This is a genomic window from Flavobacterium sp. B114r (genome assembly GCF_056824125.1).
Map to the genome: position 1 here is coordinate 4,556,040 of NZ_CP124858.1, position 57,671 is coordinate 4,613,710.

Genomic DNA, 57,671 nt, shown 5'->3' on the forward strand with positions numbered 1-57,671 from the left:
GGGGATCAGTACTTCCTGAAAAATCTACTGCGGCACCACTTTTCCAGAATTGCTCCCAGCCTTTTATACTGCTATTTTGAATATCTGTAAAAGAAGAATTTCCTGCTGACTTTTTATCTACTAAAGCAAAAAGACAGCTTAATTCTAATGTGTTTGTACTGGATGCTTCGACTACAAAATAATGATCAGAAGTCTTTTTAATCTGCGCATTTCCTTTCCAGCTTAAATTGACGTTGTATGAAATACTGTCCATAACATGTGTTACAACAGCCTCTGTTTTTGACTTTTCGACTAATGTACTTTTATATTCTTGTTTCCCTTCCCACTTTGTTCCCATATCTGCCCAATCTCCTGTTGGAAACGGAATTCTTAAACTGATCTTCAAACGCTTTTGTGCCAATAAATCTGACTTTACTTTTACACCAATTGCATCTTTTTCCTGATGCGAAACCGTCAAAACTGTAACAGGAATTCCTTCTACTTCAAAATAACTTTCGATTTCTCCTGTCCAGAGATTTAACTTTTGAGCAATCCCTTTGATGTCCTCAGGTTTTGCAATAGTTCCGTCTTTCTTTGTGATTTCAAAACCTAGATTCCCTAATTGCAATAAATGCGGATTCTGACGAAACCAATTTACTGCTTCGACTTTTCGCTTTGGTTCTTTTATTTGAACGGTATATGAAATATCTCTTCCATACTGTTTGTAATCTCTTAGCGTTTCTGAGAATTTATAATTATTGGTGTTTTTATAACTGTCCCAACCCCATTCCGACTGAGTTCCTAACGGAATTCCGTTTTCATATTTTTTAGGAAAAGTCTGCAATCCTGTAGCATCAACCGTGAAAGCAAAAGCGCCATTTCCTACAGTCAGCGAAGCCAAAGTGTCGATAGCTGTAATTTGAACATTATGCCGATTTACTAATGCTTTTCGATCAATCTTTTGCGCTGAAAGCGAAATTGATATCGAAAAGAGAAATGCTGTAATTAATTGATAGTTTTTCATTTTGATTAAATTTAGTTTCAGGTTTCAGGTTTGCTATAACTTTGTCAAAGTTTAAAATTTGACAAAGTTTGACACCGAGTTTCACATTTTCTCATTGACTCATTTTCTAATTGACTCTCATTATCATTAAATCATTCCCTCACTAATGTCAAACTCATCAAGCCAATTACAACATCATTGGCAACAGTTCTTAAAGTCAGGCTTTTTAATGTTTTATTTTTATCTAGTGGCAAATCTAAAATAGTTCCTGCGCCACCATCAACTCCGTAACTTGTGAATCCTTTAATGGTTTTGAAAGCTGCAAAATCTCTTGAAATTTCTCCCGATTTAAAGTAAATTCTGGGAGGTCTTGGAGCATCAGTCGTAAAAGCCAAACCATCAATAAAATAATCCTGTTCGATTGGCCACCAGTTTTCAGGATTTCTCAGAAATAAAATTTTCGATGTTCCATCAGTATAGTTTACTGTAATTTCTCCGTTTACTATTCGGCTTTGCATTGGGTTTGTTGTTCCTGCGAGCATAAAATACGCATGTGACGCTTTTCCGTTTAACGCAATATTGATGCTTTCCGGAAAATTATCCCACATCGATGTGAAGATGATATTTTTCTGAGTTTCATCAGAAGGTGTTTGAAACGGAATTCCGTTTGGCATCGTAATCTGATTGTTTACTTTTGCTTTTTCACGTAATCCTGTATCATCTATTTTTACTGAAATATTTGGATAACACCAATTTCCAATCCCTTGTTTTGGGAGTTGTAATGTCACCGTTTTTGGTCTTGGTGACAGATATTCATAATTGAAAATATCAGTCACTTTTGAATTAAAAAATGATGCAAGTGAAATTGTTTCTGCCCTTTTTGATTTGTCTAACGGAACATCCCAATTGGTAGCTATTTCACTAGATTGGGTTTCAGATTTCACATTTATTTCAATGGGTTTCCACCACGATAATTCGCCTTGCTTTAATTCTATAAAAAAGAGTTTATTTCCAACTGAATTCACTTTTGCCGTGAGCAAATGATCTGCTTTAGAAATTTCACTTAAAACTAATTGCGGGTCATAAACTGATATTATTTTGGCTTTAGAAGTTTTCAAATCTATAATTTCATTTAATGCATGAATTTCTTTCGTTTTAACTTCTTCCAAAACCTCTCCTTTCAATTTAACTCTAATATCATAAACAGCATTGTATGGGATTTCGATACTTATTTTTGGATTTCCGATGCTTTCCGGAACAAGGTTCCATGAAACTGGTTTTCCATTAACAACAATACTTTCTACAGCATCAAATGACGATTTTAAAACTAGTTTCAGTTTCATCTTAGCCGAAAACTTATTTTTGATACTGTATTTTTCTTCTTTGTTTTCTCTTTTAAAATCGATTGTAATATCCGGAATTTCCAGAGAAGCCTGATTCCACTTTTCAGGAAAACCGGGCTGGATCGTTAGAACTCCGATCAACGCATCGGGCTGAATTCCAAAAAGTCCTTCGACTAAGGTTCGTGAAGCCACGCCAATGGGATCAGCAAAATCCCTGTACAATTCGCCACGCATGGCATCCTGATACAGCAACTGTTCAAATCCTCCGGGCGAAGCGCCTAAATACATACTTTCGACCAAAGCACTTTCCCACATTTTAAAGGCTTTTTCAGATTGTCCGCCTTGCCAGAATGCCAGTGAAGTATGCAATTGTTCTGCTAAGGCCACATTATTTGTCGACCATGTATAAGGCTGCCAATTGGTTGTACTAATTACATAAAGATCTTTTTTATCTAATCCTTCAGCAGAAATTGGTATATGCGGAATATGATTGTTGACATAATCTAACATTTGATAACTCTCAAAAGGATTTGATAATTCTGAATCTATCGTATGATAAATACTCCAGACTCCGGGAGAATCGTGCAATAATCTATTGCCTAATGCATCTTTATATTCTGCAAAAATCCCTTTATCAGCAATCCAAAGCTGGCTGTTTGCGGCTTTTAGAATTTTGTCTGCTTCTTTTGTAAATGGATTATCATCTTCCTGAATTTTCTTTGCAATCTGTGCTACGGTTTTATTGGCATAATAATTATAGGCTGAGGAATGAATCACACCGCCACCGCTGTATTGCAAAGCATCGCTTGCCCAAATCGATGCATACGCATCGTATAATCCGTCGCCATCAGTGTCAAAATTTCTTTTTTCCCAATTTAAATGCCGTTGGATTGTTGGCCACATTTCTTTTATAAAAGAAGTATCACCCGTCCATTTAAAATGCCTCAGCATTTGATCTATAAAAACCAAATTCATGTCATAATGATGGGCAACATTATTTTTATTCGGACTTCTGCTGATATATCCGCTGCTGAACATCGAAGTTCCTATTTCTTCTTTCTGACGTGCCAGATTTCTTTCTTCATCCAGTACAATCGGGCCGCTTTCAGGGCTTGTAACCTGCGAATTACTATAACTTGTAAAATGTGTTTTTGCCCGATCGTGCCATCCCAAAGGATCAGCTGTATAAGCACCTCGCCAGGCATTTAAATACATTCTCCAGGCAATAGCTCCATGAAGATAAGCAGGACTTTCCCAAATTGCGTCAGCTGCGATTGAAAGTGCAGATCCTAAAGTATTGATATAAGGATCAGGAGTCGTAACCTTAACTCTATTCGCTAAAATTTTTGTTTGCTCAATTGATTTTATATAAAGTTGTGCTATGCTTTTTTGATTGTAATTTGTTTTGGAATCTTCTGTGAGAAACAACCAATAATCTCCGTTTTGAGAAATCGATTTTACTTTCCCTGTAATAAGTGTCAATGTTTCCAAATTCGAATCAAAAAGTTCTAATGGCTTTTTTTGCATTTTTGCATTGGCTAAATGGACAAGTGATTCCGGAAAGAATCCGGTAACCTTTTTATTATTTCCGGTTTTCTGTTTGTTACTTTCAGAGCCATACTCCAACAAAAAGGATTGTTTATTTATGGTGTATTTATTATTAATGCAATATTGCGGCTGCAAATAAAAAACCGATTCGGGATCAGCGCCTATATCTCCGTCACGACTGAACTTTTTTCCCGTTGCACCTCCGAAAGCCCATAGGATATTGGTATTTTTAGAAATATTTTCGCCATATGCTTTTACAATGAAACCTTCACTTTCTTTTAATGCCACAACTTCTATAAACAACTTTCCGTTTCCTAAAATTGCATCTTCAATCGTATACTGCATTGTACCTAAAATATAACGCGTATCAATTTTAGCAGCTTCAGTTATCCATTTGCTTTCTTTTCCGTTTATTAAACCTAGCTTAAAATTACCTCCCATGCCCGGCATATACATGGCAAATTCAGGCAAATCACCAGTTTCAATCCTAAATCCTGTATTCGAACCGTATAAGGCCCGATTGAATTTTCGGGTTCCATTTTTTAGAACAAAACTATTTCCTTCAGGTGTATAATGTATTTTACGCGGCGCTTTATTTTCCTGCCCAAAAGATACCACTGAACATAAAAAGAATAAGAGGCCCAAAGTTTGAATAGAGTACTTTTTAATTTTCATAAAACTATAAAATGAATTATTCCTAAATTCGAATAACAAAATTATTCCGGTCTAATTTTATTAATTCTGTAATGCAGATGCAATTTCTTTGTTTTTTAGTGGTATAGTATCCTGTACCTACCTGATTTTTACAATATAAAAATTTACAATATTCAATATTTTAACATCATAGTACAGGATACTATACAAAAACAGAACTCATAGTTTTGAAATAACATCAAATTAACTATGTTTTAAAAAAAGGGAACGGGAATATAAGGTTTTGTTGTTTCAGGTTTCAGGTTTTCCTGAAAATGGCTTCGACTCCGCTCAGCCTGACAAAGCGTTCTTATTACATCCAGTGTCATCCTGAGCGAAGTCGAAGGCTCGTTTAGCACGGAAAGGTCTTCGCCTCCGTTTAGCCTGACAAAGCGTTCTTATTACATCCAGTGTCATCCTGAGCGAAGTCGAAGGCTCGTTAACACGGAAAGGGCTTCGACTCCGCTCAGCCTGACAAAGTGCTCTTATTACATCCAGTGTCATCCTGAGCGGAGTCGAACGCTCGTTTTACACGGAAAGGGCTTCGACTTCGCTCAGCCTGACAAAGCGTTCTTTTGAAATGAAATGCCCTACTGAACATTGCAGACGGGTTTACTTTTTAAATAAATATCATATACATGAAATCAATTAAATTTCTTTTAATCCTTTTATTAGGTATTCTTTTTTTCAACTTCACATTAGACCAAGATCCTAAACCAACTGTTTTTATGGTGGGTGATTCGACTGTAAAAAATGGTAAAGGCGATGGCTCGGGCGGACTTTGGGGTTGGGGAGATTTTATTGGTCAATTTTTAGATACTACAAGAGTAACTATCGAAAATCATGCTTTGGGAGGTACAAGCAGCCGTACTTTTCAGGATAAAGGATTATGGGATGCTGTTTTGAATAAACTTAAAAAAGGTGATTATGTTGTGATTCAGTTTGGGCATAATGATGATGGCCCTTTAAATGATAGCCTTCGCGCACGCGGAACAATTAAAGGTATTGGAAAGGAATCTCAGGAAATCGATAATATCCTGACCAAAAAACATGAAACGGTACACAGTTACGGCTGGTATATTGAGAAAGTTGTTCGCGAAGCAAAATCAAAAGGAGCGATTCCGATTGTTTGTTCTCCGATTCCCAGAAACGACTGGAAGAATGGTAAAGTCCCCCGTAACAACCAATCCTATGGATTATGGGCAAAACAAATTGCTGATAATGAAAAGGTAACTTTTATCGATCTGAATGATAAAATGGCTCTTGAAATGGAAAAGTTGGGCGAAAATAACATTACCGAAACTTATTTCTATAAAAAAGATCACACGCATACATCAGCAAAAGGCGCTGTACTTTCGGCTTCAGTAATTATCAATCAACTAAAAGAGAGTAAAAATTCTTTAAAGAATTATATTCTAAAAGATCCAAAAATTATACTTCCTGCAAAGAAAAAAGTGTACTTAATTGGCGATTCTACAATGGCAAATAATAATGACCAAAATGCTGTAGGTTGGGGTGTTACCTTCTCTGCATACTGCGATACCACAAGAATTGAGGTCATTAATAAAGCCAGAGGCGGCCGAAGTACCAGAACTTTTGATCATGAAGGTCTTTGGGACGAAGTAAAAAACCAATTGCAACCCGGAAATTTTATCCTGATTGAGTTTGGCCATAATGATGCCGGGGCTGTTGACAAAGAGAAATTAAGGGGTTCTCTAAAAGGTACCGGAGCGGAAACACAGGAAGTAATTCTTGCTGATGGCTCAAAAGAAATTGTACATACTTTTGGCTGGTATATGACAAAGTTTATTCGTGAAGCGAAAGAAAAAGGAGCGATTCCGATTATTTTGAGTCAGACACCAAGAAATGAATGGCCAAACGATAAAGTAGAACGCAGAAATGATTCTTACGGAAAATGGTCGAAGGAAGTCGCGGATAAAGAAAATGTCTATTATATTGACTTGAATGAGATTGTTGCGTTTAAATATGAGGCTTTAGGAAAAGATAAAGTAAAAGCTTTTTTTCCAAAAGATCACACTCATACCGGTTTAGAAGGTGCGACCCTGAATGCGTTAACTGTTGCAGAAAGTATTAAAAAACTAAAAGAATGCAGTCTTAAAGATTATATTGAATTACCAAGGTAATCGCAATTAATTCAGTTAAGCCCTTTTCGATCATGATTTGTCCTCAATCTGTCCCGACATATCGGGATCTGAAGCAAAGTTTAAACATAGTAATATTAACTTGAATTAATTAAAACAACTAAATTAGAAAACTTATCGACTAGATTAAAGTCAACTTTTTCAGGTTAGACATAAAACAAAAAAAACCTCGTTTAAAATAAATTAAAAGAGGTTTTATTTTGAATAAAAAATATTATTTTTTTGATTCTTCGATAGAAACTTTTCTAAACTCTTTTAAAAGTTTTTCAATTTCTAAAGTAGATTTACGAGCTCTTGCTCCAGCAGCTTTAACACCTTTTTCTGTCAAAGATTCAGCTTCTGCTTTAAATGTTTCAATTTCGGCGTGGATTTTTCCTAATAGATCTTTCATGCTTATAAGTATTAAATTAAGGCGCAAAAATAAAAGTTTGTATGATAGATACAACATATTTCACGTTAAAATTATCATCGTTTTTTAGACTTTAATTTAACATTAAATTTACTCCATTTTTTTGTCTTTTTTCCAGAAGAACCAACACCTTACTAATCAAACACTTATTAACAAAATAATAAAATAATCTGCTTTTGTAAGCGCTAAACAGCTACTGAAAAAAAAATCGCTTTTTTTCTTCAAATCACAAAAAACAGACTAAAATTTTAACCTTTGGGTGTAAAACCGACAGAAATAAATTGAGAATATGGGTAAAAATCACTCTACTAGCTGCTTATTTACGTAAACATTTTTAAAACTAACGCCGTTTATTATGCTTTTATCAATATCTGTTTTAACAGATTCAATTTTTAAATTTTTAAATGTAAAGTTTGATAAACGAACATTTGGATCATTCTCTACACCATAAAAAGTATCACATTTAAGGTCGATATTTTTTAAGGTAATATGATCTGCGTAAGATAATGGAACATCCGGACGGCCTTTTAGATCAAAAAATTGTTTCCACGCAAAAACAGCAAGACATGTTTTTGCTTCTCCTTTTATATCTTCTACTCTGATATACTCATATCGCTGTGGCGTATCCGGTCTCATTTTTAACCATAATAATCTTGAAGCGCCATCAATTTTGCAATTACGCATAATCACATTCCTGTTATGAATCGACTCACTTCCGTTTGTTAAGGCTGAATGACAAAATCCGAAAGTACAATCTTCGATAATAATATTAGAATTGGGTCCATTGTTTTTATCCTGATCTGCATAAGGTCCTTTTCCTCCTTTTAATGCAATTGCATCATCATTTACAGACATAAAACATCCTTTTACTAAAAAATTGGTACAAATATCAATATCTATTGCGTCTGTACTTGGTGCTTTTACACCAATATGTGGCGAAAAGATATAAAGATCGAGCAGTTTTACATTGTTACATTTATAAAAATGATTGGTCCAGAAACCTGAATTAATCAGCTTTACATCCTGAAGCTGTACATTATTCGAATTCCAGACAAAAATTAATCTTGGCCTTGATACTTCGAGATTGGTACATTTTGGATTTTCTTTACGACGTTCCCAAAAGGCTTCCCAATATTTTTTCCCGTTTCCGTTAATGGTTCCTTTTCCTGAAATCGAAAAATTATCAACTCCGTAAACGTTGACCAAAGCCGGAAAATAATCCAGATTCTGACCTTCCATTCTGGATGGCATAATTGGAAAATCAGCAATATTATCAGAACCTTTTAATACAGCGCCTTCAGACACATACAAAGTAGTTTTTGGTTTAAAAAACAAAGCACCACTCAGGTAAACACCTTTGGGAATCACAATAACTCCGCCGCCATTTGCAGCCGCTTTATCAATTACTTTCTGAATGGCAATAGTTTGAATTTTGGTACTGTCCTTCCCTACTCCAAAATCTGTAATGGTGTATTTTTTACCTAAATCTTTTAATTGAATTTTAGAGTAATCCTTAAACCAATTTGTAATGGCGGTTCCATCAGGAAATTTATCATTTGCATAATTCTGTGAGAATGATACTTGTGTGAAAGCAATGAAGCAGAGTAAAATTTTAAAAATATTTTTCATTGTGATTTGTTTTAGTGTATGTTATCTTTTTTTATCATATTGTTGGTTATTTACCTTTGTTAAAGTTTAAAGCTTCGCCAAAGGTTTGCGTAATCTTATCATCCTGATGAAGAAAAAAAACTCTTTTTACGGAATCACTACTTCTGAATAATTTACATTTTTTATATTATTTTAAAAATAAACCCTGAAGCAGTTTCATATTTCCCACCTTGTGAAGCGCTAAACATATAAGTTGCTTTTCCGTTTTGAAACAATAATTGTGGACGCTCTAATCTACCATATCTATTTAAATGTTTTGGTGCTTCGGGTTGATCGATGTATTTATTTAAGGGCTGATAGGCAATTTGAGGATCGCTCCAATTTTTTCCGTCATCAGAATCCATATACAAACCGTAATCGATACCAAAAACGCCCATATCTCTTGCCAGCATTTTGAATTTCTTATTTTCGTACCATACAAAAGCATCCTCACATTGTTTATTATCTCCAAGTTTCGAAAAATCAATTACCGGATTGTATTCGTATTTTTCATAAGGTCCATGAAGTGATTTCGATATTGCCAATCCATATTTTCTATTGCCTTTTACAGGAAATTTTGGATGTTCGTAATTTTCTGTGTCCAATGATTTATAATACAGCCAGTATTCACCGTTTGGATGTTTCAAAAAAGACGGATTTGTTGTTAAAAAATCATCCCAGCAACCTTCTTTCCCAGGCAATAACAAAGGTTGATCTGGTCTTTTCCAAGGTCCGTAAAGAGAATCGGCGGTCGCTAAGCCGATACGTTTCGTATTCATTTTTCCGTTAGAATTTCCCATAAAAAAAAGGGCGTATTTTCCGTCTACGAAATGAATGCTGGGATTATGGCAAGTCGTTGCGTCCCAAAAACCCTCACCTCTGGGTGCTAAAACTGTCCCTACATATTCGTAAGGTCCTTCAGGAGTATCGGCAACAGCATGAGCAATCTCTGAACTGTTGATCCAGCCGCTCATGCCTTTTGCTTTTGGCCATCTTGAAAAAAACACATGAATCTTACCATCAGGCCCTTCTATCGGACTGTTGCACCAAACGTAATAATCTTCAAATTCTAAAGCGCGTCCGACTGGTCGAAGTCGTTTCTGGAAATCAGAAAGCTTTGGATCATCCATGAAATTTCCGGCCTCTACTGAAAATGGAAGGCACAAACCAACTACAGCCAGGGAATTTCCGATGATAAATTGTCTTCTATTCATTTTGGTTTTATTCAATTATAATTTAGTGAACTTATTACGATTTTTAAACACCGAGAAAATATAAATGCCCATTAAAATAATCGCAACTTACTTTTTCTCTGTTTTTATTTCCCAATTATCTGTTCTAAAAGGCGAAGCAGGCAAGTTTTCGTTATTAAATAAATTAGGCTCGGGAATTGCTTTCCAGGCGAAACGAACCGCAACAGGTTCTTTTACTTTTGAGGAAGAAACTACTATCGTTTTTCCTTCTATTTTCGCGTCAGCCGGATAAAAAACCTGGTCGTTTCCTGCTACTTCAAATTCTTTTAGAGTTTCTTCCTTTTTCTTCAGACCAGACTCGGCGTAATCAAAAAACAATTGTGCCTTTTGTTTTTTAATTTTCATACGATTAAAAATCGGTCCTGAATACACCAGATTATTTTCTCCATAGGTTTTAGCACGCGCAATTAAAGAGAGTCTGTATCCCACGGTCTGTTTGTCTATTGGGTGAATATTGTTTGCGTCTCCAACATCTGTTGTAACAACCATTGCGCTATTTGGGATTATTTTTAAGGATATTAATTGCGCTTCCCGTATTTCTGCATTCTGTCCTTTATGAGGCGTAATCTGAACATAATAAAACGGAAAATCTCCTTGATTCCATTCTGCTCTCCAGCTTTTTACCATGGCAGGAAATAAAGTTCTGTATAAATACGCTTTTCCAGAATTGCTTTCGCCCTGATACCAGATCGCTCCTTTTATAGTATAATTTACTATGGGGTGAAGCATGGCATTGTACAAAACATAAGAGGTTTTGTTGGATTCTTTTTTAGGTTTTTTGAATTGATCCTTTGGCGCATTTTCTGCACTTGCAATTCGTTCATTTATTAAATTCAAATAATACGTTTCGAGCTTTTCCTGATATACTTTTTCGCTTTTTGCATCTTCCTGAAGAATGGGCAAAAAGGCAACTTCTTTTTCTAAAACACTTTGAGCTGTCCATGCTTCGGCTTTTGTACCTCCCCATGAAGTTGAAATTAATCCTATTGGTACTTTTAATTTTTGATATAGATCTCTGCCAAAGAAATAGGCTACGGCAGAAAATGTTGTGATACTTTCTGGCGAACATTCTTTCCAGCTTCCTGTAACATCATTAAGTGGTGTTGGCGAGGCATTCAGTGCAACGGTAAATAATCTTATAGACGGATATGTTGCGTTTTTAATTTCTTCCTGATAGTTTTTAACTCCGGTTTTCCAGGTTTTATCTTCTCTTCCAACAGGAAAAAACATATTGGACTGACCCGAACAAAGCCATACTTCGCCAATTAAAACATTTTTTAGCACAATGGTGTTAGCTGCATTGATTGTGATATCATATGGTTTTTGGCTGCCTGCAGGAGTGTCTACTGCAATTTTCCAATTTCCATCAGCATCAGCAATCGTTTCTATCGGAAGATTATTCCATCCTAAACGAATCGATATTTTCTCGTTTGCAGATGCCCACCCCCATAAATTTACTTTGGCTTTTTGCTGTAAAACCATATTATCCCCTACCAGAGCTGGAAGTTTAACTTGTGCTGATAGTGATGAAATTGCGCTTAGAACAAATAAAAATAAAAGAAATCTTTTTAAATAAATCATTGCTATATTTTTAAATACTAAAACTTTAAATTTAAATAATTAAACATAAAAAGCATCCTGTGCTTCTCTGTTTGATCTAATCTTGTTAATGAAAAGAAGCTGCCTTTAAAAGACAGCTTCTTTCAAAAAAAAACTTGAGTAATATCAATTAATCGTAACCTGGATTCTGATCGTAAAGTCCTGGAACTGCTAAGATTTCAGACAACGGAATTGGATATAACAATGAATTATTTTCAATTGTTCTGATTTTCCCTTCAGTATCTTCTGCCGCTTTCCAGGCGTTCATAATTGCCACTGCTTTACCGGATCTGATCAGATCAAACCATCTGGTTCCTTCTGAGAAGAATTCTTTTCTTCTTTCTGTAAAGAGTTGATCCAGAGTAATATTTACAGCATCTGCCGGAACACCCGCTCTTGTTCTTACCTGATTTACAATTGCATCAACATCAGCCTGGGATCCGCCTCCGCCGTGAAGTGTACATTCGGCCATTAACATTAAAACATCTGTATAACGCGTTACCATGAAATCTACACCCCAGTCTTCACGCCCGTTTCCGTATCTTGCAGGATCAATGTACTTTTTGAAAACAGGAAGTGTATAACTCCCTTTATATGTACCTGTTTCGACTGTATAACTCGTTGCTATGCCAAATATTTTTCTTTTATCAGTGGCTGCGAACAAATTTAAAAAACCAGCCGAAATTTGCTTGGACTCTAAAGCTCCTTGTGCTGATAAATTTACTGATGCAAAATAAGGCTCGTAACCCAACTCTACCATAAAATTCCCTCCAACTGCAAGGGGAAGACTTTGTGTATATGGAATCGTTAATACATTCTCCAGATTAGCATTTCCTTCTACTTTAAAAATAGCCTCGTAATCTTCGCCAACCTTATATAATCCGCTGTTTTTAATATCGCTTAATTGTTGGTAGGCTTTATCCCATTCGTTTAAACCAAGTGTAGCACCGTCAATTCCGTTGGTTGGGCTGGAACGTGTCATGTATACAAGACCCAATAATGATTTTGCTCCATATTTTGTAACTCTTCCAAAATTGGCTGCATCATACGCCGGAAGTAAATCAGGAATGGCCAGTTCAAGATCTGAGATGATTAGTTTATAAACATCTGCAACCGGGGTTCTTTTTATCTTAGCTGCTTCTGTTGCTGTCATTGTTCTTTCCATCAAAGGAACTTTCCCAAACCATCTAATGAGATCAAAATAACAAAACGCTCTTAAAAAACGAGCTTCAGCAGTCATGGCAGCTTTATCAGCTGGATTTGTAAAAATCTGATCTCCTTTTTCGGTTATTTTCTCCAATAACTGATTGGCTTTGTTGATCGCATTATAATTACTTATATAGGCTTCTTTTACATAAGCATTAGAACTTATAGAAGTGTAAAAGCTATTAATACCTTCCCAATCTCTTGAAGCTAGTGTGGTTGCCAGCAAATTATCAGATCTTACTTCGCTTAAATTCAAAACTCTGTTGGCATAACCATAAGTTCCCATTCCGTGAAAAGCTACTGAATAAGTGGCATTTCTGGCCTGAACAAAATCACCGGGAGTAGCATAAAAATTCTCAATTGTTCCCTGAGATAACGGTAATTGATTTAATTCATCATTGCAGGATGTAAAGGCAAAGAATACCAAAGCACTTGCAGCTAAATAAATATATTTTTTCATTTTATTTTAATTAAAATTAATGTTAAGTCCTATTACTAAAGATTTTGCCAAAGGCGCTCCTCCATAATCTACCGGCACAGAAAAATCACTGTTTGAACTTGCCGATGTATTGACGGCTTCCGGATTAAAACCAACTTTATACTTGTTCCAGTAGAACCAGTTTTCTCCTGTTACATACAATCTCATATTATCAATCCTGCTCAATCCTTTAATTGCTTGCTTTAGGTTATATCCAATTGTAATGTTTCTTATACTCACGTAATCTGATTTATACAACCAATCTGAATTGGCCTGATAGCCAAAAGAAGTTCTCCAGTTTCCTCTTACTGAAGGATCTACATTTAGCGAATTCTCTACAGATCCCATTCCGGTTCTGTCAATAGCACGTCCTGTTAATCCGTAAACTGTTCCTCCGTTTTGTCCCTGAACCAAAATATTCAGATCAATATCTTTATACTTGAAAGTATTGGTGATTCCCCAGGTATATTTAGGCGTTGGATTTCCTAAATCTACACGGTCATCTGAATTGATTTTTTTATCTCCATTCTGGTCAATGTATCTTGGATCTCCTAAAACCAATTTATTACCTCCAATTGTGGTTCCTCCTGTATCAATATCAGCCTGGGTAACTACACCGTTTTGTTTGAGTCCGAAGATCGTGTACATTGGTTTTCCAACTTCTAATTTTATAAAAGGAACTCCTCCGTCGTAAGCATTACTAATTTCAATTTTAGATTGATCTGGACCCAAGGCCAAAACTTTATTTTCGTTGTGGCTGATATTGGCTGATGTTCTCCATTCAAAATTTGGAGTCTTTACATTTAAAGAGCTCAATTCAAATTCCCACCCTTGGTTTTGTACCTCACCTACATTGGTCAGATAACTTGTAAATCCGGTAGCTCCCACTATAGGCACTCTTAAAAGTAATTCGCTGTTCGTTTTTCTATAAACCTCAAATGTTCCTGAGAGTCTGTTTTTAATCACACCAAAATCCAATCCTAAATCAACACTTCGTGATTCTTCCCAGTGCAAGGAAGGATTTGGTATTGATCCTGCTCCCTGCCCTATTGCTGCTGCACCACCAATCGAATAATTGTAAGTTGCCAGGGTTGCAAAAGAAGCATAACTGCCAATATTGTTACTTCCGTTAATACCTGTACTGGCCCTAAGTTTTAAATCGCTAAGCCAGTCTACATTTTGCATAAACTCTTCTTGCTTTATTCTCCATCCCAGGGAAAGAGAAGGGAAAACTCCCCATTGTCTGTCTGATCCAAATTTTGAAGAACCATCACGTCTAACACTTGCAGATACTATGTATTTTTCTTTGTAGTTGTATTGCAATCTTGCAAAATAAGAAAGTAGCGTACTTTTTTCAGCATTAGTAGAACCTAATGATCCTGTTGGCAACGTTTCAACAGTCGAGCTGTTATAAAGTGCTCCGGAAGACAACGTTGACCTCATAATTTCATAGGAACTAAAGGATTGTCCTAAAAGCAAATTAATATTATGGTTTCCTATTGATTTATCGTAATTTAAAGTGTTTTCATTTACTAAATTTTGTCTTCTATAGGTATTATACCCTCCTCTGATACTAGCCTGAACATCATTTGGGGTATAACTTTCGGTTGTATTATCTGAGTTATCAAAGTTTAGTGTACTCTTCCAGGTAAATCCTTTAGCAAACCCATAAGTGGCATAAGTAGAAATCAAAGTTCTGTACATCGAGTTTTTTCCCGTTTTTGCCAGTGCATTGAGCATATTGGTTGTACTGCTTCCCCACATATATCTGGTGGTATATTTTTCTCCTGCCGCGTTAGAGGCGCTTTCAAAAACTGGTGTAGCGGTAAGTGCTTTAAAGAGTGTATTGTCTTTTCCTTCTACTCCCGGATCATTCTTTATAGAATAAGATGGCGCAATATTGATTCCCATTTTAAAGCTTTCTGATAATTTTACATCAACATTTGCTCTGGCAGAAAACAGGGTATAATCAGTGCCAATAATGTATCCTGTATTTTTCTGATAATTGGCAGAAACATAGTAATTGACAACATCTGTAGCTCCTGAAGCTGATAATTGATAATTATTGAATTCTCCTGTACGGAAAACTTTATCCTGCCAGTCGATATAATCCAAGCCCGGATGTCCCGGAATATCCCATCTGTCATCGTACAAATACGTATAATACCTGCTATTGGCCGTGTTAAGTGGCGCTGTTGGATTTTTTGCATTATAAGCCGCAATTCGCTCTTGAGTATTCTGGCTTGCCGAAGCGCCTGCTATCCCTGAACCTACCCATTGTGAATCAATCATGGTTTTAGCCCTGTCGATCCACCCTTGAGAAGATAACATATCGACTCTGTTGGCTTCCTTGTTTACACCACCATAAGTATTAAAAGTAAATTTTGGTTTTCCCTTTTTTCCTTTTTTTGTTGTAATTAAAACTACTCCGTTTGATGCTCTGGATCCGTAGATAGACGCTGCCGCCGCATCTTTTAAGACTTCTATAGATTCTACATCATTTGGGTTCATATTATCAAGTGGACTACCGCTGGAGAATCCGCCATTACTGTTTGAACCTTCTGTATAAATAGGGAATCCATCTACTACGTATAAAGGCTCATTTCCGGCAGTAATAGATCCTGCTCCCCTTATTTCGATACTAAAGGGCTGGCCCGGCAAACCTGAAGTTTGTTTTACACGAACACCGGCAACCTGCCCAATTAATCCCTGGTCAATTCTTGAGATTGGTCTTTCTGTAAAATTTTCTGTTTTAATTCCTGAAATAGCTCCTGTCGTTAGTTTTTTCTTTTGAGTTCCGTACCCAATTACAACGACTTCATTCAGGTTTGAACTCTCTGCATCTAAAGAAATACTATAAGTGTTTGTGGCACCTATTTTTACTTCTTTTTTAATAAATCCTATGAAAGAAAAAATTAAAGTTTCTCCCTCAGAAGCCTTGATACTAAATTTTCCGTCAAAATCAGTACTCGTTCCTCGATTTGTTCCTTTAACAATGATATTGACTCCCGGTATTGAGAGTTTAGACGGATCAGTTACTGTTCCTGTAACTATTTTTTCTTGCGCATAACCCGATGCATGTAGTAATGCAAAGAAGGCCATAATCAGCAAAAGATTCAGCTTGTTTTTCATAAAAGTTAAAATTTGGTTAGTTTAATAGTTATTCCAAATTTATCCAGAAGTAGTTCCCGCAGTATCCTGTAGTATCCTGTTATATTTCAGCAGATTATATTTATTTTTATGTTTATTTTAACACAAAAACAGTTCAACTGCCTGATTTACAATCTTTAATTAATTGCGAAATATAAAAATATCATATCCGAAATTTTATTAAAATATTTTTTAGTATTTCTTATTTATTTAAAACAATAAATAAGAATTTACAAAGGAATACCCATATTTTATAAATATTTAATTTTTGAATATAATTAATAAAAACAGGACGCTACAGGATAGCAATTTGATACACTACTGCTACTTTTACTTTGCTGCAACAAATAAAAACTAACAATGTTTCCGTTTTTTTTATGTGTGCAGTTACACTAACTAAACCTTTGAATAAATAATGAAACCAACCAGATTAAACCTCTTTATTACATTATTGTTTTGCTGTGTGTTTAGTTCTTTTGCGCAGCAAACCGTTTCTCCATGGCCGGAATTGGAAAGCATCAATAAGCCCTGGACTCGTTGGTGGTGGATGGGAAGCGCGGTTGACAAACCTAACCTGAAGAAAAGCCTGATCGATTTTTATAAGGCGGGAATTGGCGGTGTGGAAATAACGCCCATATATGGCGTAAAAGGCGAAGAGAATAATTTTATAGATTATCTGTCTCCAAAATGGATGGAAATGCTGGATTATACAATTCATGTTGCGGACAGTCTTCACATGCAGGCCGATATGGTTTTAGGAACAGGATGGCCATACGGAGGTTCTCAGGTGACTTTGCCTTATGCAGCAACCAAATTAATTGTACAAAAATATGTACTTAAGAAAAATGAAACTTTCAATAAAAACATTACAATTGACAGCAGTAAAGAAAAAATACCGGCGCAGCTTTTGTATGTTGTAGCGTACGGAAGCGATGGCAAATATATTGACCTAACAGATCAGCTAAAAAAGAACAAAACTAATTCGAAAGATAAAGGACTTGAAGGTACTCCTGTTGCCTTACCCAATCTGTCAGAACCCGATAAACTGAACTGGAAAGCTACTAAAACAGATTACACAATATACGCCGTATTTAGCGGTAAAACCGGACAACAGGTAAAAAGAGCTGCTCCGGGAGGAAAAGGATATACTTTAGATCATTATTCAAAGGAAGCTTTCAATGCTTATGTGGTTCCGTTCAATACCGTTTTTAAAGGACGTGAAGGAAAAATTCGTGCTATTTTTAATGATAGTTTTGAAGTATACGGAACTGATTTTACGCCTAATTTTTTTGAAGAATTTAAAACATTAAGGGGCTATGATTTAAAAAAGCAATTGCCTGTTTTACTCAATGAAACAGACAATGAGATTGGCAACCGCATAAGAAGTGATTACAGGCAAACTATTGGGGATTTATTACTGCATAAATTTGATGAGTCATGGACAAAGTGGGCTCATTCTAAAAACTTTAAGACTAAACTTCAGGCGCATGGCTCTCCTGGAAATCTAATTGATTTATATGCCTCTGCAGATATTCCGGAGTGTGAAACTTTTGGTTCAATGCCATTTGATATTCCGGGTTTCAGACGAGAGAAACAAGATATTCGAGAAGGCGATGCTGATCCTGTAATGCTCAAATTCTCATCCTCTGCCGCTCATATCGCGGGAAAAAATCTGGTTTCATCGGAGACTTTTACCTGGCTTAGGGAACATTTTAAAACCGCTTTATCGCAATGTAAACCAGAAGTCGAAGATTTGATGCTCAATGGTGTAAATCATGTTTTTCTGCATGGTTCTACTTACTCGCCAACGCGCGCGGCATGGCCGGGATGGCAATTTTATGCTTCTGTAAATTTTAATGCAAATAATAGTATTTGGGAAGATGCCCCTGCTCTTTTTTCATACATAGCCAACTGTCAGTCGTTATTGCAACAAGGAAAATCTGATAATGAAATCTTGCTTTACTGGCCCATTTTTGATACCTGGGATAAATATCATAAAGGAGATTTATTCTTTCAGTTCAAAATACATTCTTTATCTGAGTGGTTGTACGAGACTTCCTTTTACGATACTACTAAAAGTTTAATCAAAAAAGGATATGGTGTTGATTTTATATCTGACAATTTTATATCGGAGGCCAAAGTCATAAACGGAAAAATCATTTTACCCGGAGGAAGTTTTAAATCGCTCATTGTTCCTTCCTGCAAAAAGATGCCACTTGGAACTTTGCAAAAGCTAATCGAACTCAAAAAAGCAGGTGCTTCGATTGTTTTTAAGGGTTTGCCGGAATCGGTTCCGGGATTTAATGATTATAAAAAACAAGAAGAACAGCTACAGAATCTTTTGTCAGCAAATAAAGAACAGTTAAAACCAACTTCAGATCTCTTTAAAACCTTAGAAAATGCTCAGATATATCCCGAAACACTTGTTGATACGGGTTTAAAATATACCAGAAGAACAATCGATGGTGAGAAGATTTATTACCTAGTGAACCATACTTCAAAAACAATCGATACTTTTATTCCACTTCAGATTGGCAATAAAGAAGTTGTTATTTTCGATCCGTTGACCAGGGCATACGGGAATGCTATTGTCAATAAAAAAGCTAATAATACAATGGTTAAACTCAAAATTGAACCGGGGCAATCTTATTTTCTAAAAACAGAAAATACAATATCTCAAAAAAAATGGATTTATTACGAGTCAACCGGCAATGCAATTACTTTAAAAGGAAACTGGAAAATAACTTTTGACAAAGGCGGACCACAATTACCGGCAAGCACTACGGTTTCAAATTTAGAATCCTGGACAAAATTGAGTCCTGAGGCAGAAGCTTTTTCGGGAACAGCTACTTATACTTTAGATTTTGAGAATCCAAATCACAAAGCAGCCTTTTGGAACCTGAATCTGGGAGATGTTCGCGAAAGTGCCAAAGTCTGGATAAATGACCAATATATTGGTACTGCCTGGTCTGTTCCTTATCAATTGAACCTTAAAAAATTGAAAAGAGGAAAAAACACTTTAAAAGTTCAGGTGACTAATCTTTCTGCTAACAGGATCAGGGATATGGAACAAAAAGGTCAGGAATGGAAGATTTTCTACGAAATAAATATGGTTGATAAAGATTATAAAAAATTTGATGCCACAAAATGGAATCCTACTCCTTCGGGATTGTTAGGTCCTGTTACCATTACGCCATTAAAAGAACAAAACTAATTACTAAATAACGAGTATTAAAATGAGCAAATTACTTTTATTTTTCGCTATATGCCTTTCTTATGCTAACATAACAAATGCACAAGAGCCTTTTGACAAAAAATTGGTCCTGAAACAAATGGTGCTTGCCAATGATTATTTTATGCAAAAATGGCCTGAGACGGGCAAAACAATAATCACAAATAAAGAGCGTCCGAGCAATATCTGGACTCGTGGTGTTTATTATGAAGGACTCATGTCATTGCACGAAATTTTTCCTAAAGAAGCTTATTATAATTATGCATATGGATGGTCAGAATTTCATAAATGGGGTTTTAATGGCGGCAATACGACCCGGAATGCCGACAATTATTGCGCGGCCCAAACCTATATCGATTTATACAATTTAGAACCGGATCCAAAAAAGTTAAAAAATACAAAAGCGAATATCAATATGCTTTTAAGTACGCCTCAGCTCGATGATTGGTCCTGGATCGATGCTATACAAATGGGTATGCCTGTTTTTGCAAAATTGGGCGTTCTGGAAAAAGACAATCGCTATTTCGAGAAAATGTATGAAATGTATCTGTACTCGAGAAATAAACATGGGGATCACGGGCTTTTTAATCCTAAAGATGGCCTTTGGTGGCGTGATGCTGATTTTGATCCTCCGTATAAAGAACCAAATGGAGAAGATTGCTACTGGAGCCGGGGCAATGGCTGGGTAATTGCCGCACTGGCAAAAGTGCTTACTATTATTCCGGAGAATGCGCCACACAGGGCGCAATATGTAAAAGATTTAAAAGCGATGGCAGCAGCTTTGCTTCCCATTCAAAGAGCCGATGGTTTTTGGAATGTGAGTCTACATGATCCTACAAATTACGGAGAGAAAGAAACTTCAGGAACGGCTTTATTTGTTTACGGAATGGCCTATGGAATAAACAGTGGAATTTTGAAAAAAGAAACTTATTTGCCTGTAATACAAAAGGCGTGGAATGCAATGACTACGGAGAGTCTGCATACAAATGGTTTTTTAGGTTATTTGCAATCCACAGGAAAAGAACCGAAAGATGGTCAGCCTTTATCGTATGATAAAATTCCTGACTTTGAAGATTATGGATTAGGCTGCTTTTTACTGGCAGGTTCAGAAATCTATAAGATGAAATAGTTATAGATTAAGCTATATTTTATTATGGTGAAGAAAAAAAATTAGAATATGGCAGTGGGGTCATATTCTAATTTAACGAATTATACTTTAATGACAGGCGTTACATTGTTTTGAAGAAAAACAACTAATTCATCTATTTTTCTGTTTTTATATTTATTTGAAATTGAAACGATATATCCATTTTTGTCCTTAAAATAGAGAAAGAAAAAGTCTTTTGTTAAAATTGCCTTTTCTATATAACACCATTTATAAGTAAAGGCTCCAAGAGGGGAATCAATACAGATAAAAGAACTGGTAAATCTGAATTTATACCTATTTACAAAGCCTTCAAATTCTAGCAATTTGTTGACAAAATAAAATATCAAGCTGCAAGCTGCATTTACAATCAAATACTGAAAAAATAAAAAACACGCAACAACAAAAAAAGTCCTAATAATCCAGTGGGTTAAATCGTTGTCTGAATTAAAAAAATCAAAAAAAACACCTCCTAGCAATAAAGCGCTCAAAACAAACAGAATTCTCTTATGGTATAAACCTTTAAAATACATCTTATTAAGCTTTCGTATTTCTGATAAGTTCAATTCAAACTCTAAGAAAAAATTAGTGTTAGTCATACAATTAGCATTGTGGTATTTTGAAACATTCGCTTTAAGAATTCGCTCTTATTTTACTAAATAAAAACGCCTAGAAAACATCAATCAAAATTACTCCTATCACCCAATATCCATATGCACATTAAGCCATTAAAACAGTAGAATAAGACTTAAATCCGTAGTAAAACCTTAAGGTTGAAAGCTGCATTTTACTACGGATTATTTTCAAGCCAGTAGCTGAGCTCTTTTTTAATGGGTTATAAAATAAATACGGCTGGGTTTATTGTTCTTAAAGGAAGGCTCGTATTTTATATACCCATATTGGCTAAGCTCGCGAATGTGTTTGTGATAGGTCCCGGAGGCAGATATCTTCGCCAGTGGCATAATTTGATAGCTAAAAGCCCTAATTGGATTGGCAAACCCTTGCAAGATGCTATAGCGTAAAAGCGCTGAGAATATTCCTAAATGAGTACTACTGATACGGTAATCTTTCTCTATTGCTGAGAAAAAAAAAGAAAACGATTTTAAAATTGTCTCCTTATCAAAGAGAATTGGAGCGTTTTTGTCTTCTATTACTGGTTTGCTTGGGTAATTCATTTTGATTGTTCTCATGATGCTCAATTTTTTTTTTAGTCTCACCGACCTGTTCATAAACAACCTCGATTTGTTTGACATCCTTATAATTTCGATTGTCCATTTTTTTCATGTTATCATCATAAATACCTATGGTCTTGAATTGCGGGTTAGCCTCTATAAATAATTTAATGTGTTTGTCTTCTTTTAAAAAAGTAACCTCTTGCAGGTTCCCTCTTTGAAGTGAGCGGATAAGATCCTTCTGAAAAGTCTCGTTTTCGAGTTCCTTTATAGGATATTTACCTAGGGTTTCAAGAAGATCATAACCATAATTTTGATGGTATTGCTTTAATTTAAAACCATTCTCATCCCCTTGTTTGAAGTCTATCAAGACCCAGGCATTATAAGACGCACCTTCTTTATTTGTAAGGTCTTTATTGACTGCTCTTCCCATTAAAAGGTTGTAGGATTCTTTCATGGTAATATTACTTCCCTTACCCATATAAAAGGTATGTTCCAAGGCATCTGTAATATTCTCTTTTTGAAGTTCAACCCTATAGGAATTAAAAAAATACATATCGCTATCCTTTGCCTTGTTAAAAGTAAGAGTAGCTCTGGCCACACGATCCTCATGATAGGTTTCATGATATAATATGAAGGAGGGCTCTTGTTGTTTCATTTTCTCTTTTAACTCTATTTGCAAAGCTTCTCCAAATCCGGTGTATTTAAGCTGATCGCTTAAGTACTCAAAATTTTTCTCGTTCATGATATTAGATTTTAAAATTAGTATGTGATTATAAATTTTATAATATTTCCAAATTCATCAGATCAGTGTTTTTGATATTTAATTCAAGATGTCTGCCTGCGTTTTTCTCGGTTAGCTCCACGCTTAAGAGTTTTCTCTCTGCAATAGTGAACTTGGGTATTGCAAAAACTAAAGTTATTTCAGAATGATCTTTGATTGTAGAGAGCTCAGAAGAGCAAAAAACCGGCACTATTTCCAATTCCTGCACAGCGGTTCGTTTTGATTTATTTTGATCTCTGATAAAAAAGCGCAACTGGTCCAGATCATAATTGATTCTTGAATTGTTTGCAAGCCGCACTCTGAAGTACATCATATCATGGTGTATGAATATACCGTTTACCCTAAGGTCTACAGAAAACTTATTTGAACGGAGTCCAGACACTTTTTTTATTTTGGATAAAGCCAGCTCGGCGTAATGCCTTATCTGTTTCTGGTTTTCATTCTCTGAAGAAAAAAGCGCCTCTGTATTAAAATTCGAAACAAGTTCAGCCTTTAAGTGCAAAGTGGGGCACAGCTGATCAAAATTTAAAATAAAACCGTAGAGTTTACCATCTGCGGTAACAACAGTCAGGTTAGTCTGGGCAAAATTCTGCCTGCCTGCTTTTAAAAATAGAATATTCTCTACTCCTTTTGCCTTTTGAACCAGAATCTCAGCACTTCCTTTGTCTACACTTTTAATGGCGTAGGGAAATACAATACTTGTAGTCTTAGAATAACTCAAATTGATATTATTCACCTCACTATTAAGATCTTGTTGAGCAGATACTGAAATTGCAACTATAGAAATCCCAATACTCAACCATAATTTACTATTTTTCATCTTCGAATATTTAAGTGTTATTTGGCATTTTTTTCTTTCTGATCATAAAGCAGAACCTGATAGCCTGCTTTTAGAACCACCTTAATTAGTTTTACCTTTTTACTCATCAGACTCTTAGCAGCCTGCACACCAAGAGTTGCCGCTTGTCCTGTCCACGAATCATTCAATCCCTCAATGCCCAGACCCTGCAAGGATCTGTCTGCGGACGCTTTTGCAACATCCCTATTTATGGCTCCGGGAATAAAAATTCCATCAATTCCATCCATATCATAAACAGAGAGTTCCACAGGAAATATCGAGGTATTAAATTTTATTGTCTTTATCTTAACCTCGAGTCTCTCCCCTTTTAAAGAAGCAATTCCAAAAACAAAACTATTTCTGGGAATAAGGGTTCCATTAATAAAAACATCTGTGGTTAATCTGAGTTTTACTACCGAACCATTTACAACAGACTGCGTCTGATGCACCACCGCCTCGAGTGTGTTTTGCGCCTGGTTATCTAAAGGGTCCTGGTCTAAAGAGTAAAAAGAATTAGAATTTGGGATCCCTGGTCCACTTGTGTTTGTTTGCACGAGTGAGTAAACGGGCTCTTCCTGTGTTTTTTTACTCACTGCAAACACTTTCCCTTTTTGGCTTTTTGAAATCTGTCTTAGTTTTTCCTGCACACGCTCAGGGTGCTGAATGTCCAGAATATTCTCCAGCATTGCTCCTAGTTGGCGCAGTTCGGGATCTGGCTCAGAGGGCGCATTTATAGAAGATATCATCTCTTGTACCCCTTTTATCTGCTCTAAGGCATCATTTGAAGAATTACTGTATTCAAATTCTCTCATATCCTTCTGATTGTCTATTTTTTTTACCGGCGCTTGAATTACTTTTTGGAGCGCTTCTAATTTTTGATACATCCTTTGTTCGCTCTCCCCTTTAAGAGAACCTGTATTTAAAGCCGTTCTTGCTTTTGGAAAAATTCTCGGATCAGTTTCTAATTCCCCTGAAACCAACCCGGGATCCTCAGAGAATACTGGCCTTGAATAATTGGGATCTTTTTTGATCTGTTCCTCAAGCTTTAAAGAGTCAATTGTAGCCTTCTGATAATAACTCATCTTATCCAGCTCAGCGTCTTGCTTAAATCTCGCATTAGGAAGCGTTACATTAAATCCTCTTTTTTGCTCTGTGGCAATCTCACTAGCACTGCCTTTCCCCCCGCCTAATATCCAGAATATCATCGTTAGAAATGGAAGTGTTATAATTGGCAACACCAGTAGCATTTTGCGGTGTTTAGATTCTTTGGAACTAATTGTTTTGTTTTCCATGGATTTATTTTTTAAAATTCTTTTTTTTATATTTCTCAGCACCTAGAAAATGTCTTAATGGTCCGCTCTTTTCTCATGTAGGCTCTCAAAGCTTTTTTCTTGTTCCCTGGATTTTTTAATACTGTCCAGATAAATACTAAAGCGCACTGCGTTTTCAAATTCAGTTTTAGATAACACGGGTTGATTACTTGTACACAGTGAAGCTTTTATCTCAGTTAAATGATCAGGAGCAATTCTCGCCCTTCGCCCCTTAGGCTCTTTATTCCACAAAGCATCATATACAGTATAAAGACTTATACCTGCGTAAACCAGGACAAAGAGAATCAGATAAAATACAAGGACCTTTTTTGATAAATTCAAAGTTAATGCGCTCATTTTTTTTGCCCATTTATCCCTTACCAGCAGATAATACCTCGCACTTATTGGGATCTGCTTGTTTTTAAATAACGCGCGCATCATTTTCTGTTTTCCACTCCTAAATCCTTATTCTCAATAGTATTCCATCTTTCAATTAAAAACCCATGCGGGTTATTATCACTTCTTGATACATTTCTAAGGGTGCCCTCAGTGATCAGGTTTCTATTTAGAATACTGGTAGTTCTTATAATATTTTGCTTTGCATAACATTTAAAATCATAAGGATATTGATTGGTATTAATAGTGATGCTGTCAATTGAAATTCTCTGACTGATATTCCCCGATATAATACCCGAGTAATACCCATTCTCTTTTAAATTATCATACACCCTTTTGGCCGTATCATCAGCCAGATAAAGCGCTTTGGTTATATTGGTTTTAATTACTTTATCATCAGGGTCCAGGGTAAAGAAAAACCCATGAAAAGTTTTTACATGATCCCTGGCCTCTACAGGTACATTATCCTTTCGATCCGAGGAGTACGCCTCCAGCGCTTTGCCATTTACCAAAATATAAACCTTGTCCTGCATAAGGGTGATCGATGTAAAACTTTTATAAAGCGTATAACAGCAGATAATAGTGCTGGCCAGAATCACCAGCATGGTAAAACTCCTTACATGGCCAAAGGCTGTGTCTATATTTCTCATTTTGCTAAACATACCGGCTCTTTATTTAAATTATTTTAAATTTCCCTTGAGCTTCTCGCCCATATAACTTTGCTTATCCTGAAAATAGTCAGAGTTGCCCGAAGAGCTGGCCATGCTCTGAGACATTTTCCCCGAAGAATTTCCCATGGAATCCATTATCATTCCAGCTCCAGCGGCTGTTCTTGTTATCACCGAAGAGCTCGAGTTTGTAAAGATGCTCGTCACCCTTTGTCCCAGTGCATCTCCCCCGGCTGCATGCACAATATAGTTGGCCACAGAGGGTACTGTAAAATACCCCACTATACCGATGATCATAAAAATTAAATATCCCATATCGGTCCGGCTAAAAAAGGTATCTCCTGATGTGTTGATTTGCACTACGTCTAGTTTTAGCATCTGCTCCTGGATTTTACCGATGATACTTCCAAAAATATTGGCAACAGGCAGCCATAAATAAACATTGAGATACCGCGCGAGCCATACCGTGAGGGTATGCTGGAATCCATCAAAAACAGAGATTCCAAAAACCAAAGGTCCCAGTATGGAAAGCACAACCAATTGAAAGGTTCTCAGCGTATCGATACAAAGTGAAGAGGCCTCAAAGAGAATTCTCAGCACCTCGCTCACCCATTCTTTTACAGAATTTCTAAAACTATACGAGGCTTTCTCCATTGCAAATTTCACATCATTGCCGATACTGGAAAGTATATTCTCTTTTTCCAGATCAGAATCACCATGAGTATACTTATACCACTCTTTTCGATCACCAGCGCCCCCAACCCCTACATACATTTTCCAAGGGTCACTTTCTTTTACCGCTTTTTCTTTCTCTTTCAAAAGAACTTCAATTGCTTTGTTAGATCCTTGTACCATAGCCCCTGTGGCCATAACAGTGGGTTTCATCACTCCATTAATTAAATAAAGTACTGAAGGGAAAATCATGATGCAAAAACCAATTACAAAGGGCCGGAAAAGCGGATAAAAATCAATAGGCTCCGCGTTGGCAATATGGCGCCAAACTCGAAGGGCTATATACCAAAGGGTTGCAAATCCGGCTATACCCTGCCCTACTGCAATAAGATTGCTGCAAAGGGGCATCATCTCATCATAGAGTTGTTCTAGTACCCCGTGAAGGCTTTGAATCTCCCCTGCAGCCCCTTGCCCCTTAGTTGAAATAGGCGCAAAGAGCAATACCACTGCAGCGCCCATTGTTTTATTTAGATTTAGCATATCTACAAGAATTAATTTTTAATTTGATAATTGTAACGCGATACCCTTACATCATTTTGCTCCTTTGCGCGCTGTAATAAAAGGACCCCAGAAGAGGCGTTAAAATCCCGGAGAAATAGCACTTTTTGCTGCATATCCAAATATATTTTATCAATGGCCTCTAATCTTTCATCATCGGACATTCGCAGTGTCTCAGGTGTCAAAATCATAGTGAGCTCATCGAGATTTCTAAAACTCTCCCTGGTGAGATTAAAATATACTTTTTCAAAATAATTAATTTCCTCACGGGTAAAACTCCCGCTTTTATTAAAACGATTAACAGCCGTTTTACTCTCCTTTATAAGCTGTATCTGATAGTTTATAATATCCCCCACCCTTTTGTAGCTCTTAACCAGGGGACTTACCTGCAAAAGGGCATCAAGAAAAGTTTTATGAAGCGAAAAATTTCCCTTCGATAAGTCTTTAACCATTTTATAGCCCCCATTTAAAATATCATAGCCTTTTTTCATATCACTTAAAATCTTTTTGAACTGTGAGAGTTTCTCAATATTTAAAACCAGCTGCTGGATTTCCTCGGACTGCCCATAAGTTTTAAAAGGCGCACATACGAGCCAGAACATTACAAAAATGAATACTACCTTTTTCATGATTCTATTTTTTTACAAGCCAAGTAAAATCCGGCTTTGGTTCCTATCATTTTTCTCTCTAGATCTTGAAAGGGACATAAGGGAAATCTCTTGTGTGAAATTCTCGCAGAACAAATAGTCCTCCAGCATCGTTTTATAAAGCCCTTGGATCCGCTCTATTCGTTTACTATCTCTCATTTCTAGTTTATTATCAGTTGAAATAACCAAAACCTCCTGCAGGGTATCATTGCAGTTGTCTATTAAATGTCCAAAAGTTTTCTCTATGTAATCCAGTTCATCCCCATGAAACAAATCATCATGGTGCATATTGTCAAGAGTTTTTTTATGAATCTTTATAATTTTAAGCTGCAGGGAAATAATGCTGGCCACCTTTAGATAAGGTCCCACTTTTGGATTCACTTTTTTAAGGGAGCTAAAATAATCTTCATGAAAATTGAGTTCCCCTTTCTTTACATCCCCTATAAAATTCAGCCCGTTTTTAGCTACAGTATATCCTTTTTTAGCATAACCAATGTAAGTCTGTAGTGCGGCTATTTGCAGTAGTAGCGTCTTTCTTTGTTTGGCCTGGCCCTGAATATCGTGTGAAAACAATACCATAATGCAGAGTAGTAATAAGATCTTTTTCATGTTTTCTATTGCTTTGTGTTTACTTATGGAATTCCGTAAAATTGTTTGACTTTTTGCGCGTCACTACTAGTTTTAGCCCTTTGAAGGCTCATAAGAACATTCTGTTTATTAAACAGCATCAGACCATCATAATTCTCGTCTATCTGATCGGCAGCCTGGTTTATGATCTCGAGTCTTTTCAGATCGCTCATCTGGGTTGTAAAAGATTCGAGAATAAAGAATACCTGATCAATATTTTTCATGCTCTCCTCTAGAATTCCCTGGTAAACCCTTTGCATGTATTGCAGTTCTGAGGCGCTAAAATGACTGTCCTGTCTCAATAAATTCCAGGCTCTTTCATACTGGTTGATCAGTCTGGTTTGTTTGCTGGTAATTTCTTTTATGCGCTGATAGTAGGTAATAATGGATTTTACTTTCTGAAGTTCCTCGTAGTACCCCTTGTAGAGATCCTGTTGTTTTTTGGTCCAATTTGAAATCTCATCAAGTTTTAATTTGGAGAGTGTATTCTCAAGCTGTTTCTGAGCGTTTTGAAGCCATATGGTTTTATTTTGCAATCTCTGTATACCAAGATCAATAGCCTTAATTACTTTTTTGGTAACCGCCTTAACAATCTCAAGTATCGGAATAGCGGCATTACTCTCTAAGGGTCTTGCTGCTGTAGTGATAAAAAACAAGCACAGTGTGCAAATGATCAATTTTATTCTGCTTTTCATTTTCTGTTTTCATTTAAGTTTTATTTCTCATATCAAATGCCAGAGCGGCAATGCCTTTTTTGATATCGCCACCATATTTTTGGGCGTACGCGTTCACTTTAACTTTCTCGCTTTCTTCTGTTGTATAGGCCAGGTATTCCTCGAGTGAAACTTCGGTTCGATAGACCTTTGAAAGCATACCTCCTAGTGAAATAAAAACCTCTTTGTACTTCTTATCAGGATCATTGGACTTGTTTACAGAGAGCACCAGCGCCTTTTCTTTTTCAGTGAGCCCGAGGAGTTCCTGAATCTGATCAAATTTATTTTGATACTTACTTTGATCAAGAAGAATCTTGCAATCACTGTTATTGATAATGGCTTGTTTGACTACCGGTGAGGAGATAATATCTTCCACTTCCTGGGTCACTACAATTGCCTCTCCAAAGAATTTTCTTACAGTTTTAAATAAATACTTAATATATTCGGCCATCCCTTCCCGGGCTATGGCTTTCCAGGCCTCTTCGATCAGGATCATTTTACGAACTCCTTTAAGCTTTCTCATTTTGCTGATAAAAACTTCCATGATTATGATGGTGACCACCGGGAAAAGAATGGGGTGATCTTTTATATTATCGAGTTCAAAAACAATAAACCGCTCTTTTAAAAGATCTAAGTTCTCACTTGCATTCAAAAGGTAATCAAACTCGCCATCTTTATAATAAGGCCGAAGCACGTAGAGAAAATTATTGACATCAAAGTCTTTCTCCTTTACGTTATCTCCTTCAAGTATAGGGACAAAATCCTCTTTTAAAAATTCGTAAAAGGTGTTGAAACAAGGAAAAATATCCGGATTAACTTCTAGTTTCTCATAATACAATTGCAGAGAATTCGAAAGGGCCACATACTCGCTTCTATTAAATGTCTCATCGTCTTTTTTCCAAAGCGCCAGTAACATCGTTTTAATACTTTCCTTTTTCTCGGTATCCAGACTATCGCCCTCTCCTATATAAAAAGGATTGAACCTTATGGGGTTCTTCTCATCATAAGTAAAGTAATAACCTCCTACCATCTCGCACAATCCTTTGTAACTGTGCCCTACATCCACAAGGACAATATGTGTGCCTTGCTCGTAATAACTCCTTACCATGTGGTTGGTAAAAAAGGACTTGCCACTTCCCGAAGGGCCTAGTATAAATTTATTACGATTGGTACAAATTCCCATTCTCACAGGCTCATCGCTGATATCCACATGAACAGGTTTACCTGTGAGCCTGTCCCCGAGTCTGATTCCCATTGGACTCAGGGAAGATTTATAGCCGGTTTCCATGTTTAAAAAACATACCGCCTGTTCGGTGAAGGTATCAAAAGTGTCATTCATTGGAAAGTCAGCCGCGTTTCCTGCTATGCCTGCCCAATAAATTTGTGGCGCTCCAACGGTTTCCTGCTTCGCGGCCGCGTCCATTTGTGCAAGGGCTGAAGACACCTTGTTTTTGATCTCTTTTAATTCTTGCACATCTGAGCTCCAGGCCAGGACATTGAAATGCGCCTTAACTGGTAATCTTTGCTGGGATATGGCCTCGTTTAAAAAATCGTTTGTAGCATCTCTAGCTATTAAATTACCCCTGCTGTAAGCTGATAAGGACTGCAGGCGCAGTCTCTTGCTTTCGAGTTTTTGAATAGTTTTCTGCCCGTCCTCAATAAAGATGTACTGATTGTAGATGTGATTACACGATAATAATTGTCCAAGTGTTGAGGCAAAGCCTACACTAAATTTTGTCCTATCAGTTGAATAACGGTCATAATTTATCCTGGATCCACAGAGTCCCGGTAAATCGGCCGAGTCCCCCAAAGTAAACAATTGACAATGTTTATCGCCAACTTGTAGTCCTTGGCTGAATTTAATATCCTTGTAGACAAATGAAGTTTCACTCTCTGATAAAAAACAATATTTTTCTATAAGTCCAATGCTGCGGCTTTGGCTTTTAAGCTCGTGGTTTTCTAAACGCGTAAGCTTTACAAATCCACTGTCTTCCATGATTCTTTTAAACTGACCCGTACTGTCTATGAAATCCTGAAGCAGCTCCATTTTTAGCGTTTGCTCAGGAGCCAGCGAACTTCTAATTAAATTAGAGAATAAGGAACTTGAGTTTTTTCTTCCTTGAGGTTTCTTGGTAATCATAATATAACAGGAATGATCCAAAAAGGGTCTTTCATTAAAAAACCGCTCACTGCTTCTTTTTAGAAAACTGCTGTCATCGCTTGTAAAATCTGCCTTATAGTGTTTCTCTAAAAACCAGTCCTGTTTGTGCAATACACAAAACTTAGGGAGTATTTTAATGGCTTTGATCCAGGATTGATGAAACGTCTCATACTCCTGGTCTGAGAGGGTAAAAATCTCTGGAAGTTCGGCTTTAAAAACCACTGTTATATCTCCTTGTTTAGACAAAATACAATCGTGCTGAACATCCATAATCGGTAAAACATCATCTATCACTTTTTGCATCACACTTTGATTTAATTCTTAACGCTCTTTGACTATCAAATTTTAAAAATTCTTCTACTGTAGACTTTTATATTCTTTGGAATCTGCTTTTTAGCTATGGCTTTCATCATCCCATACTGGCCATACTTATGGCTCATTTTGTAGATTTTGAAAACCATTACACTTCCCGCGCCCCCTATAAAAACCACACAGAGAATAGAAGGAATTCCAATAAAAAACAGGATTGCAAAAACAATCATAAGTCCCACAACACCCGCGCCCAAATACCAAATATATTGGGCTTTGAGTCCTTTAAATTCGATGGATTGATTAATCCCTTTATTGATTTGATATACACTGCTACTCATTTTTCATTATCTTTAGTCTTAAACACCAAAGAAGGATTTTATCACAGTGGCCACGACAACTAAAAACACACAGCTCCCAAACCAAGCTGCGGCTACTTTTCCGGTATCAGGATCTCCGGCATTCCACTTTTGGTACACTTTCACCGCGCCAATAAGCCCCAGTAAAGCTCCTACCGCGTACATGAGTTCTGTACCGGCATCAAAATAACTTCTGACTTTTTGATTAGCCTCATTAATTCCGGCAACACCATCCTGGGCGTAGCCTTTAAAATAAATAAAAACAACTAGCATTACTACCTGAATTGATACTTTTTTTGCCTTTGAAAAACACTTTAAATCTCCTTTACATTTTTTCATCACACATCGTTTTAAAGTTTTGATTTCTTATAAAAAATAAGCGGAGGAATACTCGCCGTTACAACTCTATTTCCTTGTCACATAAAGTCCTACCACGCCAGAGAGAACAGGGATTATTCCTCCACTATAATATTAAATAGTCTCTTCCCACAAGGCATCGACCTGGGAAACAGTTAAAAGCAGTTGCGGGTATCTCTGGCAACCCGCGACAATTAAAGTATTCACCTTCTCTCGTAGCGCAGAGATTTTAACAAATGGATATTCCTTTAGTAGCAACTTTAGATAGTTCTGGAATTCTTCCAAAGAGAAGTTCCTCTCTGCGCTCTCAGTAATGGCGCCCTTTATCCGGTCAGATAGTTCCTTCGCGTCAGCAAGGGTATCAAAAGGCTCACTGCAAGATGAAAATTCCAGATTCTCAGTACTACTGTCTTTTAAAAGATTAGCGCCAGGCATTTCGTTTCTATTGCTTTTAAAACTTGTGAGATTTAGGGTTTTCTCACCGTTTAGAATTTCTTTTAGCTCAGGATAGTAAAATCTAAATCCTAAAACCAAATACCAGATAAATAAAAGTACACTAACGGCAATTATATAATTGCTCCATGAGATATTTGTAAACATAGCTTTTTCATTTAATCGTTCAACATCTTTCTTTCTCTCTATGTAAATCATAATAAAAGAGTTATGATTTATTCAACAAGTCAAAGAAACAAATACAATATAAGCCCTACAAGTACAACTTTTTTGTACCCTTTTGTACCCTTTGCAAATAGGCGGAAAATCAAGAAAGATGGCAAAAAAAAACCTTCACTAGGAGGGCTTTTTCTTTGGATATAGCTTTAGTTTAAATTCAAGCAATCTCAAAATCCCGGACATTCACAAAAGCCCATTCATTTTGAGTCAGTAAAAAATATGCTTTGCGCTCTTTTTGTGTGATTAAAGGATTGTATCTTAGGGAGACAAACATGTTATTATGCCAAATTGTTTTATAGCTAACGATTGCTTTTTTACCATCAGAGTTTTTTTTATATCTGTAATCTTATCAAACTCTTCAATACCAGTTTTACTTTTTGATTTTTATATTTCCTGTCCTTTTCCAGTGTTGGTAAAAGATAAGTTCTCACAGCTTTTTTAAAATTATTCAGTGACTCTCCCCTATCTTTCAATTCCTCGATAATGGCTCTCTTTCTTAATCAATTCAGCTGCTTTTTCAGTATGAAATTCTTGCTTGTAGATCCTACGGCAAGCCACAAATAAAATGTGATTCAGTTTTTTCATAAATTCAATTTTAAATTCATTAATAATAGTTAGAACTCTTTAATATGTTTGATCATTCTCTCGAGAGTCTGAATCGCAATCTGCTTGTCTTTTTCTTCCGCACTATAAGATTTGCTTCTCATTGAATTATAGGACAAATTTTTCTTAAGTGCAGTGGAAAGATGCGGCACAATGGTTCTGAATACTTCATTCAGGGATTTTGCTTTTAGAATTCTCGCCTCATCTCCTGCGCGTAAAATAAGGCCCATTTGATCTGTAGAAAGCGCACACTGAACTTTGTTATTTCCTATCTGCATATTTTGATCTTCTTTATGGATACTTTGGGCGCCTGCATCTAAAACTAGTTTTCGCTCCAAATATGTAATTTCTTGCCTGAACCAGTTATCCAGAACATATCTTATATTTTCCCTGGTAGGATCAAAGCTTATTTTTTCATTGAACAATAACTGGCTAAATTCTTTATAGCAAAGAAGTAGCTGATTTGTTTTGTCAACTAAAGATTCCTGTAAATCAAGTTGACTTTGTATCCGGCGTGTAAAATGACCAATATAAGGGTGATAATTAAAATTCATCTCCATTAACAACTGATCAATTCCTGAATAAAAAGTAGATTGATCTTTGGCAGCCGCCAAAACCTCTAAATACTTTAAAAGTTCTTTTTGATACAATATTTCTCTATAAGTGATTTTATGTTGCGGTTTCTCTGCAATTGAACTCGAGATAGCATTAAATACCATTTCAGTGAGGTGACCATCTAAAGCACCTTCTTCTTCTTTATTTTTGAGCGTTTCGAGCCTTAAAAATATTTCTTTTCTGGAAATTACCAGGTATTGAATAGGGACACGTTCATCCAGACTTAGGTAATTGAAATAACGGCTTTGAACAAAAGACAACAAATCATAAAGACAATTAATCACTAACTCCATTATACCTGCTAAAACTCCGGTAAAAACAATATCCTTTTTTTGATATCCAATTACCTTATCCAGCAAATAAACTAAAGAGGAGTGGTACTTTCGAACTAGTAATCGGATTTGCCTCTTTTTCTGTAAAGAAAATATCTCGTTTTTTAGTTGAACTTGAATCAGGTGCAATTCTTTTGAAAGATTGTTACCTATAAAGGCTAAATCACTCTGTGACAGATCGATGATATTTGTTTTCTTTGAATCTAAGGTGTGCAATATCAATGAGTCTATCCATTCTAGGGGATATACAGTAATCATGATAGTATTTTGTTTAGTGAACATTATGCAATGAAGCCTAAAGTTTTTTAAATTTTCCCATTGCATTATTGCGATACTGAGAAGCTGACATAGAAGTATTTCTTTTAAAAAAGTTGTCGAATTTCGAGAGACTACTGAACTCAAAATCCTCTGCTATTAGTTTTATTGATGATTGTGAATTTTCTAGCACATTTTTAATCTCTTTAATGATCGCCTGATCAATGAGGCTTTTTACAGTTTTACCTGTTACCTGCTTTACTACATTATTCAGGTAGCCCCTTGTTACAGATAAAGCGCCCGCGTAAAACTTTACGCTGTGCTGTTTTTTGCAGTGAATGGTCAGTATGGTCAGAAATTGAATCGTGAGACTCTCGGGTCTCTTAATATTAATTGGAGCTTCTTTAATAAACCTTTTAAAAATAAACTTCAGCTCATACAAAAACAGGTTAAAAGCAATACGTCGTAATTCAGAATCCTCGCTACTTTTCTTAGTATCTTTATTTACGAAATAAATCAGTTTGTAAATTAGTGACAATACCTGAAAGTCTTTATCCTCAAGGGGGATTGTGGGTAAAGATTCTCCAAGTAAAAAAGCAAAGGAGTCCACAAGTTCTTTTTTCAGGCAATTTTCAAATGCAAAATCTGATGTAAAGCAAATCAAAAAAAATTGTGGTTTCCCTTTTACTTCTAGAATTGTACAATAAGAATTTTTAGGTAAAACCATCAGATCATGCGCTTTCAGATCACTAATAAGTTCTTGTATCCTAATTTTAAACTCCCCTGATTTTATAAGGATAACACAATAATTGCGAATTAAAAATGGCTCATCCTGGGCAGTCTTAATTACATATTTCTTGATGATGCTTATACCAAGACCTTCTATTGGAAGATCCATCAGTTCTATATTGATAAGGTCTTTTAACATATTGTAGTAATTTCAAAAAAAGAATTAAAAAATATGAAACCTGGATTTCAAACTCTTATATATTATCCTTAAAAAAACTTTTCATCAATATAAAAGATAGAAAGTAGAGATTCAGAAGACATGTTACAAACAATAGATAAGCCAGCTCACGTGCATCAATAGTTTTTTTGCCGCCTGTAGTGAGGTAACCAACTATTTCATCATAGCTGAACAGTTCCATGATGAAATAAAGGCTCACAAGGTTAAAAATCACCAGCAGGGTATAAAGAATGATTCGTGGTTTCATTAAAAAAAACATTTATTACTATTTTAAAAGAAGAATCATTTAAATGTAGCCAGGAATAATATTATCGAAATAACAGCAACCTGGTTCTCTGCAAAAAAGGGTTTGGCGTTTTTGTTAGCCCCTGATTTATCCCAGTCACGATCCTTACGTTGAGTTTCCGAATAAAGTGAATAACGGGATATGGATGTGACTGTTAAAATCGTTTCACTGTCATCCTGATTCAAAGAGTTGTTTGTTATCACTGTATCTTCGTAATCAGTTATGTAATTATAACTAATGGAGAATTCGAGCTGTCGCTTCTCAATTAAAACTTGTAGAAAGTTAACCAGATTTGTTTTTGCCGAATTGCTGATTGTACTATTTTGCACGATCGTAATCATGCTATTGTCCGGATCGTCCATAATGGACTGTACAATTTCATCTGTAAAGGATATTACACTTCTATTGTTAAAAGAGTCATTTTTAAACTGCGATGCCAAAAAACTGACTTGATCAATAATCTGCGCAATAGAATTCGGATATTGATTTGCCTCCCGGTAGCTTGTTAGCGCATCATAGTACTTTTCTCCTTTGAAGTCAAAAGGATTAGCGCTATTGCCCGGATTTGGTAAATTTCTCCCGGATTTTGTTATTGCGCTTTCTTCCAATTCTAATGGATTAAAATCTGAGTCGGCAGAGCACGAAATTAAAAGACATAATAAAGAACCGCATAATAATAAATTTTTCATGATTAGGATTATTTGATGTGAATGAGAATTCCTTCTCAGTTCATTTCATCCGGATTAGCGGAACTCTTATTAGGCTCTATGCCAGATAATTTCGCTTTTGAATTCATGACAAAACTATTGCTTGGAAACATCTCCCGCAACACCACTAGTTTGGATTTATTGAATTTAAAGTATGGATTTATAATAAATCCATACTACTTTAAATTACACAAAACACTAAAAACCAAATGTTTAGATTATATTTGAATTAAATTACTGCAAAATTGGTGTGAAGGCTATTTTAAAGTGATACTGATGCACTTTACACTCTCATATAGTCCCCAAACTATCACGTTATGAATCAAAATCAAACATTTGCAATCTTCTTATTTCTTTTTCACTTAGTCCCGGCCCAACAAAAAGAGTATAAAATACCTGATTCTTTAAAAAATAAAAGTTACGATTACCTAGATGATATGGCTTATGGTCTAAAGGATAGTTCAAAGGCTACAATTTATCTATATTCCTTTTTACAAAAAGCAAAGAATGAGAAAAATTGGAAAGAAATAGCTAATGGTTATAGCAATTTATCGAATCAGTCTTCTGATAAATTGACCATAATATATGCCGATAGCACCATATATGCGGCAAAAAAAACAAATGATAATATACTAATCGGTTCTGCTTATCTATCAAAAGGTATCGCGTACTACTCACTAAAACAGCATAATTACGCATTGGACAATTATATTATTGCCCACAGTTACTTAGCTAAAACAACCGACAAGTATCTTATCTATAAACTAATGTATAATATTGCACTAGTCAAATACTACTTAGGTTATTATGATGAGGCCATTTCACTACTAAAACAGTGTGTCTCTTATTTCAAGAATGAAAATCCCAGAGCTTATTTGAATTCGCTACATTTCTTAGGAGTTTGTTATAACAAAATTGGAAATTATGGACTCAGCAGTGAAACCAATATTTTAGGAATAAAAGAATGCAAAAAATTGAACATACCTGAAATGGAAGTTTACTATATTCATTCTCAAGGAATAAATGATTACTTTAAGCAAAATTACGCCTCAGCTATCAAAAATATTGAGTATTCTATTAAGGAATTAAAAGAAAAAAAAGACTTTGGGAATGAATCTGTTGGTTATTTCTATATTGGTAAAAGTTATTGGAAGACAGAAAAATATGAAACTGCTCTACCCTATTTAAAAAAAGTAGATCAGCTTTTCAACACTAAAGGTTATCTGAGACCTGATCTTAGGGAAGTCTATGAAATTCTGATTAACTATTATAAAGCCAAAGATAATCCAGAAATTCATCTATATTATGTAGATCAATTACTCAAAGCTGATAGGATGCTAAATGAAACTTTCAAATATTTAGTTGGAAAAATAAACAAGGAATACTACACGCAGGAATTACTAATTGATAAAGAAAATTTAAAACGAGAACTCTTTATAAAAAATTATAAGTACTCTGTTCTCATTGGTTTTACTTCAATTATTTTTTCAGGCTTTATTATTGTAACTCATCGAAATTTGAGAAATAAAAAGATCTACAAAAAACGCTTTGAAGAGCTGATGTTGGAGATTAACGATTCGAAGGATAAAAGTAAGACAAAAGAAAAAAAAGAGAAACCGATAATGCTAGACATTAACAGTGAAACAGTTGCAATTATATTAAAACTGTTAGATAAATTTGAAAATGAAAAAAAATATCTCGACAGGGATTGGAAACTCTCTACTTTGTCCGCTTTTTTTAATCACAATCCAACATACCTTTCTGCTATAATTCATCATTATAAAGATAAACGCTTTAATCAATACATAAATGATCTTAAAACAGAGTATATAATATCTTTACTTTATAGCAATAAATTGGTTCGTAAATATAACAATAAGGCACTGGCGGAGGAAGTTGGTTTTAGCACTACAGAAAGATTTGCAAAAGCCTTCAAAAAGAAAACCGGAATTTCCGCAGCTTATTTTATTGAGCAAATTAAAAAAGAAGATACTACTTTAAATTAATATTTATTATTTTGCACCAAAAATAGAAGAGCTAAATTAAAGACAGTATTATAAATTAAAATTTTATAGAAAAGTCATTTTTTTTAAATCAATTATTAGTTATTCATGGTTTGAATCCAGTCGAGGTCACTTAAGGAGACAACTAGCAAATAGTTGTCTCTTTTTTTTTATACAAACATATAGATTTTTCAAGCCTTCACAGCCTAACATTTGTGGTTCGATTTTTTCACAAGAAATTCTTAGTCTGTTTGAAATAAACAGTCTTAAAGTGGCGCTATTAGAGAATTAATCGATGCTGAACAATGGTTCGAAATCCCGTTAAGGATGTAGGATTTTTTTCTCTTTTGGTTTATCGTAATTTTTTGATACTAAATACAGTAATTCCAAAATAATTTTAGCTTCCTTCTCATCTACCTGAATGCCGTTCTTGGAAAGAATAATAACGGCTTTTTCTACTGAAACATTCTTCTCAATGAAATTCATTTTTTCTATTCGTTTTTCGGTTACTTTTTTTTGATAGTATTTTTAAAAATGCTTGATTTAGATTTAAAGAAAGTGTTCCTGTTTTAAAATCAATATCAGTAGGTGGAATAAGATTTGCAAGATGCCTTTTGTCTGAGACATTAAATTCAGAAAATCTTTGAAAGATTTCGACTAACGCTTTCTCTTCTACTTGATTTTTTTTATCAATGTCTTTTAATTTAACGACAATATCATGTGCTTCCTTTTTAAGATTTTTGGTGCTGACTTGGTTCTCTTTTTTTAATTCATTATAGTCATCAATTTTTAATATTCCGGCTATAAATAATTTTCTGCCTCGAGAAAGGGTTAGTCCCTCCTCCTTTATTTTCCTCTCTAATACTTTTTGAGCGTATAAATAACTTGCCTTCTGTGTCATTATGTTCTGGTTTTCTAAAATGCCCTTAAATAGTTCAACTGTATTATTTGAGAGTATCAATTGTTGAAGTTTATTTTGATAACAATCATTAAGAAATTCTGCATCTATCCGTGTTCTGCAGCCATCACGACAATGATAATATGGATATTTTTTTGATCGTCCTTTTGAAACACTTCCGCCAAGTTTTCGATCACAAACAGGACAGGTTAAAAAACCCCTAAGAAAAAATAATGATTGTAAATCATTTCTTTTGGTAGTAATTCTTCTCTTTGTATTAATAACAGACTGAACCTGATTAAATAAAGACTCTGCTATTAAAGGTTCGTGCAATCCTTTTACTATCTGCTCTTCACTAGAATCAAGTTTGATCGTTATAAGCCCGCAATAAACCGGGTTGTGCAATATCCTGAAAAAGTGTGATCTTGAACATATTAACCCTTTATCATGAGCCATTTTCATGATTTCAGTTATTTTATGATCATTCTTGGCAACTTGATAAAAAGCCCATTTTATAATTTCGGCTTCAGGCTCTTTAGGAGCAATAGCTTTTTTGCCATCCATTGATGTCAAATTCACAAATCCTAATGGTGCCTTACTAGGATATCTCCCCATCAACTTCGCTCGACGAATGCCATTTGCAGTGTTTTGAGCTCTCCGGGTATTTTCTGCTTCCGGAACAGCTAAATATACAGCCAGCATAACTGTACTTTCAGGCACAGAGAAATCAATTGGCTGATCAATAGCCTTTGCTGTTGTTTTATATCTCCGAAGCTTTCCAATCATTTCGTAGGCATATTCAATATTACGACTGAATCGATCCCATTTGATAAATAGTATATTTTTATCTTCTCCTGATGATTTCTTTTTGATTTCTGAGAATAATTGGTTCCATTCTGGCCTATTGAAATTCTTCGCAGAGAAGTCTTCACGATAAATTCCTTTAATTTCGATATCGTAATATTTACAATACTTCAATAGTCTGTCCTCCTGTTCTGGCAAGGAGTAACCTTTTCTTTTTTGTTCGTCCGTACTTACACGAACGTATAAATAGGCTGACTTCATATAATTATATATTTGTTGGTTCTTTCATATGTATTATATTAAAACAGAATTAACCAAAGAACATTTTTTTGAGATACTAATTTACGGAAAGATTTAAACATATTATCAGCTAATTCTTTCTTAATTTGTAAATAATTAATTAAGTATACAAACTGAAAAAATTATATATTTTGGATAACAGTAACCTCTTAATATCTGAAGATGAAAGTATTTTAGATACGGCTGAGCATAAGATAGTGATATTGGCTATTTTTATCAAGCGCTTAATCTTTCTGATTGATGTTTATTTCCTAGACTGTTTACATTAAACTTGTTAACTATTTAATTAAGGAAATTTTAAAAGAACAATACACATAAATTTGTGTTTGACGAAAACCTAATACGTATTATGAAAAATATTGAAGTATTTTACCAAAATAGAGGTATTGATTTGAAAAACATGAAACATCCTATTTCAAAAATGATACATGAGATACCTTTTAAAACTAAAATAGAACAAGAAAGCAGTAAATTTTTTCTTAAGAAATTAGGCAGTGCCTTAGCGGATATCAAATCATATAATAAAAGTTTATATAAAAAATATATTTCTCGCATTGTAACTTGCTTTTATAATGATTCAATATATGACCATATAAACGCCGAACATTGTTTTTTCGAACATCCATTTACCGAGAATAAATTTGATTTTTCAAAAACTGAGTTATTAGCACAATTTAGAAAAGACAGAAAGATTCAAACTAGAAAAGGAAAAACTTTGACTGAAATTTTTCAGATTTCGGAAAAATGGCTTGAATAAATACTTCCCAAAACAACTTTTGGACGCAGTAGCAGGTCCAATCTTTTAAGCGTTCATAAATTAATGAATTATCAGAATTTTGCCTATTTTAGTACACTTAAAACCACACCAATTTAACTTATGACCACACTCCCTGTGAATAACTCCCGCTCTGATGAAAAATATTATGCTATCGAATTAAAAGAAACCAGATTCAAACATTTCAGGGATCAAAACGATACGACTGAAATTACCTTCAGGTGGGATGAAATCGTGAAGCAGGTCAACCAGACAAAAAATAATCTTACGATTCAGGTAGCCCAAAATAACCCGGATTCTTCACCCGAAGAGGTTAACGGCCTTGCCCAGGCAGTTTTTGAAACAAAAAACATTCGCGAACTGGACCGGATTTTTGGTATACAGGACCAAAGAATTGACAAGATCGGATATGTGACCGGTAAAAAGATCGAAGGCCCATCGGTAAAGCTTGATGTTAACTGGATAATGGAAAGCAGACTTGAGGAAATCGCGATTCCTGTCTTCAGGGATAATGAGCAGATTCAGCACCTAAAGGCAAAAGATTTACATGCCATAAAGCAGCTTTATGGTGATGTGATAGAGGAAGTTTACAACAGCATGCCATTTAGCAGAAACGACTGGCAGGAGCATCACACTAATGAAAGAAGTCAAATTATTCACGAACTGCTTCCCAAACAGGAACCGGGCGGAAAAGTCAGGCTTTTTTACGGTACAAACAGAAAGTCGACTGACTCTAAAAATGGCATACAGAAATATGGCAATGAAGAAGATGAACTCCAGCAGGGAATATGTGAAGTGAACATCCCAATGGGACATGTTCCCGGGGCCATGGAACGCCCAAACGATTTCTGGATTATCAAGTTTCTGGAAAATGAAGACATGCACATAATGCTTCAGAGTGCAACGCCTTTGGATAAGGAAGCCTTTATTGAGCACTTCAACGGTACTCTAAACAATACCAAGGGCAAGGATGCACTGCTTTTTGTACACGGATACAATTGCTCTTTTGAAGATGCTGCTAGAAGGACTGCACAGCTTGCCTACGACCTACCTTTTAAAGGGTTTCCGGGTTTTTTCAGCTGGGCATCCAATGCTAAAATCCCGCATTATTTCGCCGATGAAGCTATTGCTAGAAGCGCATCTCCCTGCCTTGCAAAATTCCTGGAGCAGTTCATTCTGGACACGGAATTGGAACAGCTTCATATTATTGCGCACAGTATGGGAAGCCTTGTAACGACATTATCGCTAAATCAGCTTCGAAATACCGGCACCATGGCAGCGCATCTTGATAAAATCCAGCAGCTTATCCTGGGGGCGCCCGATATTGACCAGCAAGAATTCCGAAATAGCATCCTTCCAACCTTTAAAAATATAGGAAAGAGAAGGACTATCTATGCATCAGATCATGACATTGCCTTGTTTGCTTCAAGCTTGACAAGGGCCAATCGGATCCGCCTGGGACAGGTAGGTAAAGACCTTTTTCTAGATCACGATGTGGAAACTATAGAAGCGTCCAATCTGAAAAATGTCAGTTCCCACAGCTATTTATTTGAAAGCAAACAATTGCTCACCGACCTGTTCTATCTTATTGCAAAAGATCTTGATCCTGCAGACAGAAGGCTCAGGGAAATCAACAGCAACATTCTTCCCTATTGGCTTTTTCTGGAATAAGCCCTCAAAGTCAATGCGAGCGATAATTATATAAAAAAGCGTCAATTTCAGTTAAAATTGACGCTTTTGTCTTAGTATAGTATAAGGTAAAGGCTTAATTAGGCTTTTGGTTTTCAAAGCACTAGCTTTGAGTAGCACATTGAGGTTCCTGACAATCATACCCCTGCAGCACAAATCAAAAAACAGTCCGCAGAGTCCCCATCCAAAAAGGAAATGGTATTCACAGCTGACCCTGCAGCAGCCATCGGTATGCTCAGAAAAAGAAAAGCTGTAGGCAGCACTGCTGATAGTCTTTGCCCCGGAATCAAAACCGCAGATCACCGCCGAGAAAGATGTCTCTGGCAGGTACGTATTTAATTAATAGTAGTTTAGTGCAACGTAATTATCTACAGATCAAACAGGATATTTCCGATATCGTTGAGTCGGAAATCGAGCGCTTAGTAGGAAATTTGGCTTTATCTCATTTGATTATCAAAAAGTAAAATAGAATTTAAACTTATAACGAGTTTGTTAAACTAAGTAATGCAAACTCTCAACGCTGTTGAGAGAATTTGATCCTGAAATAGCCCAATATAGCGCTGATAATTCCTCGGATAATTAAATAGAAGTTATTCCAATAAATTTTATTTAAATATTTTAAAGTCAATAGCTATTTGATTTTAAGAAAATTTATTCTCAAATGAAAACTTTTTCTAGATCTCGAAGCGATAACTTTCAGAAAAAAATCATAAAATAAATGATAATTGTGAACTAATAAAATGTAAACTTCTTCATTATTTAGAATAGGTTATTCTTTTTAAAATTTATAGCTTTACGTTTTTCGATTATATAAAATTTCCAAAAAAATAAAAATTTATTCATCTTTAATTGAAGAAAAAAAATCGTAATAAAAACTTTAAAACGTTTTAAAAAATCGTTACTGCAAAACTTACTTACAACTTGATATTAATAATTAATATTTAAATGGCTAAAAGAATTATCTCAAATCTGGATTTAAAAATTAAGCTAACCAGAGAATATTTGGAGAACGGTGGTATTCAAAAAATTCCATTTAATGGTTTACTGGAAGATTTAATTTTAGTCAAGAGTGGTCCTGATGGAAAAGTAGACCCAGAAACAGTTAGTCCAAGAGTTAATTCTATGATGTTGGCACTTCTTGGTTCCCATTCAATGCCTCCACCATATAGCTCTGAATTCCAGTCAGAATATAAGTCGACACTTCAAAAATGGAATAGCTTCGCACAAGAAAACATCGATACGGTAGAGCAATTTGATAAAATTTATGATGAATATAAAGCTAAAACAGATACACTTTTCAGAGGACAGCGTGAAGCCAAATGGCGACTTTACAGCAAACTCCAAAGGCAATGGATAGCAGAAGAATTGGAGAAGAAAGAAGTCAGCTATCAGTCACTTATTGAGCGATTAGTTGAAATAGGTAAAGAAGATTATAGCCAACCTATTAAAGAACTTTTACAAGAAAATCATATCGATACCGAAAATTCCGTTTCAATTCTAGGCTACTTACAACATCATAGTTGTCCAACGCCACTTCTCGATTGGACTTATAAATTTCAAAATGCGCTTTATTTTGCAATTGAAGGAATAACTCCTAATCCGTGTACAATTGAGATTGAAGATTATTGTAGTATTTATTTCATTGAGGAAGAATACTTTAAAGAAGGAAATTTGCGAAATATGATTGTTGATGTCATAGAAAGTATGCAAGAATCTGAAATGAATCGTTTGATGGATATTTTCTCAAATGGTGATGAAAAAAAAAGAGCAGCCATGGCAGAACATTTTAAAGGTCGACAACCATTAGATATCCAGAAGGTTAATGGTTCTGGTTTGATATCTCACATGACCAAAGTTGAAAATTTAATGACCTTTCAAATGGCATATTTTAGCGATAGAGACAAAGACACAGGAATTCTATTTTCTTTAAATAACAGTAAAAACATACTAAACCAAGAGGGTGTTTTCCTTTGGAATGCACATCCAACAAAACCCGTTGAATTAATTGGTGACGAAATGTATAAGGAATCTAAATCAGCACAAGAAGCTAGAGAATATAGTTTTTGTAGTTGCTTTAATATTCATAAAAGTCTCGAAGATCATATTCGTAAACGCTTAGAAACTGATGGCATTACCAAAGATTTTATTTATCCAACTCCTGATTTGAACACCTGGGAAGTATTTGAAAAATGTAAAACGAAATAAAATAGTATGCCAATCCATAACCTTCCTATTTTTCAATCTAATCCCAAACTATTAAAAGGCAATGTTCAAATTATTGCTTGTGCCGGTTCAGGCAAAACAGAATTTGTTTCCGAGCGTATTGCTTACCAAATTCAGCAAGGAATTGCAAAACCTTCTGAAATTGTAGCTTTAACTTTTAACGAAGCAGCTGCCAAAGAACTAAAGTTTCGTGTTAGGGATAAGATTACGGAATTAATGGGGAAACAACCAGATATTGGCGATATATATATTGGAACTATTCACGCTTTTGCTTTCAAAATTTTACAGGATTTTGTACCAAAATATCGGGGTTATGACATGTTAGATGAAAACAGCCGAAAAGCTTTTACTGTCTCACTTATGTGGAAAGAAGGTATAAACATACCGGCTCTTTACAGCTCATTAAAAAGTAGAGGCTTTACTTACAATAGTTATTTTGCAATGAATAAACCATCCTATTGGCAAAATTGGACATTAGGAACGTTTCTTTCCGATGTAGATTTTTGCAGAGAAGAAAGTGTGACTTCAGATAAAATCGCTTCTAAAACATTTCAAAATTCATTACAAGTTTATTTAGATAAATTGGATGAAAGAAAGTTTCTGGATTTTTCGGGAATACTAACATTAGCCGTAAATCATCTGGAAAATGATCCTTACATAGTCCAGAAGATTCAAAAACAGTATAAATTTTATACAATTGATGAATATCAGGATGTTAACCCTATTCAAGAAAAATTAATTCGTTTGGTTTCAGGTCAAAAAAATGTTTGTGTTGTTGGAGATGATGACCAATCAATCTATCAATGGCGTGGCGCCAATGTAAAAAATATTATTGATTTTAATATCAATTACAAGGCAGTTACACCCCATAAACTCACCATTAATAGAAGATCGCACGATAACATTATCAAATGTGCTTCAAACTTCATATCTACAAATACACTTAGAATTCCAAAACAAATTTTGCCAAATAATAAACTAACAGAGCAAGGTGACCTATATAAACTTTGTTTTGATGCACAACAAGAAGAAGTAGATTGGATAGTAGAAAAAGTACAAAACTTATATGGTAAAGAATACCTGGATAAGGGAGAACCAAGAAAATTGAAGTATTCTGATATGGTATTACTGTTCCGTCGTCGTGCCGATGCTACGCAATATAAAAATGCACTGGAAAATGCAGGAATAAATGTTATTTATTCAGGCATGGGTGGTTTAATGGAAGCTTCAGAAGTTAATACCATTTTAAGAATTCTAAAATATATTGGTGAAAGTGTAAAAGAAGATGATAACGAACCAAACGATAGTCTTGCAGACATTCACGAAGCAATTGAACTAACGTTCAAAATAGAGTTCTCTAATTTCAAAAAAGCAATTAATGAACTTATTGATTGGTGTGAAATTCAAAAAAGGTTAAGCTTTCAAGAACTTTATTACAAGCTTTTATCTAAATTAGGTTTAGACGAAATTTCATTTCACGATGATAGCGCTGATAATGTAGTGCTATACAATTTAGGACGATTTAGTCAAGCAATATCTGATTTCGAAGGTTCAAGGACATATTTGTCAAAAAACGATATTCTTCGATTTGTAGAGTTCATTGATACATTTCTTTCTAATGCTTATGACGAAGGTTCTACCAGTGCCAATGAAGGATTAATTGATGCTGTAAAAATAATGACACTTCACGGTACAAAAGGACTTGGTTTTCCCATTGTTTTTATTCCTAGTTTAAAGGCTACAAGACCAAATAATAGTTCAAAAGTTACATTTTTAGACAGTTCTCAAATTGATTTTAGCAGATATGGTGGCAGTATAGACGATGAAAGAAGATTGTATTATGTAGCAGTCACGAGAGCTAAAAAATACCTTTTTGTTACTTCACATAAAATAAAAACAGGAAACACAAGAGGTACTGAATTACATCCATTTTTCATAGAATTACAAGATAATCATTTTATTACAACACCAATTTCTGATCCGACAACTAGAAAGACTTGTAATATTGAAAGAGTTGACAGTGATTTGAGGTTTCCAACAAATTACAGTCAGCTTTCATATTATATGTCATGCAGTTATGATTATCGCATTCGTTTTATTTATGGCTTCAATCCCGAACTAGTGCAGGCATTAGGATATGGAAAACAAGTACATAATCTAATAAATCTAATGCATACTAATTACGAAAGAAATGGTAAGATCCCGACAGAGAAAGACGTTAAGAAATTGGTAAATGAACATTTCTATTTAAGATATGCAGCTACTAAACAAGAAGATATGCTTCGAAATGCTTGTTTTAATAGCTTAAGAAATTACATAAAACTGTGGAAAAAAGACTTTTCATTGGTAGTGAAGACAGAACAAAATTTCGAAATGGATTTTGAGAACAAAGCATTACTAAACGGCTCCATTGATTTGCTTTCAAGAGCAGATGGTCAACATGATGTTTTAGAAATTATCGATTTTAAAACAGGAAAGCCGCAAAGCCATTACGAAGATAAATACACGCATCAAGTTGTACTTTATACCATTGCAGCTCAAGAAGCATTGCAAAAAAATATTAGTAAAGCTTATCTACATTATTTAGATGCTGAAAAAGCCGAAAGAAAAGAAGTAATAATAACACCAAAAAAAATAGCAGAAACAAAAGCACAATTGAGTTCAGCTATTGACGGAATTGTATCAAACAAATTCCCAAGAAAACCTGAGAAACAAGTTTGTGGAAAATGCGATTGGAGTTCAATTTGCCCAAAATAAAAATAATTATGACATTCGAAGAAATATATTCCGACAGAAAATTCCTCTATGATGCTATCAAGCAAAATAAAACAGGTGTATTAAAAATAGTTACTGAACTTTATTCTGAAAGCACCCACTTTATATATGAAATTCTTCAAAATGCAGAAGATGCTGGTGCAACAAAAATTAAATTTTCACTTCATCCTGAAAAATTAGTAATTAATCATAATGGTAGATCGTTTGAAATTAAAGATATAGGGGGTATTACAAATATTGCAGAAGAAGATAGCGACAAAATAAATGATCAAGATAAAATCGGAAAATTTGGCATTGGTTTCAAATCAGTATACGCAATTACGAATATGCCTCAAATAAAATCCGGCATATACGATTTTAAGATAAAAGATTTTTTATTACCTGAATTATTGTCCGATAATAATAATTTTAAGGATACTTGTATAATATTACCATTTTACAATAATCAGAAAACAACTGAGGAAATTTATGGATTATTAGAAACAAAATTAGAGAAACTTGAATATTTCAATCTGTTATTTTTAAAAAACCTTGAAAATATTGAAATTGAAATTAATAATTCGTCAAGAAGAATATATAAAGACGAGAAAAGTTTGTCTGCAAAAAAAAACAACATTGCATATGAATGTATTATCCATTCAGACGGAAATCCCCATCATTATTTACATTTTAAAAAGGAGGTACAACATCCATCATTTGCATCATTAAAAAACAAACCAAAATTATCAATTGCCTTCAAACAAGATTTCATTGAAGGAGTGCCATCCATAAGTATTGCGGAGAGTTCCAAACTATTTGTTTTCTTTGAAACAGGGTATGAAACTTTTCTAAAATTTATGATTCATGCACCTTTTAATACGACACCATCCAGAGATAATATTAATTTTCAAGAACAAACTAATGTTGAATTATTAGATGAATTAATCCAGTTATTTAAAGATGTACTTGAATATTTAAGTATAAACAAGCTTATTGGAGTTAATTTACTTAACCACCTACCCATAGATTCTTCAAGAAATAAAAATGAAATAGTATATCAAAAATTTTATGAAATTTTAAAAGAAGAATTTCTTTCAGAAAAAAAATATTTACCTGCAAACGATAGTAATTTATTGGCCTCTCGATCTACTGTTGGTCTTATAAGAGGTAAAGAATTAAAACAGATTCTAGCTTCAAAAAATGACCTCCAAAAACTATTTAATATTGATTATTGGATTAATTCTGAAATTACAATTGACAAGACTCCCCTGCTTAGAAATTACCTAATGAGAGAACTTTCAATAAAAGAATACGGCCCTGAAGATTTTGCAAGAGTTGTAACAAAAGATTTCTTTGAATCTAAAACAAACACTTGGATTCGTTCATTTTATGGTTTTTTAAACAAACAACAATCATTATATGCAACAGGAAGAGGAAGAGACGTAGGCGTTTTGCGTAAAAAACCTATTATCAGATTAATAAATGGTAAACATACAGAGCCTTTCGATACAAATGGAAAACCTAAAGTATTTTTATCTTTAGATAAAAAAAAGGTAACTTATGATATTGTCCACCCTGAGGTAGTATCAAACAGACCTTCTTTAGAATTTATAAAAGACAAATTAGGCATCAAAGAACCAAATTATGTTGACCAAATCAGACAACAAATCATTCCATTATACAAAGTTGATCAAAAAATAAAAGTTAATATAAAAAAACACCTAGAACACATGCAGTTTATTCTGGATATTTATTCTAGAGGTTCTGAATCAGTAAAGTCTGAATTGATTGAAATGATCAGCGGCAATGACATCTATATTTTTTATGTTTATAAACTAAAAACAACTGATAATTATTGGGGCAGAGCATCTGATTTCTATATTGAAAATGAAATTTTAAAAACCTATTTCCGATATACAGAAAAGGTTTATTTTCTAAATGACAAGATATATGATACCGATTCATTAGAAACTTTGCATAATCTTGCCTTAAAATGTGGGGCAAAAAATTATCCTAGATTAGTAGAAGTTAATACAATTCTTTCGGAAGAAAAGAAAAAACAACTACGAATAGACACATATCGTTCAGATGAAATTACACAACATCACGGTGAACAAATAAAAGATTATTCCCTGTTTGGATTTGATGATTTAATTAATGAAAAAGTAATTTCAAAAAGTGACTCTTTACTTCTCTGGCAAATGTTATTAAACTTCTTAAAAGAGGATCCAAATAAAAATAAATTATTTAAAGGTAATTATTGGTGGTTTAGAAATTATGACCGAAATGCTTCATTTAATAGTCATATATTATTAAATATTAGAAATAAATCTTGGCTTTATTCTAACGAAAATGAATGTGTTAATCCTACTCAAATTACATTATCCTCGCTAGCTCCAGAATATAAATTAGATACTGAAGAAGCTGTATTACTTATTAAAAAAATACAATTTAAAGAAGAAGCTGTACAATTATTATTGAATCAGCTGTCACCTGAAAAAAAGGAATTATTCAACCAGTTTGAAACTATTCAAAAACTTTGTAATGAAAAAGGGATTGATCTTGCAACCGCTATAACTGAAATTGCAAAAGAGGCAAATCGAGAAGCAGAAAAGTTAGAAATAGAAAATGCTCCTGATATCGATGATATGGAAACTGAGGAAGATGATTTTGTGCCTTATGACGATTCAAATGTTGAGGGTAAAGAAGTAGATAATAATTCAAGCGGAAAAAGTAATAGTACTTCTCAAGAACCTCTAAAACCTAAAGTACCTTCGGGTAATCAACAAAGTCAACAAATGAAAAACGAAATTGGTGAAAGAGGAGAGTTTTTAGCTATGAAACATTTAAAAAAATTGTGGTCAAGAAAAGCAACTCTTTTCTCTGAAACGGAAACAGTTTTACAATTTGAGGATGTAAACAATCAAATCATTACAATTTCACTTCTAAATTCCGAAAATAAAAAAGGAATTGGATGTGACATCATTATTAAAAAAGGAGAAGAAGAAATTGAATTTATTGAAGTTAAGAGTACAAAAATGGAAGATAAAGACCTATTTCCAGTTAATGGTTATCAATGGTCATTAGCATATAAGAAATTCAAAGAAGGTCAAGGTAATAAATATAGTTTTTTCATTGTGAAAAATGTTTTAAGTAAAAAATCAGCTATCACAATAATTAAAAATCCAATAAAAAAATGGAAAGATGGTGAATTAAGAGCACATCCCGTTAATCTTGAAATATAAAATTAGTTGGGGAATTATCATAACCATAAGTGATGATCGTCAATTTACCGCCCATAAAAAAATTAAGGAAGATGTCAGCATGACCCATCGTGCCCCTTACCCGCAGGAGCATGAAATCAATCTGCCCAGACATCGAATGAGGCAGTAGTAATTTTATAAATAGCTAGTACACTAAACCACGTATAAATACCTGCTAATTTTACATTAAAATTTCTAAATTTGATTATTCAAAATTTTTATGTAGCCCCTTTTGATATCAAAATGTAATTATAGCTTTGAAAATTTAATGTCTTTTATCTCTAAAAGCAACTTGCATACCATACATTTAAATATTCAGAATGAAAAAGTATCATAAAAAAATTAAAGACTACGAAACAGTAAATCCTCTTAATTTATTCTATGAATTTGGGATAACTCCAGAAGAGGTTAAACAAGAAATAATCAAGACTTTTACTCCATATTTTAAAAACAAAGAATCTTTAGAAGACTTATCGATAAATTACTTAGTTGAACCTTGGCTTTCATATATAGCTGTATATCGGGACAGTCCGGAGCAATTAAAATTCATACAGACAATTTTAGATATTTTCAATGAAGCAAAGGTTAAAGATCCTGAAAACGCTTTAGGAAATTATGTCGCCTATATACCTGACTTTTCTCAAGCCATTTCCAGATTTTGGAGTTTATATAACAGTAAAACAGATATAAAAAAACTCTGTACTGAAGATTATGCAGAAGCTTCATTAAAAATTATAGGTCAAACTATTGAAGGAATGCTCAAACCGTTTCTAAAATTTTTACTCCAGCTAAATAAAATTAAACGTAATAAGATTTCCGATTTTTCATTAATTCAAAAAATAGACTTAGGGGATATTATAGCAGAATTAATAGATACATCTGAATTAAAGGATCTTCTTATTATCGGCACACAAAACATTAGACTCAATCAATGGAGAAATATTGCCTATCATCACAATTCTAAAGTTTTGAATGACGAAATATTTCTTTGGTATAAAAAACAGGACAGTAATTTTGAGTTTACTATTTCCAAAGAAGAATTATATCAAAATGTAAAACATGTGCTCCTTATTTTTAAGATAATACGCATAACTGAAATGATTTTCTGCTATGATAATTTAGAAAAAATTCAGGAGAAAAATCTTCATACGACAGATCAGGTAAATACTCGTGAAGAATCCAAAATGCTGGATTTCTTTACATCAGTAAGTTCACAAGGTTTTAAAATTACTGACTTAAAAAGTACAGATAAAATTGCAGTCTTAAAATTACAGGATATGCAGGATTATGGTCACTTTTTGAAACGTGCAATTCACTCTTCCCTGTTTTTATACAATCTGTGGCAGTTTACAAAATCCTCCACATTAGAAATTGAATACTATCTTTTTAGCGGAGAAAAATTTTTATCTTCAACAATTGAAGAATCTGATTTTAAAGACTATATAGAATCCCATACTGAAGACTTAGACATTTCAATAATACTTAAAGATGTGCGTTTCACATACCTTAACTCTGAATATGCTCAAAATTTAAACCCATTTAGCAATCTTTATATTTCAGAAGAAATTAAAAAAAGCAGTCAACAATTTTATTCCCAAGCAGGGGAAAAAATTACGATTGAGCAATTTTGCAGACAATTTGTTCTTAGTATTTTCAGTAATTATCTGGCTTTTCTATCGGAAGGAATTAATAAAGAACTTAAAATAAATATTGGCAGTGATGGTGCTATGACAATTTCCGAACAGCCAAAAGCAATAGTTCTGCATGTTCCGGCCACAATCAAAAGCAAAGAATTACAAACAATATTAATTAATCTCTTAGCCGAAGTAATTGATGCTTTTGATACTAAAAAACTAGATCATGAAATTGTTGCGGAAGCTAGAGAAAACAATAACTTTTACAATAAAAAAGCAGTAATAAAAGATCAGCTTTTACTTCCATAATACAAAATGCTCAATATAGACAAATAATCAAAAGATGGAAAAATATTTACTTGTTAATATTACATGAAATCCTTATGGTTGGAAAAATAATAATTATATAAATCCAAAAGTCGGGCATCGCTACGCAAAGACGCATGTCGGCGGAGAGTCGCTAAATTTTCATTTTAATAAAAAACAACTTGACAATGAGAAATTTGTCCACGGTTATATACAGTGGACCAATAGTCCTGTAAGATTTGAAAATGGCGAGCTGTTCTATTTTACACTACTAATACGGACGTTAATGTAGGTCAGATTGTTGGCATTTATGGACAAGTACAAATTCAAAAGCAACCAGTAATTCATAAAACTGTATTCCTAAAATGATTTTCAATATATACTGCTAATCGATGTGTAATAGGCCTTTCATGTAAATTATACGATTTAAATATTATCACATGATCTTTTTCAAAAAGTTCATCTAATGACTTCTCTAGGATTTTTTTAATTATTTCTTTTGAATACATGTAGAAACATAAAACTCAATACGTTTTTCAGTGAGTTGTTGAATAATTATTTAAAGATTCTGAATTTTCTCTAAATATATTACATTACCGCCAACTTGTTACAGGTAAAAATACCTGATTAAAAAAAACTGGTAGAATGATGAATTTATAAATAAAATATTTCAAAAATTGATAGTAAGCCTTATAGATGAATGTAAAGATTTAATTTATTAAAATGCTTAACGAAGAAGCAATGAATATTACCTTGAAAGACAATTTTATAGGAACCAATTAAAAAAATAATGCCTACCGTAGAACTTGCATATAATTACTGCATTATACACTGTCGGTTAATCTAAATTAAACTGTTCTGCTTATTTAAGTATTTTTGTATTGATTGGTATTTTCTGAAATTTAAAATCCACATATTGTGAAAAGTTTGTGGCTTCGAATTCAGAAAAAAAACTTTTAAACTCTTCCAAGTAGATCGATTGTTCTTCACTCTGTTCCTCTAGAATTCTTTTAAAGTTTTCCCAGTTATCAAATATTCTTTCTGCAAAATTACTGACAGCGAAGGTTTTCTGCTTCCAGTGTTCAGGCTCGATAAAAGCAAGTAAAAAACCATCCAAATCTTTTTTCAAGATAAAATCTATTAAAACGGCCTTTGCTTGATCAGGAAATTTTTCCTGCTTTTGATAGCTCCCTCCTCCTCCTGTCTGCACCCAAATTGTTTCTTCAGTATTATGAAATAGATCCCAGAAATGCTCATCCAATTTTTCAATGGAAAGACAATAGGACCTAAAATATCCTAAGGCGAACTGTCCCAGTTCATTCTTCTTTAATGGAAGATTATCCGAAAATTGCGCAGTTGCATACTTAATAAAATGAGATTCAAATGCATATGGGCTTTTTGGCTCTTCAAACAGGCTTCGGACAAATCCCTTTAATCTAGCTTCACCTCCTGGCTCACCATAATACTCATCAGTCAAACTGCTGTCGTGGTCATTAAGCTTGCTGAGCAGATCGCTACCGTCATAGCCAACGAGCTTTGTTGATACAACACCATTACTCGGAGTGTAATGATTAGCTAAGTAAAATATTCCGCGTATAATTTTCTCAAAATCTGATGCATTGTCAAATGATCTAACTTCGGAAAACCGGCTTTTTACCTCAAACACCAGATCATTTTTAACCCACTCGCTAATTTTTTCGTTGAATCCGTTTTGATTTAACTTCCTTGCATTGCTGAATTCCACCTCTGATAGGGATCCCTGCAATAAATTGTAAGCAAAGTATCGGTTAAATTTACTAGGAAAAGCTACAGATAAATGGGAGCGTGAATAAAGACGATTGGATATCCCCCCTGCAAAAATTCCACTTATAAAAGCAATTATTTTGCTAATTTCATTTACAGGCACCGACAATTCCCTGTTATTTTGCTGTAAATACAGCTCTAGCTCTGTATCGCAATTTTTAAAGAGCGACTCCAAGGAATCTTTCTTTTCCTTCTTCAATTTCTTAAGCTCATATCTAAAGTCTTTACCAGATTTATTGACAGGATCTAAATAAAGCTGTGTTTTAACAAACAGCAGCTCATACACGGCTGGATATTTTACCCGCAGTAATTCCAAGCGTAAAAAATCTTTGAAAGCTACTTCTCCCTGCAATTTACTAAGATTCAGAAGCAGAGTGTTCGCCAATCGCGTTACATCCCGCATGCTTGTGAGCCATTCGTTTAGATACTCTGGTACATACGCCTTTAATCCAATTAATTCTTCATCAATGGTTGAGTGAAATGATTGTGGAAATTTCTGCTTTAACTTTTCAGCCAGTTTATATCTGAAAATATCCCTATTAAAATACGGCAGTGAAATTTCAATCTGAAAAATCTTTTCCAGGAATTGTTCCTGCTTATGTGGATTATGGTCTTTCAGAGCATTTACGACATAATTTTTATCATAAGCAACTATAAAAAATGTATTGTAAAAGTTTGCAGTATTTCTAATTAGCCGAATAACTTCGACAATCTCGTCCTTATCCAGCCTGTCTAAATCATCAATATAAACAATGATCTTTTTATTTATTTTTGACAGCGCGACATTAATGCTCTCAAACAAACTATTTACTGATTCCAAGCCCGTCAGAGCTGTTACCGAAGTCTGGAAGGTCTGGGTAACGGTGTTCTCATTTAAGGAAACAAGTTTGTTGGAATAGGATATCAGAAGTCGTGAGAGCGAAGAATGGTAAGGCCTTATCGATTCTTGAACGGTCTCGAAAAAATCTTGTACAATTGCCTTGGGCAAATTACTGTTCCAAGGTTTGAAATTTATTTCAATAATGTCTTCCCCTGTTAATTCTCTTTTTACTAAATCTATAAAAGATGTTTTTCCCATACCCCATTTGCCGTTGACACCAATAGCAAAAGATTGATTAAAGTTACTTGATATTATTTTTCCCGCCAGTAGTCCAGCATAAGCTGTATAACCAAGTTCATCGTCTTTTAAATTCCCAATTGGCTCATCATCAAAAAAAGAGTTTATTCCATTACTATTTTTAACTTTTTTGTGTGTAATCAACAATAAGAAATTAGAGAATGTAAAAAATATTATAAAGTCGGCATACTTAATCAGTGGGCAAAATGAGAATGGAGTAAAATTCCATACGTCATAATAAAACCTGTAAATGATATACACAACAGTAATTAATGACAGTGTGATTAAAAAATTTGAAGACTGGTTATACTTTCTAAATCTGCAAAGCAGAAATAAGACTGTGGTAATTATTAATCCAAAAAAAATAACGTCGTTGAACCAAACTGAATCAATATAGGATAGCATGTAGTTTACTATAGTCTTATCTAATAAAATCTCTACTGGTTTGTGCAGAAGAATTAATAAAATGAAACATAGACCTAAAACTATTTTCTGTTTTTGAAAAAGCGAGTTATTGACGAATTCGAGAAATTTCATTTTATAATTTAAAATTAGGAAATACATGAAGCATGGCTGTAATTAGCAAAACAGTACATTCAACAACCATCAATTTATTTTTTGTGAAAATAATAAAAATAGAATAGGAAATAAATCAATTTTTAGCTTTTGTGGAAGAACAATAAATAAGTGGAAGATATATTTTTTATTTTCATCAAAATCAGCAGAAATAATCATCAAATTTTGACCTGAATAATCTCAAAACTATAATTTAATTTTGCTAAAAACTTATTTAAGTTATCCATTTAAATACTAAGTTATGTAGTCTCATTTACAATTATATTAATAGCTCATTTATTGAATTAACGAAATTACATTTTTCAACGTTTTTTAACATTAACCCCCTACAATTAAAGGAATCACCAAAAAAATTCCTACTTTATCTTACAATTTTGTTTTATTTTCTAATTTTTATGTCATGACCGCCTGTTGTATCTTGGCCTTTTTCAGATCCATTTCGTGGTACATATTTGCCTGTTGCGAAATCAATTTCTCCAATATGGCTTCCCTTCGCATTATGATGCTCGAATCGACCATATGCATTTTTCATATCAATAGATAAATAAGACTTTTTCTTCTGTGTCTCAGAAACAAAAATCATTCGAAGTTGTCCATTATTTTTATTTAATTTTGTTACACTTGAGTCAAATATCCAAGAATTTAGCTCTGCAATCTTTTTTCCAACTTCTT

The 57,671-nt window shown here is 34.4% G+C and carries 38 protein-coding genes (2 of these 38 cut by a window edge); 10 read left to right on the forward strand and 28 right to left on the reverse strand.

The window, feature by feature from the left end; genetic code table 11:
- On the reverse strand, positions 1 to 1,003 hold the start of the coding sequence (locus tag QLQ94_RS19110; RefSeq protein ID WP_271338630.1) for a hypothetical protein. The gene continues 1,130 nt to the left of window position 1, outside the view; only the first 1,003 of its 2,133 coding nucleotides appear in the window; its start codon is at positions 1,001 to 1,003; the stop codon falls past the left edge of the window.
- Between the two features lie 131 nt (positions 1,004 to 1,134).
- Positions 1,135 to 4,548, reverse strand: a complete 3,414-nt coding sequence (locus tag QLQ94_RS19115) for a DUF4450 domain-containing protein (RefSeq protein ID WP_482498175.1) — start codon at positions 4,546 to 4,548, stop codon at positions 1,135 to 1,137.
- A 656-nt stretch (positions 4,549 to 5,204) separates the two neighbouring features.
- Here QLQ94_RS19115 and QLQ94_RS19120 point away from each other — a divergent pair.
- Positions 5,205 to 6,710: a rhamnogalacturonan acetylesterase gene (locus QLQ94_RS19120; RefSeq protein ID WP_482498176.1), complete on the forward strand. Its 1,506-nt coding sequence runs from the start codon at positions 5,205 to 5,207 to the stop codon at positions 6,708 to 6,710.
- Between the two features lie 232 nt (positions 6,711 to 6,942).
- Here the strand turns inward: QLQ94_RS19120 and QLQ94_RS19125 are convergent, their stop codons facing one another.
- The 6 genes from QLQ94_RS19125 to QLQ94_RS19150 all read right to left on the reverse strand — a co-directional run bounded on the left by QLQ94_RS19125 (position 6,943) and on the right by QLQ94_RS19150 (position 16,452).
- Positions 6,943 to 7,119: a histone H1 gene (locus QLQ94_RS19125; protein WP_482498178.1), complete on the reverse strand. Its 177-nt coding sequence runs from the start codon at positions 7,117 to 7,119 to the stop codon at positions 6,943 to 6,945.
- Positions 7,120 to 7,437: 318 nt separating this feature from the next.
- Positions 7,438 to 8,766: a rhamnogalacturonidase gene (locus QLQ94_RS19130; RefSeq protein ID WP_482498179.1), complete on the reverse strand. Its 1,329-nt coding sequence runs from the start codon at positions 8,764 to 8,766 to the stop codon at positions 7,438 to 7,440.
- A gap of 161 nt (positions 8,767 to 8,927) precedes the next feature.
- Entirely contained in the window at positions 8,928 to 9,998 is a 1,071-nt protein-coding gene (locus QLQ94_RS19135; RefSeq protein ID WP_482498180.1) for a glycoside hydrolase family protein, read from the reverse strand.
- A gap of 87 nt (positions 9,999 to 10,085) precedes the next feature.
- Positions 10,086 to 11,618, reverse strand: a complete 1,533-nt coding sequence (locus QLQ94_RS19140) for a sialate O-acetylesterase (protein ID WP_482498181.1) — start codon at positions 11,616 to 11,618, stop codon at positions 10,086 to 10,088.
- A gap of 148 nt (positions 11,619 to 11,766) precedes the next feature.
- Complete coding sequence (locus QLQ94_RS19145; RefSeq protein ID WP_271335045.1) at positions 11,767 to 13,302, reverse strand: RagB/SusD family nutrient uptake outer membrane protein; 1,536 nt, start codon at positions 13,300 to 13,302, stop codon at positions 11,767 to 11,769.
- A 6-nt stretch (positions 13,303 to 13,308) separates the two neighbouring features.
- A complete protein-coding gene (locus QLQ94_RS19150) occupies positions 13,309 to 16,452 on the reverse strand; it encodes a SusC/RagA family TonB-linked outer membrane protein (RefSeq protein WP_482498183.1) in 3,144 nt (1,047 codons plus the stop codon).
- 433 nt (positions 16,453 to 16,885) lie between these two features.
- On the opposite strand from QLQ94_RS19150, the gene QLQ94_RS19155 reads away from it, so the two are divergent.
- Together QLQ94_RS19155 and QLQ94_RS19160 are read left to right on the forward strand one after the other, a co-directional pair.
- Complete coding sequence (locus tag QLQ94_RS19155; RefSeq protein WP_482498184.1) at positions 16,886 to 19,684, forward strand: glycosyl hydrolase; 2,799 nt, start codon at positions 16,886 to 16,888, stop codon at positions 19,682 to 19,684.
- A 22-nt stretch (positions 19,685 to 19,706) separates the two neighbouring features.
- Complete coding sequence (locus QLQ94_RS19160; protein WP_482498186.1) at positions 19,707 to 20,831, forward strand: glycoside hydrolase family 88/105 protein; 1,125 nt, start codon at positions 19,707 to 19,709, stop codon at positions 20,829 to 20,831.
- A gap of 1,134 nt (positions 20,832 to 21,965) precedes the next feature.
- Here QLQ94_RS19160 and QLQ94_RS19165 read toward each other — a convergent pair.
- From QLQ94_RS19165 to QLQ94_RS19240, 16 genes are all read right to left on the reverse strand, one after another.
- The gene (locus QLQ94_RS19165; RefSeq protein WP_271335041.1) at positions 21,966 to 22,763 is read right to left on the reverse strand and encodes a hypothetical protein; all 798 of its coding nucleotides are present in this window, start codon (positions 22,761 to 22,763) and stop codon (positions 21,966 to 21,968) included.
- A 37-nt stretch (positions 22,764 to 22,800) separates the two neighbouring features.
- Positions 22,801 to 23,622 (reverse strand): conjugative transposon protein TraN, encoded by an 822-nt coding sequence (gene traN / locus QLQ94_RS19170; protein WP_427402969.1) that lies wholly within the window; start codon positions 23,620 to 23,622, stop codon positions 22,801 to 22,803.
- Positions 23,623 to 23,639: 17 nt separating this feature from the next.
- Positions 23,640 to 24,932, reverse strand: a complete 1,293-nt coding sequence (traM, locus tag QLQ94_RS19175) for a conjugative transposon protein TraM (RefSeq protein WP_482498188.1) — start codon at positions 24,930 to 24,932, stop codon at positions 23,640 to 23,642.
- A gap of 54 nt (positions 24,933 to 24,986) precedes the next feature.
- On the reverse strand, positions 24,987 to 25,307 hold the full coding sequence (locus tag QLQ94_RS19180) for a hypothetical protein (RefSeq protein WP_482498190.1): 321 nt from the start codon (positions 25,305 to 25,307) through the stop codon (positions 24,987 to 24,989).
- Positions 25,308 to 25,387: 80 nt separating this feature from the next.
- The gene (gene traK / locus QLQ94_RS19185) at positions 25,388 to 25,996 is read right to left on the reverse strand and encodes a conjugative transposon protein TraK (protein ID WP_482498192.1); all 609 of its coding nucleotides are present in this window, start codon (positions 25,994 to 25,996) and stop codon (positions 25,388 to 25,390) included.
- A gap of 30 nt (positions 25,997 to 26,026) precedes the next feature.
- Positions 26,027 to 27,226, reverse strand: a complete 1,200-nt coding sequence (gene traJ, locus QLQ94_RS19190; RefSeq protein WP_482498194.1) for a conjugative transposon protein TraJ — start codon at positions 27,224 to 27,226, stop codon at positions 26,027 to 26,029.
- 11 nt (positions 27,227 to 27,237) lie between these two features.
- Positions 27,238 to 27,873 carry a TerB family tellurite resistance protein gene (locus tag QLQ94_RS19195; protein ID WP_482498196.1) on the reverse strand — a complete coding sequence of 212 codons (636 nt, stop codon included), beginning with the start codon at positions 27,871 to 27,873 and terminating at the stop codon, positions 27,238 to 27,240.
- Between the two features lie 12 nt (positions 27,874 to 27,885).
- The gene (locus tag QLQ94_RS19200; RefSeq protein ID WP_482498198.1) at positions 27,886 to 28,500 is read right to left on the reverse strand and encodes a hypothetical protein; all 615 of its coding nucleotides are present in this window, start codon (positions 28,498 to 28,500) and stop codon (positions 27,886 to 27,888) included.
- Between the two features lie 23 nt (positions 28,501 to 28,523).
- Positions 28,524 to 29,213: a conjugal transfer protein TraI gene (locus QLQ94_RS19205; protein ID WP_482498199.1), complete on the reverse strand. Its 690-nt coding sequence runs from the start codon at positions 29,211 to 29,213 to the stop codon at positions 28,524 to 28,526.
- 13 nt (positions 29,214 to 29,226) lie between these two features.
- A complete protein-coding gene (locus QLQ94_RS19210) occupies positions 29,227 to 31,695 on the reverse strand; it encodes a TraG family conjugative transposon ATPase (protein WP_482498201.1) in 2,469 nt (822 codons plus the stop codon).
- A 35-nt stretch (positions 31,696 to 31,730) separates the two neighbouring features.
- On the reverse strand, positions 31,731 to 32,042 hold the full coding sequence (locus QLQ94_RS19215; RefSeq protein ID WP_482498203.1) for a DUF4133 domain-containing protein: 312 nt from the start codon (positions 32,040 to 32,042) through the stop codon (positions 31,731 to 31,733).
- Positions 32,043 to 32,060: 18 nt separating this feature from the next.
- Positions 32,061 to 32,399, reverse strand: coding sequence for a DUF4134 domain-containing protein (locus QLQ94_RS19220; RefSeq protein ID WP_482498205.1), 339 nt, complete (start codon positions 32,397 to 32,399; stop codon positions 32,061 to 32,063).
- Between the two features lie 132 nt (positions 32,400 to 32,531).
- Positions 32,532 to 33,068, reverse strand: a complete 537-nt coding sequence (locus QLQ94_RS19225; protein WP_482498206.1) for a hypothetical protein — start codon at positions 33,066 to 33,068, stop codon at positions 32,532 to 32,534.
- A 635-nt stretch (positions 33,069 to 33,703) separates the two neighbouring features.
- Positions 33,704 to 34,963, reverse strand: coding sequence for a hypothetical protein (locus QLQ94_RS19230; protein ID WP_482498208.1), 1,260 nt, complete (start codon positions 34,961 to 34,963; stop codon positions 33,704 to 33,706).
- Entirely contained in the window at positions 34,935 to 35,822 is an 888-nt protein-coding gene (locus QLQ94_RS19235) for a helix-turn-helix domain-containing protein (protein WP_482498210.1), read from the reverse strand. The genes QLQ94_RS19230 and QLQ94_RS19235 overlap by 29 nt, the downstream gene beginning before the upstream one ends.
- 321 nt (positions 35,823 to 36,143) lie before the next feature.
- Positions 36,144 to 36,836, reverse strand: a complete 693-nt coding sequence (locus tag QLQ94_RS19240; RefSeq protein WP_482498211.1) for a hypothetical protein — start codon at positions 36,834 to 36,836, stop codon at positions 36,144 to 36,146.
- Positions 36,837 to 37,171: 335 nt separating this feature from the next.
- On the opposite strand from QLQ94_RS19240, the gene QLQ94_RS19245 reads away from it, so the two are divergent.
- On the forward strand, positions 37,172 to 38,860 hold the full coding sequence (locus QLQ94_RS19245) for a helix-turn-helix domain-containing protein (RefSeq protein ID WP_482498213.1): 1,689 nt from the start codon (positions 37,172 to 37,174) through the stop codon (positions 38,858 to 38,860).
- Positions 38,861 to 39,178: 318 nt separating this feature from the next.
- Here QLQ94_RS19245 and QLQ94_RS19250 read toward each other — a convergent pair whose 3' ends face one another.
- Entirely contained in the window at positions 39,179 to 39,343 is a 165-nt protein-coding gene (locus QLQ94_RS19250; protein WP_482498214.1) for a PTS sugar transporter subunit IIBC, read from the reverse strand.
- Positions 39,330 to 40,820, reverse strand: a complete 1,491-nt coding sequence (locus QLQ94_RS19255) for a recombinase family protein (RefSeq protein ID WP_482498215.1) — start codon at positions 40,818 to 40,820, stop codon at positions 39,330 to 39,332. Before QLQ94_RS19255 ends, QLQ94_RS19250 begins: the two co-directional genes overlap by 14 nt.
- 388 nt (positions 40,821 to 41,208) lie before the next feature.
- Between QLQ94_RS19255 and QLQ94_RS19260 the strand changes: the two genes are divergently transcribed.
- The 6 genes from QLQ94_RS19260 to QLQ94_RS19285 all read left to right on the forward strand — a co-directional run bounded on the left by QLQ94_RS19260 (position 41,209) and on the right by QLQ94_RS19285 (position 53,506).
- Complete coding sequence (locus QLQ94_RS19260) at positions 41,209 to 41,616, forward strand: hypothetical protein (RefSeq protein ID WP_482498217.1); 408 nt, start codon at positions 41,209 to 41,211, stop codon at positions 41,614 to 41,616.
- A 120-nt stretch (positions 41,617 to 41,736) separates the two neighbouring features.
- Positions 41,737 to 43,305, forward strand: coding sequence for an alpha/beta hydrolase (locus QLQ94_RS19265; protein WP_482498219.1), 1,569 nt, complete (start codon positions 41,737 to 41,739; stop codon positions 43,303 to 43,305).
- A 963-nt stretch (positions 43,306 to 44,268) separates the two neighbouring features.
- A complete protein-coding gene (locus tag QLQ94_RS19270; protein WP_482498220.1) occupies positions 44,269 to 45,528 on the forward strand; it encodes an FRG domain-containing protein in 1,260 nt (419 codons plus the stop codon).
- 6 nt (positions 45,529 to 45,534) lie between these two features.
- The gene (locus QLQ94_RS19275) at positions 45,535 to 48,303 is read left to right on the forward strand and encodes an ATP-dependent helicase (RefSeq protein ID WP_482498222.1); all 2,769 of its coding nucleotides are present in this window, start codon (positions 45,535 to 45,537) and stop codon (positions 48,301 to 48,303) included.
- Between the two features lie 8 nt (positions 48,304 to 48,311).
- Entirely contained in the window at positions 48,312 to 51,545 is a 3,234-nt protein-coding gene (locus tag QLQ94_RS19280; protein ID WP_482498224.1) for a sacsin N-terminal ATP-binding-like domain-containing protein, read from the forward strand.
- A gap of 338 nt (positions 51,546 to 51,883) precedes the next feature.
- Positions 51,884 to 53,506, forward strand: coding sequence for a hypothetical protein (locus QLQ94_RS19285; protein ID WP_482498225.1), 1,623 nt, complete (start codon positions 51,884 to 51,886; stop codon positions 53,504 to 53,506).
- Positions 53,507 to 54,365: 859 nt separating this feature from the next.
- Here the strand turns inward: QLQ94_RS19285 and QLQ94_RS19290 are convergent.
- Both QLQ94_RS19290 and QLQ94_RS19295 read right to left on the reverse strand, forming a co-directional pair.
- A complete protein-coding gene (locus tag QLQ94_RS19290; protein WP_482498227.1) occupies positions 54,366 to 56,567 on the reverse strand; it encodes a KAP family P-loop NTPase fold protein in 2,202 nt (733 codons plus the stop codon).
- Positions 56,568 to 57,378: 811 nt separating this feature from the next.
- Positions 57,379 to 57,671: the end of a hypothetical protein gene (locus QLQ94_RS19295; protein WP_482498228.1), read on the reverse strand. Its footprint extends 667 nt past the window's final position; only the last 293 of its 960 coding nucleotides appear in the window; its start codon lies beyond the right edge, outside the window; its stop codon occupies positions 57,379 to 57,381.

What these genes read in the sequence shown, in the direction of transcription:
- QLQ94_RS19115 (WP_482498175.1), bottom strand. Translation starts at nt 4,548, where the DNA reads ATGAAAATTAAAAAGTACTCTATTCAAACTTTGGGCCTCTTATTCTTT.
- QLQ94_RS19120 (WP_482498176.1), top strand. Translation starts at nt 5,205, where the DNA reads ATGAAATCAATTAAATTTCTTTTAATCCTTTTATTAGGTATTCTTTTT.
- QLQ94_RS19125 (WP_482498178.1), bottom strand. Translation starts at nt 7,119, where the DNA reads ATGAAAGATCTATTAGGAAAAATCCACGCCGAAATTGAAACATTTAAA.
- QLQ94_RS19130 (WP_482498179.1), bottom strand. Translation starts at nt 8,766, where the DNA reads ATGAAAAATATTTTTAAAATTTTACTCTGCTTCATTGCTTTCACACAA.
- QLQ94_RS19135 (WP_482498180.1), bottom strand. Translation starts at nt 9,998, where the DNA reads ATGAATAGAAGACAATTTATCATCGGAAATTCCCTGGCTGTAGTTGGT.
- QLQ94_RS19140 (WP_482498181.1), bottom strand. Translation starts at nt 11,618, where the DNA reads ATGATTTATTTAAAAAGATTTCTTTTATTTTTATTTGTTCTAAGCGCA.
- QLQ94_RS19145 (WP_271335045.1), bottom strand. Translation starts at nt 13,302, where the DNA reads ATGAAAAAATATATTTATTTAGCTGCAAGTGCTTTGGTATTCTTTGCC.
- QLQ94_RS19150 (WP_482498183.1), bottom strand. Translation starts at nt 16,452, where the DNA reads ATGAAAAACAAGCTGAATCTTTTGCTGATTATGGCCTTCTTTGCATTA.
- QLQ94_RS19155 (WP_482498184.1), top strand. Translation starts at nt 16,886, where the DNA reads ATGAAACCAACCAGATTAAACCTCTTTATTACATTATTGTTTTGCTGT.
- QLQ94_RS19160 (WP_482498186.1), top strand. Translation starts at nt 19,707, where the DNA reads ATGAGCAAATTACTTTTATTTTTCGCTATATGCCTTTCTTATGCTAAC.
- QLQ94_RS19165 (WP_271335041.1), bottom strand. Translation starts at nt 22,763, where the DNA reads ATGAACGAGAAAAATTTTGAGTACTTAAGCGATCAGCTTAAATACACC.
- traN (WP_427402969.1), bottom strand. Translation starts at nt 23,622, where the DNA reads ATGAAAAATAGTAAATTATGGTTGAGTATTGGGATTTCTATAGTTGCA.
- traM (WP_482498188.1), bottom strand. Translation starts at nt 24,932, where the DNA reads ATGGAAAACAAAACAATTAGTTCCAAAGAATCTAAACACCGCAAAATG.
- QLQ94_RS19180 (WP_482498190.1), bottom strand. Translation starts at nt 25,307, where the DNA reads ATGAGCGCATTAACTTTGAATTTATCAAAAAAGGTCCTTGTATTTTAT.
- traK (WP_482498192.1), bottom strand. Translation starts at nt 25,996, where the DNA reads ATGAGAAATATAGACACAGCCTTTGGCCATGTAAGGAGTTTTACCATG.
- traJ (WP_482498194.1), bottom strand. Translation starts at nt 27,226, where the DNA reads ATGCTAAATCTAAATAAAACAATGGGCGCTGCAGTGGTATTGCTCTTT.
- QLQ94_RS19195 (WP_482498196.1), bottom strand. Translation starts at nt 27,873, where the DNA reads ATGAAAAAGGTAGTATTCATTTTTGTAATGTTCTGGCTCGTATGTGCG.
- QLQ94_RS19200 (WP_482498198.1), bottom strand. Translation starts at nt 28,500, where the DNA reads ATGAAAAAGATCTTATTACTACTCTGCATTATGGTATTGTTTTCACAC.
- QLQ94_RS19205 (WP_482498199.1), bottom strand. Translation starts at nt 29,213, where the DNA reads ATGAAAAGCAGAATAAAATTGATCATTTGCACACTGTGCTTGTTTTTT.
- QLQ94_RS19210 (WP_482498201.1), bottom strand. Translation starts at nt 31,695, where the DNA reads ATGCAAAAAGTGATAGATGATGTTTTACCGATTATGGATGTTCAGCAC.
- QLQ94_RS19215 (WP_482498203.1), bottom strand. Translation starts at nt 32,042, where the DNA reads ATGAGTAGCAGTGTATATCAAATCAATAAAGGGATTAATCAATCCATC.
- QLQ94_RS19220 (WP_482498205.1), bottom strand. Translation starts at nt 32,399, where the DNA reads ATGAAAAAATGTAAAGGAGATTTAAAGTGTTTTTCAAAGGCAAAAAAA.
- QLQ94_RS19225 (WP_482498206.1), bottom strand. Translation starts at nt 33,068, where the DNA reads ATGATTTACATAGAGAGAAAGAAAGATGTTGAACGATTAAATGAAAAA.
- QLQ94_RS19230 (WP_482498208.1), bottom strand. Translation starts at nt 34,963, where the DNA reads ATGCAATGGGAAAATTTAAAAAACTTTAGGCTTCATTGCATAATGTTC.
- QLQ94_RS19235 (WP_482498210.1), bottom strand. Translation starts at nt 35,822, where the DNA reads ATGTTAAAAGACCTTATCAATATAGAACTGATGGATCTTCCAATAGAA.
- QLQ94_RS19240 (WP_482498211.1), bottom strand. Translation starts at nt 36,836, where the DNA reads ATGAAAAATTTATTATTATGCGGTTCTTTATTATGTCTTTTAATTTCG.
- QLQ94_RS19245 (WP_482498213.1), top strand. Translation starts at nt 37,172, where the DNA reads ATGAATCAAAATCAAACATTTGCAATCTTCTTATTTCTTTTTCACTTA.
- QLQ94_RS19250 (WP_482498214.1), bottom strand. Translation starts at nt 39,343, where the DNA reads ATGAATTTCATTGAGAAGAATGTTTCAGTAGAAAAAGCCGTTATTATT.
- QLQ94_RS19255 (WP_482498215.1), bottom strand. Translation starts at nt 40,820, where the DNA reads ATGAAGTCAGCCTATTTATACGTTCGTGTAAGTACGGACGAACAAAAA.
- QLQ94_RS19260 (WP_482498217.1), top strand. Translation starts at nt 41,209, where the DNA reads ATGAAAAATATTGAAGTATTTTACCAAAATAGAGGTATTGATTTGAAA.
- QLQ94_RS19265 (WP_482498219.1), top strand. Translation starts at nt 41,737, where the DNA reads ATGACCACACTCCCTGTGAATAACTCCCGCTCTGATGAAAAATATTAT.
- QLQ94_RS19270 (WP_482498220.1), top strand. Translation starts at nt 44,269, where the DNA reads ATGGCTAAAAGAATTATCTCAAATCTGGATTTAAAAATTAAGCTAACC.
- QLQ94_RS19275 (WP_482498222.1), top strand. Translation starts at nt 45,535, where the DNA reads ATGCCAATCCATAACCTTCCTATTTTTCAATCTAATCCCAAACTATTA.
- QLQ94_RS19280 (WP_482498224.1), top strand. Translation starts at nt 48,312, where the DNA reads ATGACATTCGAAGAAATATATTCCGACAGAAAATTCCTCTATGATGCT.
- QLQ94_RS19285 (WP_482498225.1), top strand. Translation starts at nt 51,884, where the DNA reads ATGAAAAAGTATCATAAAAAAATTAAAGACTACGAAACAGTAAATCCT.